A 57,671-nucleotide genomic window follows, 5' to 3' on the forward strand; every position below is an offset into this window, starting at 1 on the left:
CCGTAGCTAGACAACGATACTCAGTTTACTTTTTCTTCTTACAAACATTATCTAGTTTTGAGGGAACAAAGATTTTTGCGCAAGCAAAATACTTCACCTTCAATTAAATAGTCTGGTGGCGATAGCGAGAAGGTCACACCCGTTCCCATGCCGAACACGGAAGTTAAGCTTCTCAGCGCCGATGGTAGTTGGGGGTTTCCCCCTGTGAGAGTAGGACGTTGCCAGGCAAAATGAAAACAACCATTCTTGGTTGTTTTTTTTTCTGTCTTTTAGAGATTTTTTTGGAAAAAGGTCAATATCTGAATCCACAAGTACTTTAAAAGCATGAAAACCTGACTTTTAGAGGCAAATAAAGTAATTTGTTAATAAAATGAGTGTTCATTCTATGTATAACACTATATTTATTCCCCCTAGAGGGAATAAACACAGTTTATATTCCCCCTAAAGGGAATATCTAGTTACGCATTCATAAAAAATCAGATTATATTCCCCCTAAACCGGCTTTTATTCCCCCTTAATGATGATATATTCCCCCTACAGCGAATAACCAAGTCGATATATTCCCCCTAGGGGGAATATAAGGGGCATGTTCGTCTGGTACAGGAGTTGATAATCGCTTTTCAATGCCAGGCTGTCCTCGGGCACTTGTTGGAAAATTTATAGTGAATATTTATACTTTTTGTAATACAATAAAATCTTGCGAGGAGGAAAGGGAATGAATTTATTACATACGACATGGGAACATTTTAAGCCATATTGGAGGAAGCTGCTGCTTGCGGTGTTTTTTTCATTAGTGGGCGGGGCTTTTACCATTTTGCCTCCATTATTGGCAGGGAAATTAGTGGATGAAGTAATTGAGGGTGGGGAGATGTCCTTATTACTCTGGATTGTTGGCGGTGTTTTAATTGCTTTCTTAGGGAAGTCATTATTTGAGACACTGCAGGAGTTTGTCCAGGTGAAAATTGGCTTGGATGTGATTACCGACATGCAAATAAGGGCCTTTAAAAAACTGCATCGGACACCGATGTCTTTTTTTAGTACAACACCAAGAGGGGATATGTTATATCGTCTCACGCATGATGTGGAATCGATTCAAAATCTAAATAACACGGTCGTCCCACGGATTTTACAGCAGGTCATCAGTGCGGTTGCGGCATTCTCTGCCGTTTTTGTTTTGTACTGGCCGGCCGCTATCATTATGTTTGTTGTTTTTGCTATTTATATTTTGCCTTCATTTAAGCTTGGAAAGACGATGAGAAAAATGAGTGCCGTTCAAAGAGAGATGAGCTCTGATATGTATCATCATTTGCAAGAAAGTATTGAGAGCGTTCGGCTCGTTCGAACGTTTCAAACCCAAGAGCAGGAAGTCGGAACACAACGAAAAAAACTCACCGATTGGAAAACTTATTCTATTCGGGCTGCTTTGATTGGGAAGGTCAATTGGCGCCTCGGGAACTTGTTTAATATTGCGACACCTGGTGTTGTGATGCTATTCGGAGGGTTTGCAATTTGGGACGGGAATATCTCAGTCGGTACTTTAGTTGCCTGCCTAAGTTATATCCCAATCATGTTTTTACCGGTTCGTTCTTTAGCTGAAAATGCGTTGACGATTCAACAGGCGATTCCCGCCTTACAACGAATCTATGAATATTTTGATTTGCCTGAAGAGCATATAGCAAATCTTCCGTCGTTTGGGGAGGTAGAAGGGAAAATTGATTTAGAAAATATCTGGTTTACTTACCCTTCTAGCGAGAAAAAAATACTAAAAGGCGTGTCGTTATCATTAGAGCAAGGGACTCATATTGGAATTGTTGGTACCAGTGGCGGGGGAAAAAGTACTTTGATTCAAATTTTACTAGGGTTGTATGAACCGGATAAGGGGACCGTTCACATTGACGGAAAGAACCTCTTTGACTATAACCGGAATAGTTTCCGCCAACAGGTAGGGGTGGTTTCACAGGAAACCTTCCTATTAAATAGCACTCTGCGGAATAACCTTTTATATGGAAAAACAAATGCAACTCAAGAAGAGTTGGATCGGGCTGTGGAAGCGGCAGGGTTAAAAGAGGTAATTGAATCATTGGAAGATCAATACGAAACAATAGTGGGGGAGCGAGGCTTAAAGCTATCTGGGGGACAAAGACAAAGGGTTGCGCTTGCCAGAGCGATTCTTCGCCAGCCTCCTGTTTTGATTTTTGATGAAGCGACATCTTCTCTGGATGGAGAGACGGAAGAAAAAGTTCAGGAATCGCTTGAACAATTGATTCCTGGACGAACGACGATTACGATTGCTCACAGGCTGGTGACCGTACGAAACGCGGATAAAATTATCCTCTTAGATCAGGGGATGGTGGCAGAACAAGGGACGCATGAAGAACTGCTTGCTCTACGGGGACAATACTATCAGCTATATACAGCACAATACAGCGAGTTGGAAATGGAGATGATAGGATGAGTACAAAAACGGTCTCCTCGCAACCAAAAAGTCGTGATGGAAGAAGAGTCCTGAACTTTCTTAAGCCGTATAAAAAATGGGTCATTGGAGATTCGATTGTGATTGCTATTAGTCAGGTCTTTTCGGCCTTAATTCCCACACTCGCCTTGAGTTGGTTGATAGACACGATCATCCCTGGTGATAATCACCAATGGCTTTGGGGATTAATGTGGCTATTGATTCTTTCAGGAGTATTGGATTTAGTGATGATGGTCATCGATGAGTATTTTTGTCATCAAACTGCAAAGACGGTAACGAATTGGCAAAAGCTACGCCTATTTAGTCATTTACAGGTGTTGCCGTTTTCTTTTTATCATAACAATTCTTCAGGGGAGCTGCTAGCTAGGGTATCAGATGACCCTGATACGCTCCACAATTTTCTTGCTTGGGAAGGGTCAACCTTCATGGCAAGCGTTCAAGGTGTCTTGATATACAGCTTAGTGCTTCTGTGGATTCACCCTTATTTAATGATTACTAGTGTTGTGTTAGGGGTTCTCTTTTACTGGGCATCTAATTATGTTGGAGCTAGAACACGTGCTGCTTCCGCAGATGCGCGTGCCGAGGCTTCTCGCTATCTTGAGAGACTACGAGAATCGGTTACGGGAATTCATTTGTCCCGTGTGATGGGGGTTTCTGATAGTGAGGTAGAGAGCGTAATCAGGATTAGGAATTCTTTTGTCCAGCATTCAATAAAAGAACTTAAAGCAAGAATGCAATCAGTTGTTGTAATTGCGAGCTATAATGGTTTTGCTCTAGGACTGGTTTATTTTATTAGTACATTATTAATTTGGAATGATGGTTTGACGAGTGGACAAATGCTGACCGCAGGAGGGTTAGTGACGATTGCAGCAAATGAAATGCAAAGATTGCTGCGCAACTGGCTATCTGTTAGAAGGACAGGCCCGGCGCTTGATCGTTCCGATATCCTGCTATCGCACGCGACTGCTGATGCGGAAACAACAGCAGGAAAGGTTGGGGATCGGGCAGCTGGCCATATTTCTTTAAAAGACGTTACATTTGCTTATCCAGGCAAGGAAGAAACCGTATTGTCAGGTGTTTCTTTTGATATCCGTTCTGGTGAAAAGGTGGCATTGGTTGGACCAAGTGGCTCGGGAAAATCGACCATTGTCGACTTGTTGTTCAGATTATATGATACGAAAAAAGGCATAATCGAAGTGGATGGTATTGCGATCACGGAATGGGATACAGCATGGCTACGTTCACAAATGGCGATCGTCACGCAAGATGTCCAGTTGCGTAGTGGTTCACTCGCCGAAAACCTGCGCATTGGAAAGCAGGATGCAACCGATGAAGAATTATTAAACGCTCTGCATGCTAGCGGGCTGGATGATATAATCGCAACCTTACCTGAAGGATTGAATACGAAAGTTGGGGAACGAGGCAGCCTTCTCTCTGGAGGTCAAAAGCAGCGATTATCCTTAGCAAGGGCAATTCTCAAGGATGCACCAATTTTAGTGTTAGATGAAGCTAGTTCTGCACTTGATCCGATTACGGAAACGAAAATCAATGAAGCTGTTTTGAAAACAGGCAAGAAGCAAACGATTATCATTGTTTCCCATCGCCTTTCCACGGTTTTATCGGCGGATAACATTATCGTTTTGGAAAACGGAAAAATTGTTGAGATTGGTAGCCATGGAGATTTACTAAAAAACGAAACTGGAGTCTACACTAGACTCTTCGGAAGAGAAGCGGGCATTGGAGAGAGAACCATCCGCCATTCAGAGCCTCAGGCGATATTGTAAAAAAAGAATCAGTATGTAAAATTAAAGCACCTGGACTATTTACATGATAAAATATATGCCCAGTCTTAGGACTGGGTATTTTAATTGTTCAAAATAAATACCATGTAGAAGGCTTATAATTCAAAATCAGTGTGATGGTGTCCACACCTTTAATACAGTGAATATGGTAGAGTGGATTTACTATTGGAAATATTCAAACTTTATAAAGTTAGGAGGGGATAACGAATGATTGAACTCATGATGCAAAAAGCAGAAAAACTTTTTCCAGGATATTTTGCGTTGGTCATGGCGACTGGGGCTTTATCCATCGGAACACATCTGATTGGGATGGAGTTCATTTCCGTTTTTTTATTGTATGTAAATGTGGTGGCGTACCTCACCTTATGGTTTCTTACGCTAATTCGTTTAACCAGATATTTTCCGAGGGTTGTAGAGGATGTAACGAGCCATACACTAGGTCCTGGTTTTTTCACTCTTGTTGCAGGTACATGTGTATTCGGAAGTCAATTAATCATAGTAGCAGACATGGTTACAATAGCTACTTATTTATGGGCGCTGGCAATTTGTTTATGGACCGTCATTATGTATACATTCTTCACAGCTGTCACCGTTCGAAAAGAAAAGCCGACCATGGCAGAAGGGATCAACGGAGCTTGGTTAATCGCAGCGGTCTCAACACAATCCATCTCGATTCTAGGCACCTTGTTGTCGCCATTCATTCATAATGGTCAGGAAATCGTGTTGTTTTTTACTTTGTGCATGTACTTTCTCGGTGGCATGTTATATCTGAACATCATGACACTTATATTCTATCGATTCACCTTTGTAGAATTAAAACATGCTGCGTTAACTCCACCTTACTGGATCAATATGGGCGCTGTTGCCATCACAACACTCGCAGGATCTACGCTCATTCTACATGCGCATTCTTGGCCACTTCTTAAGGAAATCACTCCCTTTTTAAAAGGTTTTACTCTTTTTTTCTGGATAACAGGTACATGGTGGATTCCCTTATTGTTCATTTTGATGATTTGGCGGCATCTTTATCATCGCTATCCGTTATCCTATGAACCACAATTGTGGGGGATGGTGTTCCCGCTTGCCATGTATACAACTAGTACATTTCAATTATCAAAAGCGTTAGAAGTTCCATTCTTAACCGTTATTCCCAGCTTTATGGTGTATATCGCAATAGCGGCCTGGATCATCGTGTTTGCCGGACTGATGCATCACTTGTACATAACAACTAGGAATCATTTTCAAGCACCCAGAAAAAAAGAAATAGGGTTCTGAGTCGTAACACAGTATAAAGGGAAAAAATATTAGGGGGATTTTTATTATTTGTTTGGTTTACTTAATCTAGGAAGTCTCTTGCTTGGACATTAACATTAGTATTACCAAAAGAAATTTAACAAGGTAAAACACAGCATAAATAGCATAGAAAAACGCTTTGAGACTATCACTCAGAGCGTTTTTTTCAAACAAAGCTAAGGTTCTTTATATGTTAGTCTTTAACACCTAATTCATATGTATTACCATCAAGCTCTAACTCTACATGGTTCCAACTTAAAAACTCATCACAGGTAATGGACAGTTTATTGTTAGACCACTTATGAAATTTAATCATATCCATTTGTATTGGACTATCCACATATATCTTTTCGGATAAAGTTGATTTTATAATTTCAATAGTATAATAATCAGCTAGTATGAAATCTCCCGAAGGGCTAACTGTTAAATTTTGATATTGAGGCTGGGACTCATATTCAGCTAATTCTCCACTGAGAGAATTCAGTTTAAATAAATAATCCGAAGTAAGGACAAGCACACAGTTATGCATTTTTGATACTGCAACTCCTCGTGGAAAGCCTCGAAAATGACCACACCATTCACTTAAATCTTTATTAGTGAATTTTATCCAAGTCCAATCCTGAGAGTTCCATGGACTTGAAATATCATAAATCTTTTCATAGTATTCTCCTGAAAATGGTTGAGTTAGAATCTCTGCTTTCGTTATCATTCTTTTGTCCTCCATTAAAAAACAATAATTACACGCTGCTGCTTTGAAGTATTTACAAGCCTAATTGAATTACCGCCCTTATTAGAAGAAGAATAAAAATAACCCTATAATTCCGGTCACCAAATAACAAATAACGCCTATTTTTTTCTTTGTTTTATCAACTTTAGCTTTCTTTTCTAAGTTTCTTATGTAGTCATATATCACCCATAAACTAATCAAAAGAACAACCCCAAACACTGGCTTAATTTTCAAATAGATGAGTGTAAATACTGTCACGATTGCGAACGCTACGTTACTTAAAATTGTTAGAATGATAACTGCCCCCTTGATGTTCTTCTCTCTAATTCTACTGCTCAACGTTTCCTGTGAGCTTAAGAAGTTAACTACTCTAATCTTTTTTATCTTCTAAAGCTACACCAATGATAAATAATAATACGGCAAGAAGAATTTCTATTGGAAACGGAATCGTAATACTATGCATAATTTCATCAATTGTAAAGATTAACAACCAAGTAACTGTACAATCAATCATCATTCTTGCAAAAAGTAGGTTCCATTTTCCCGAGATAAACTGAGAAGATACTCTAACTATCGCCTTAGAAAATATATCAGTGATAATACCGACAAGATAATAACTAGCGACAAATATTAATAGAGAATAAAAAGAATTATAGTTTACTCCTAGTAAGCTGAAAATACCTGCAAATCCAAAATAAGCAATTCCTAAAACAAAGGAAATAGAAAAGACAATAAGGAACAGGATGGTTGTAACCGCAAGAACCTTATCCTTAAAGTTCATATCTCGAAATGAACTGTTATCATTACTCATTCCATTTCTCCTTTCTAAAAAAAATCCTCGTCAAATATTAAACTCTTCTGCTTCGTTCGTATAAGAACATCATTTCACAGAGTATAAATTTATCTTACCATAAATTCTCGGGTTCCCTTTTAATAGAAAAAGACATTCAATATAAAGCATACAATGTGCAACAAATCTGGCAACGATTTTAAAAGGAATCAAATAATTCCTGCAGTGTTGCAAGTCATGTGCAAATTAATAGTTGTAATATATATAACTACCAAAAAGAGACACAAATTCAAAAGTGAATTGTGTCTCTAATTATGATGGTTTTTTCTGTCTTTTCCCAATATCCGAAACTGTTACGAATAGCACATAGATCTTTTCTATTTACTCTTTGGTGAATACGGAGGTAGGGAGTTTGTTGTTAAAAAGACATCAAATTGTTCTGGATTCCTTTTGGCAAGCTTACAAAATTTGTTACACTTCAGCTTTACTCGACGACTTCATAACTAAAATAGTACTCTTCTTTGATTGTAATCTAGCTTGGCCGATTGCGAAGCTGGTTTCATTGTCAAACGATAACAATAGACCGACTGCTCAATGAGGGACTGCCTAAGTTAGATCTAAGGAGGTCTTGATGGTTAGTAGTTTTTATCGATTATTCTCAAAATCCAAATAAGACTAGCTAAATAAATCACATCCCCCAATCAAAGTAAAATGGGATTTCAACTGTTGTGGGAACCACTAGGATGGATGACTTTTTTTATAGACTACTAGTTAATAGAATTAGGTTGGTTCACAACGCCCTTTAATCCGGTAAAGAACCTCACTGTGATTAAAGTGGTAGCAAGGACAACGAAGATCCCACTGATAGCACCAACTTGATCGGAAAGTACCCATTCTGGCATATGCTCTGCCCATCTTCTAGGTGTGCTAATGCTCCCGGCGTAAAGGAAGGAACCAACAATTCCTGTGAAAAAGGTAAAATATAAAGAGATACTAAAGGTATCAAAACGATTATGTTTGATAGAGCCTTCTGTTTTATTAAAGTAGTACATAAAGCCGAGAATCATTGCGATTACTCCCATTCCCATATATGTATGGAAGTGACCTGGCACCCATTTCGTATTATGCATCACATGATTGACCACAATCGTAGCATCAATAATCGCTGGTATAGCTCCTGCGACCCAGCCAAACATGGCTAAGAACAAGAGACTTGAGGCAAAGTCCCATTTGATGCCAGACCGATACACAATCATTAGAGCCCCATAAGCTGTTACGACCATGACTGGAAGTCCATTGGCGTAAGAAAAGACCTGGCCGATAATCAGCATCCATGTTGGAACCGCAAAATCCATTAATAAGTGGTGTGTATAGATCATTAATGTAAATAAAGTGGAAGCGTTCCAAGCAATTAAGAAGGCTTTATTTGATTTCCATGGACGCTTTGTATATTTCGCTAGAACTTCATAAACAGCGATAACGGCCATATAAATGGTGGCATTGCAAAAGATATGTCCAAATGCATAAGTCAAATGCTTAGCAAGCATCGGATCCATCCTAATCGCAGGATAGATAATATTGATGATTGATCCAATGATGACAATTGCTCCAGCTAGGATGGCCGTTGAGTTGGTGATAATTACCATGGTTGAAGCCACAACCGCAGCCGGTGGTCCATACCCTTTCTTTCCTCTAAAAATATAATCCCAGCCAAGGGTTTTTCCCAGACCCCCATACTCTTTTATGAAACGTTTAGCCAAATACATATACATAATTAAATACCCGATGCCTAATATCAACACTCCTAATAAAAACATTAGCGGACCGACAATCCCATAAATTTGTGCAGATTGAGCTGGCAATGGATATAAAAATGTCCAAGCATCGGAAAAATCAAATCCGAAAATCGCGATGAATATTAACACAACTCCGATTAAAGAGAGAGTAAAATTCAACAGAAAAATGGTTGGATTTAGTTTTATGTATTTAGATAGGAAATACCACATGATGGCGGTTCCACCTAAAGCTGCAATTCCAACCATTCCGATCCCGTGGGCAGTCATGATCTTGTAAAACCAAATCGGTGTGATCGTAATCATCTCACCTTGGTTGAGCAGCATGAGTACCCCGAGTATCATCATAAGGATTAACATGATGCTCGTCGTCATTAAATAATAGATGACCGTTTTTTTAGCTAAAGGATGGATGCTAGATTCCATTTGCTTGTCCTCCTTCAGGTGTAACGACGATTTCTTTTATCATGACATGGTGACCAACGGAGCAATACTCTAAACAGAGGATTTTATACGTCCCTGGTCTTTCAAACGTATAATAAACGGAATTCTCATACTCCGGCATCGCTTGAGTTTGTGCAACCAATTCTAGATTCTCATCATAGAGCCCAAATCCGTGAGTGACATCTTTTGCAGTTACTTTAAATTCCACTTGATCCCCTACAGTAAAGCTCTCCTCGCTCATCTCCCAGTAATACTGAAGACCAACGACTTCAACAACCTGGGTTTCAGCCGATGCTGTTTCTTTTGCATGGGCACTATGGTAAGGCAAGTCGTCTAATGTTAAATAGGTAGCGATCCCCATTACTGCTATTAGAGCAATAAAATAATATTTTCGAATGGTATAGCCTTTTTCTTGGATAGGTCCGTACTTAGATGTGCGCTTCGATTCTCCGTAAACAAAGGCAAAGGCGAGCGCAAGAAGAAACTCAAAAAATACTGTTAAATACAAAGCAATCATTTGGTACATACATACACCCCCGTGATAAAAATTGAAAAACCTCCCAGTCTTCCCTCAAAACCCCAATACCAATTTTAATATAGTAATAAAGTATATTAAGTGATATAAAACATACTCTATTTAGAAATTTCTATAAATTCAAAGATTCAGTTTATATAAGTCTTATAGAGGAACTAATGCCATACTCCTACATTGGTCAAATAGAGGTGGGGGTATATGTGAAAAATTTTGTGTCAAATTATTTATCCATAGTGATATACCTCACTCCAGTGATTCTCATTCGCAATTATGATGTAAGTAAGAAATCAAGGGGGGGAAATTCAATGAAAGCTACGAATGTGAAGGCGCAAGAGGAAGCACAAAATGAAACTGTTCATGTTCAAGAAACATCAAAGGTAGGAACTTGGATTTCAGTTGGAATTGTAGGCTTAGTGATTTTAGCTACCTATTTTATTCTTTACGGATTATACATGGCAAGGGTCTAGAAGGAGGAGGGAAATACGATGCATTTAGATGAAAAGATATGGTTATTTTTAAGCTTCGGTATGATTATGATTTTTATGATTTTTACAGGGTATCAAGCAGTTGCTTTAGAGATGGGGCCACCAAGTCATAAGGAAACCATTGATCCACAAAAGGTCGATCAGACAGCACCTTTTGATAACCCAGGCATTAAACAAATTGGTGAAAATGAATATGAAGTGGTGATGACCCTTCAAATCTTTAGCTTTACTCCAATGGATATTGAAGTTCCTGCTGGGTCAACGGTTCATTTTACCTTAACTTCAAAAGACGTTACCCATGGCTTCCAGGTGGCGAATACCAACATAAATGCAATGGTTATGCCAGGGCATATTCAAAAGATTTCGCAGAAATTCGATAAGCCAGGAAAGTATTTAGTGTTATGTAATGAATATTGTGGTGCTGGACACCAAGCAATGAGTACAACAATCACGGTTAAATAAAGGGGGGAAAGAAAGTGCAAACTGCATTAAAAACAACATCCATAAAACAAAAAACAAACCAAGCTTTAGGCGTGAACCTAGAAGACGCTAGAATCTCGAAATCATATTTAGCTGTTGCCTTTATCGCAGTCTTATTAGGTGGTCTTCTTGGGTTAGTACAAGGTTTAAATCGTGCAGGTGTTTTAACACTTCCTGCATGGGCGAACTATTATCAAGTTTTAACCGCACATGGTTTATTATTAGTCGTCGTGTTCTCAGCTTTCTTTACCATAGGATATTTCTATGCTGGGCTTTCACATACATTAGGAGGATTACTTCCGAAAGTAAGGAAAATTGCATGGGTTGGCTTTTGGACGAAAATTGTCGGATTTGTATTAGTTGTCATTCCAGTTTTGATGAATGAAGCGTCCGTTATGTACACGTTCTATCCGCCAATGGCTGCACACCCAATGTTCTATTTTGGGTTAGTATTGATTGTATTGGGAGTTTGGGCGCTATCAGTCGGGGCATTTATGCAGGTAGCCCATTGGAGAAAGAATCACAAGGGACAGCATCTTCCAATTATGGCTTTCTTTGCGACAGGTGTTTTTATCCTTTTAGTTGGTGCAACGGCATTCGTAGCAGTAGAAGTTCTATTCTTAATTATTCCTTGGGTACTTGGCTGGACGGATGGAATCAACGTCATGCTTTCCCGTACGTTATTCTGGGCGTTTGGACATACTGCGGTTAACATTTGGTATTTAACAGCTGTTTCAGCATGGTATGTCGTAATACCTAAAATCATTGGGGGACATCGTTGGAGTGACCTATTAACACGTATGGTCGTTATTCCATTAGTCATCATGAACATTACTGGTGGTTTCCATCACCAAATCGTAGATCCTGCGATTTCAGAAGGAATCAAGTACATGCACGTATTTATGAGTTTAGCAATTGGATTCCCATCTTTAATGACCGCTTACGCATTGTTCAGAGTATTTGAGCGTACAGCAAGACAAAAAGGTGGCACAGGGTTTATTGGTTGGTTTAAGAAAATGCCTTGGGGAGATGTTCGCTTCTTATCTCCATTCATCGCAATGGTTGCGTTTATTCCTGCGGGAGCTGGTGGAATTGTTCAAAGTACAAACCAATTAGACCAAGTCGTTCATAATACAATGTGGATCGTTGGACACTTCCACTTAACATTAGGGATGTCAGTTGTTATGACGTTCTTCGGAATTAGTTACTGGTTGATTCCATATCTATCAAAACGTGTATTAACACCAAATATGAACAAAGTAGGTGTGGTTCAAACAATCATTTGGACTGTAGGTATGGTCATTATGGCGATTTCGATGCATATTGCCGGCCTATTCGGTTCACCTCGTAGAACATCTTTCACCACCTACGGAGATTTCGCAGAACAATTAGGCTGGAATCCACTTATGGCAGCTGTAGGAATTGGCGCAACATTATTGCTAATTGCGGTCATTTTGCAAGTATACGCTGTATTTAATATGATGTTCTTTGCTCCAAAAGGAGAAACAGAATTTCCAATTGCAGAGGAAGAACCAGGAGCAGCAAAAACTCCTTACTGGACAGAGCGTTGGGGCGTTTGGGTTGTCTTAATGTTACTCGTCATTTCCATGGCTTATGTGATTCCGATTGTTGATATGATTGTCAATGCACCTCCAGGATCACCACCATTTAAAACTTGGTAATTTATACGATTAAAAAAGAGATAGCTCGTACTGGGGCTATCTCTTTCAAATAGTCAAACTTTAATCCTTTGAAAAATCAAACCTCTATATTTTTTGTTCAGTATAAGCTGGTAAATTCACTGTTGAAAAAAGAGCACGTGACTGAATTAGAAACCTAATAACTAGCTGTTTTAACGCTAAAATTGGTTTTAGGATTTTAGCCCAAATCTTTTACGAAAACAGCCTTCAAATAAAAGGAAGTGATCACTGTGATCAAAAATAAGCAAACCTTATATTCCTGTCTGATTGTTCTTGTCTTTGGTTTTAGTTTGTTCTTTGTAGGAACAGATGGCTTTACTGCATATACTGCAGAATCTGCAAGAGTTACGAAATTAATCGAAGAAAAGCCTATGTTCCCCGAGGTCACTCTTGAGGATAGTGAAGGGCGGACGTATTCGATATCAGAATTTGAAGATAAATATGTTTTTATTACTTTTATCTACACAGGATGTACGACTGTATGTATTCAATTGGAACAGAATATGGCACAGGTTTACGAAAAAGTACCTAGCGAATATAGGGGAAAGGAAATTGTCTTTTTAAGTATAAGCTTTGATCCAACGCGAGATGATCCTGAGATGTTAGATAAATATAAAGATATGTTTAAAAGTGATGGGGAAACGTGGAGGATGGCAAGAATTCCGAATCAAAATGAACTAGATTCCTTGTTGGAAAAATTCGGTGTGATAGTTATTCCAGATGGAGATGGGAATTTTGCGCATAATGCGGCCTTTTACTTAGTAGATGGAAAAGGCTCTTTGGTGGATGTGATGGACTTTAGTGAAATTAATGAAGCGGCGAGTAAAGTAACTAACCTAATTGAAGCAAACAAGGGGGAGTAATTCATGGGTCAATTTATAGCGGGTCTCTTGTTGTTGCTTGCGTTGATGATTCCTCCTGTTGCAACACTAATGGAATCAGTCATGATTATTCACATGCATATGCAAATGCCGATGCTCATCATTGCAGGGTTTTTCATGGGTCGATTCTTTCTAGACCGTTTCCCGCAGTTCTTTAAAAAATACAATCAAAATGGGCTTCCTGGAATCCTTTTATTTACGATTATTATGGTCTATTGGATGCTGCCACGTACTATGGATGAAGCCTTAACGGTCCAAACTGTGGAGGCTTTTAAATTTATAAGCTTACCATTTTTAGCTGGGGTACCTTTACGTGATAGTTGGAAAAAGCTTAATAAAGTTGGGAGAAACAATCTTATTACCCTTTTTGCGGTTATGTTTATTGGATTTGGCTGGTTATATATTCAATCGAACGCGCAATTATGTAATAATTATCTTGTTATTGATCAAATCATCCTAGGGTGGGGATTCATTACGATGGCAATTTGTTTGGTCATCTATTTAGCTTATAGCCTGCTTGTTGACCCATCGCAATATGAATAGGAAGCAAGGTGGTGTCATGAGCAAGATTGTGGTGAAAAGGATTTATGATGAGGTTGATTCTTCATCAGATGGATATCGTGTCCTAGTGGACCGACTTTGGCCGAGAGGGATGTCTAAAGAAAAAGCGAAAATTAGGGTATGGGCGAAAGAAGTAGCGCCAAGTACCGAGCTTCGGAAATGGTTTGGACATCAGCCACAACGATACGAGGAGTTTAAAGAAAGATATTTAGAAGAACTAAGAACAAATGAAGAAAAGTATGCATATCTAGTAGAATTGAACCAGTTGGCGAGGGAAGATACCTTAACACTCCTATATGGAGCTAAGGATCTAGTTTATAATCATGCTCAAGTTCTAAAAGAAGAATTAGAGAGAGTGGCTGAAAAACGTTCACCATGGTAGAAAATGTCTCTTGTCCATACTTCCTTTAATTAGAAAAAAGAATTATTGTACATTTCTTCAATATTACAGTAAGATAACAATTGAACCACTTTTCTAAGGGGAGGGTTAATATGAGACAAGATGTAGTACCTTCTCTACAGAAGGCTCGGGGAACGACATTATCAGACACACAAAAAACACTTAGTATCTTTACGGACATAAAATCCTTGTTAAAAGGACCAGTTTTGGTTGCAAATGTATTGCCAGTATTTACAGCATTTTGGTTAGCACTCTATTTTACAGGTGCTTCTTTCAGTGACCACTGGGGGCTGTTTTTCCTCACAATGATTGGGAGTACGCTGGTCATGGGCGGTGCACTTGTTATAAATAATTGGTACGACGTTGATATTGATACGGTCATGGATCGTACGAAAAACCGTCCAACCGTAACAGGAAATTTTTCACTTAAAACTGTTTTAACGCTCGGGATTGTTCTTTCGATTTTAGGATTTATCCTGTTGCTGTTTACCACGTTAGAAGCTACCATTTATGCGTTTGTGGGATGGTTCACTTATGTGGTTTTATATACGATGTGGTCAAAACGTCGATATGCCTTCAACACCATCATAGGAAGTGTTTCAGGTGCGGTAACGCCATTAATCGGCTGGGCCGTGATTGAACCTGTTGCTCATACAGTACCAATTGTATTGTTTTTAATTCTTTTCATTTTTCAAATGCCGCACACTTTTGCGATTGCAATCAGAAAGTACGATGAATATAAGGCTGCAAACGTAGCGATGCTCCCGGTGGTACGTGGGATTAAAGTGACAAAGGTACAAATGGTTCTGTATATTGCTTGTTTACTACCATTTCCATTTTTCCTATCATCGCTTGGAACAGCATTTATCGTGATCGCCACGTTGCTTAATGTTGGGTGGCTAGTGGTTAGCATGAGCGGATTTTTTATAAAAGACGATAAAAAATGGGCGTATGTGAATTTTCTATACTCCGTTAATTATATATCTCTATTGTTTTTATTGATGGTTATCGTGACACTTCCGTTATAGAAGGCTAGGCGAATCTCTCTCTGTAAGAAAGAGACTGCCTAGCTTTTTTATGTAGTCTAAAAGAAGCAGGGGTGTTTACAGAAGAAATGATGATGTGCATAATAATATAGGGACTTCATAGGGTCAAAGTAGTTGCGCAAAGATTTATTAGGGGAATTTTCACCTATCACAGGTATGACTTCTGCAATTGATTCTATGAAAATGGTACAGGTAAATAAATAGCTTTAAAGGAATGATCTTAATGACAACAAGTACGAAAGACACAGAAAAAGCACTTACGAAAACTCTTCAAGCCTTACACAAGATGAATAACGACCTAGCGGAAAGAGAAGCGGCAAAAAGATGGAAAGCAATTGATGTTCCAATGTCGCTTAAGGAAAGTCTTAATCGCCTACCTAAATCTGATCTTGATTCAATCCGAAAGAAGTTGGAAATTAAAAATGCAAGTACGCTTAAAAAAGCAGACTTGATTGAGGTCCTTCAGGAGAATATTCCAGCACATCTTGAGAGGATTTGTAAAGATCTAGATAAAGAGCGCTATAATCTATTAACAAAGGTCGCTGAAAATGGTGGGTCTATTCCTGCTCCTAGCTTAGAACCAGCGCAATTCAACTATTTTGAGACATACGGAATTCTGTTCACTGGGACTTTCAAAGATCAAAAAGTAGTGGTAATGCCACAAGAAATTGTCGAGGCCCTGCTTGCTTTAGATGGAAGTGAAATCCAATCGGTTATTAAAAGAAATACTGAGTGGATTAAACTCACGAATGGGGCTCTATACTACTATGGTTCATTAAGGCTAGCCCAATTAAGTGATGTATTAGAAACGCACTATAATGACCAAATCCGTCTTGCCGAATACCTAGATGTTATCGAGCAGGCTGTTACGTATTACAAAGAAATTCGATTAGAGAAAGGTGTTTTCTCCAATGCTAGAGTCTTTGACGCGGAAAGAGTCCTTCGTGAACACAAGACGAGAATTGAGTTAGGGTATTATCCTTTTACAAAAGCACAATTATTGGCTGCAGGGGAACCAGACTTTGTCGACCGCAACGCAAGTTATCGTAAATTTGTTCAATTCCTACTGGATCATTTTAAAATGACGGAGGTAGAAGCGGACATGATTGTGGAAGAATGTGTTTACGCCAAACGAATTGGCGAACAACCGAAGGATATTCTCCAATATCTCCAAAGTAGAGTCGAGATTGAAAACATTGAAACATTACGGGGAATTATGGACCGAATCATCGACCTCATGAACAACACGAGAGATTGGTTCTTAAAAGGGTACACTCCTTCAGAGTTACAACCGGAAAATAACAAGAGCATTCAGTCCTTGCAGAGTCAAGATAAGAAAATAGTAGATTTTCACGAAAAGAAAAAGCAAAAGATTGGTAGAAATGACCCTTGCCCATGTGGGAGCAACAAGAAGTATAAGAAATGTTGCGGGAAATAGAATTTTAGTATATAAAGTACAACCTGTTGGCATTGCCGACAGGTTGTTTTATTTATATAAGTTTTCACAGTCTCGTTTTGTAGAACCAACCCTATAGGTGATCTAGACAAGGCTTTTTGCAAATCCAATACTTTTCTCAACATAACCCATGTTTTTATAAAATCTATGTGCTCTCTCTCTTTCTGGTCGACTCCCACTATTTAATCCAATTCCAGTAGCTCCAATGCTTCTAGCCCAACTTTCTGCATCCTCTAAAAGTTTTTTCCCTATTCCCATACTTCGATAATTGGAATCGACAACAAAGGATACAATACGAATGTAGAAGCCATCCATCTCATAATAATATCCCTTTATCATCCCTATCAACCCAACTACCTTATTATCATAAGTAGCTAATAAGGTGTGATAATCAGGACTTGATTCAATATTCCTAAAGCGTGTTTTCAAGCTATCAAGTGTAGTAGGATAACCAAGTTGTTCAATTAGTGAAGTTATTTTTTCAATATCATTCATTGTCGCTTTTCTGATTTCCATTTTCAAATCCTCCTGAATTTTATTCTTTTTGTTTCGGTACTTATTTCTTTTTCTCCTTTTTTTCCTAAACTGACACGATTGTTAAGTACGGAATTCATAGTAAAGTTTGAAAGGCAAACAAGAATTTGAAAAACTTTTTACCAACATTCTATAAAAAGCCGTTATAATATTTTTATTTATTAATGGAGGGCTAGGTGTAATGATAGAAATGACGACAAATAGAATAGAAGGGTTACTCGATATCAATTGGGAACAGGTAATCGACTATGGGATTTCGCTCCTTATTACCATACTGGTTACCTACCTTATCTTATACGTGGTTCGATTATTAATCGCCCAATTTTTTAGAAGAACGAATTTTATAAGTGAGAAAAAAGAACAAACGATTGAGTCTGTTGTCAAAAATACCTCCCATTATTTAGCGTTTTTTATTATTGTGTTAGCGGCGCTACGGCCATTTGTCGATATCAAAGATATCTTGGTTGCTGGCGGAGTCATTGGGATTGTTGTTGGGCTAGGTGCGCAAAAAATTATGACCGATATCCTTGCTGGTTTTTTCATGATTTTCGAAGAGCAATTTCAAAGAGGAGACTTTGTTCATATCAATGGGGAACTAGAAGGTGGCACGATTGAGGACCTGGGTTTTCGTGTCGTGAAAGTGCGCTTGCTTAATGGAAAACTCATGACGGTGCCAAACGGGGAGATTCGCAAAGTAGAAAATGGAAACGTTGAAAAAAGGAGAATCTTTGAAAGTGTGATTGTTAGTTTTAAAGAAAATCCCTCAAGAATTGAAAACCTTCTGCAAGAGGTTTGCAATGACCTAAATGAACACCATAAACAATACCTAAAAAAAGACCCAATCACAGGGGAATACGTTGAAGTTTATCAGGTGCATGGGCTATCCTCGCTAGATGTTAGTCCATTAGGCTACCGTTTTTCCATTAAGGCAACTGTTAGTGATGATTATTATTTAGTGGCCGCACAACAAACCAAAAAACGATTGGCACAGAAAATCTATGATGAAAAAATCTTGATGCCAACACAGCAAGTGGTGTTGCAGCAAACGGAGAGGGAGTATGAGCAGTAGGGTTTAGCACTAGGATCGAACCTCTGGGCTGTGTTCCCTTATTTTTAAGAAAAAGGCCTATAAAATCCTTCTAAACCACTCATCTTTATGAGATAATTAAGGTGGATATTATTATCTTTGAAATGTACAAATAAGCTTAAATGATCTTTGGTGGAGTCTGTCGCAATGGGATATTTGTGTCCTTTTGAAACAGACTCCTTATTTTTTAAAAATGAAATAGAGCGATTTCATTTAATAGGAGATAAGAGTTCAATAAGTTCCCAGAATAGTAGTTCAGTTTGTACTATAAATTACTAATGTACATTTCAATATCCATAAAGGTATATGAATCATAATAACATTATGATAGAAGGGACTGATGTTTATTTGGGTGTATTAGTTTCTAAACTAAAAGAAGTATTATCCGCAGTACTCCCAATTACTGGTATTGTTTTGTTATTGCATTTTACGTTAACTCCTCTTGATTCCTCTTTATTGATTCGATTCATCCTTGGAGCTGTCTTAATCATTATCGGATTGGCTATTTTTCTATTTGGGGTTGATATTGGGATTACTCCTATTGGCCAATCAATGGGGAAGAGTCTTGCGAAGTCCAATAAGATTTGGATTGTGGTAATAGCTGGTTTGATCCTTGGTTTTTTTATTTCCATTGCTGAGCCTGATCTGCATATCCTCGCAGGACAGATTGAGTCTGTTACTTCAGGAGATATAACAAAGGTAAGTATTGTAGCAATTGTCTCAATTGGTATTGCTGCGCTTGTTTCCATTGGGCTTGTTCGAATTGTCTACAATATTCCATTGTATAAAATATTGTTGGTGTTGTACCTAATCATCTTCGTTCTTGCTATCTTTACATCACCGGAGTTCTTAGCGATTTCCTTTGACGCTTCTGGAGCAACAACGGGTGCTCTAACCGTCCCATTTATTCTTGCCCTGGCGCTGGGGGTATCCTTGTTAAAAAAGGATAGTAAAGCCTCTGAAAAAGATAGTTTCGGTCTGGTAGCCATTGCTTCCACGGGTGCCATTATTTCCGTTATGATTATGAACATTATTTCGAAATCTGATAAAATAACTGGAAGTTTGGAACATCACGATGTGGATTCCGTATCCATTATTGGTCCGTTTTTACAAAAAATTCCGATACTTGCTGGAGAAGTAGCCATGGCCCTTCTTCCTATCATCATCATTTTCTTTGTATTTCAGAAAATTTCCATTAAAATGTCTAAAAAGGCAGTTCGAAAAATCTTAATGGGGATCCTCTTTACCTTTATAGGTCTTGTTCTATTCTTAGTGGGGGTCAATGCTGGATTCATGGATGTGGGGACCACTGTTGGACATAATATTGCCATTTTAGATAATAAGGCATATGTTGTTATTGTGGCCTTCGTGTTAGGGTTTGTAACCATATTGGCTGAGCCTGCCGTTCACGTTTTAACCAACCAGATTGAAGATGTGACGAGCGGGTATGTAAAAAGGAAAGTAGTCATGACGACCCTTTCAATCGGAGTGGGGCTTGCCGTCGCTTTATCGATGTTACGAATTCTAATCCCTGAACTTCAACTTTGGCATTATCTTTTACCAGGGTATATGATTGCATTAGCAATGACCTTTATCGTTCCGAAGTTATTTGTTGGGATTGCTTTTGATTCCGGAGGTGTTGCTTCCGGACCAATGACCGCTACTTTTATATTAGCATTTGTTCAAGGTGCAGCCGAAGGGATTGAAGGGGCAAATGTTTTAATAGATGGTTTTGGCATGATTGCAATGGTAGCATTGACACCATTAATTGCTTTACAGGTTTTAGGTTTAGTCTTTAAACTGAAATCGAAAAGAGGAGGATTTGAACGGGATGTCGAGTAATTCTGAAATCGCCGACTTCGAACTAGTTTGTATTATTGTCAACTTTGGATTAGGAAGTAAAGTAATGCAAACAGCTAAGAAACTTGGTATTTCAGGAGGTACTGTGTTATTAGGAAAAGGCACAATAAAAAACCGCCTCTTGGAATTTTTAGCTTTAACCAATGTGAAAAAAGAAATTGTCTTAATGGTTTCAAATAAAAATACAGCCACAAAAGCTCTTGAGGAGCTGAATAAGAAATTTAAATTTGCAAAACCAAGTCATGGCATCGCCTTTACGATTCCGGTTTCTCAAGTATTAGGAGCCAGGAGTTGTCAAAGTGATGAGATAAAGGAAGGACGAGGTGCAGAAACGATCATGTATCATGCGATTACTATCATTGTAGAAAAAGGCAATGCAGAGGATGTTATTGAAGCAGCAACCGAAGCAGGCTCAAAGGGTGGTACAATTATTAATGCAAGAGGTTCAGGTATTCATGAGACTAGCAAGGTATTTTCAATGGATATTGAACCGGAAAAAGAGATTGTCATGATTTTGTCCGAAAAGAATAGCACCGATGCAATCGTAGCTTCAATTAGGAAGAAACTTAAAATAGATGAGCCAGGGAATGGAATCATCTTTATTCAAGATGTTAACAATACGTATGGTTTATATGAGTAATATCCTTCTTTGGAATCTTTACATTTGAATACTTCATGCGACATCCTGTTGATCACCATCTAGCTTTTATGAAGGGGAAAATAGGAGGGCAATTCAAAACATGAGTATCAATCTTGTCGTTGCAGTCATAACCTATTTCATGATTTTAGTTACAGCCTATATCATTGTTATTTTTACTAACTATAAGGAAGAAACAAGTGAGGAAATAATCGTTCGTGCTTATAATCATGCATTTGTTATTCTTGCTTTTGGATTGTTTGTTGTATATACACTTATTATTCTGCCGCATATCACCCTAGACGATCAATTTACATCCTACTTAATTTTAATGAGTAAGTTTATTTCTATCCTTACACTCGGAGGTAGTCTGTTTCTATTAACAAGAAAAAAGTATACCAACGAATGAAGTTTCGCGTAAATTAAGAGAAAGGCAGCCCTATAAGTATTAAGGGCTGCCTTTCTTTGTTAATGTGCTGAGGCTTTATCGAAGTTGCTTCCACTGACATCGGCAATATTCTCGATTGCTACTAGAGCATGGGGGTCCGTTTCTTCCACGATGGAACGGAGAGTGGCTAATATTGTATACTAAACTGTATATTTATGGTGAATATGATGTTGGTCCGTGAGTATATCGGAAGGGTAGAGGAATAATACTAGATTTTGGAATTGGAGTTTTTGAAGTAAAGTGATTGGATTAATAGTGTAAATCATTATAGCCAACCTCTTTTTAATCTGTTAGAAAGGAATATGTGGATGCAACCTTTTACGAAAAGAGTCGTTACCATCATACAGAATATCCCTGAAGGTCGAGTTATGACATATGGGCAGATTGCTAGCGTGGCCGGTAGTCCGCGCGCAGCCCGTCAAGTGGTGCGTGTGCTACACTCGATGAGTAAGAAACACCAACTCCCATGGCACCGCGTTGTGAATAGCAAGGGGAAAATTGCCTTGCAGGATGACGCTTCTTATCATGAACAGCTGTTATCTCTTGAAAGTGAAGGGATTGAGGTTGGTTTGAATGGAGTGATTGATTTGGCAAGATATCAATATCACCCTGACTAATGCTAGTTTAGATAGAAAAGTACTAAGGTGAACAGTTAACAAACTCGGTGAAATAAAAATAGTGAAGAAAATAAAAGAAGCATGGTTTTTGATTGATAACCATACTTTTGCTATTAAACTAAAGTTCCTATTTATCTTCACGTAATAAATAGTTGTTACCGTCTTGGTCTTTAAATGTGAACATGGAGCCATAAGGCATTTTTTGCAGTTCATCTACAACTACTCCGTTTTCTTTCATTTTTCCGTAAGCAGAATCGATATTACTTGTGCTGAAGAGAATAGACGGATGGGCAACAGCAGAAGGGCTCTGTTGTTCCATTGCAGACTTAGAGTAAAGAACAAGAGTGGTGAATTCGTCTTCACTTGGACCCACCTCTATCCAAGACATGTTGGGACCCATTGCTTGTTCAAATTTTAAAACAAACCCAACCTTGTTTAACCAGAAGTCTTTAGCTTCCTCTTGATCTTCTACATAAACCGTTACCTTCCCAATTTTGTTTATCATAGTAAGCTCCCTTTTGTTTATATCATCTAATTCTAGGTTATTTTACCAATTAGTCTTGGGAATAACAACGTTGTTCGTTTTATTAAGTCCGTATAAAAACATATCGATTCAAAATAAAAGATAAAAATTTTTGAGAGTTTTTCCTTTTATGATTCGTTATAGGTAGTGAAAAAGCTTTTTCGAAAAAATTGAGGAGATTACTAAATGAAGTGTGACGAGACCAATTTTATTAAACGTTTAAAAAAACAAGATGAAGCTGCACTCGAGTATGTAATAGAGAAATATTCTGCTCTTGTTCATGCAATAGCTTATAAAATCCTATCCAACATTAGTATTGAAGCGATTGATGAGTGCGTCAATGATGTGTTTTTAACCCTTTGGCAAAGCGCTAATCAATTTAAAGGAGAACCTGAAGATTTTAAAAAATGGATTGGAATGATGACAAAATACAAAGCGATTGATGCGTTCCGAAAATTGGAGAAACAGAGGGCACGGGAGCAAAGTGACGAAAGGCTTCATGAACATTCAAACCATGAAGATGTGCAAATGCACTTATTAAAAAAGGAAGATAAGAATACTCTCCTGCTCGCGCTTAATAGTTTAGCAGAAATAGATCGAGATATTTTTATGATGAAATATTCGCTTCAGTTAACCACTGCTGAAATAGCAGAATCCCTCCACCTGTCTGTTTCTGCAGTGGAGAATCGTTTATATCGCGGAAAGAAAAAATTAGCTCAACATTCACAACTAAAGGAGGTATTTCTATGAGTCAGGATTTTAAAGAATGGCTTGATCTCGATATCGATGAGATAGAACCAAGGCCTCTATCAACCGAACAAAAAGCAAAGATAAAAAAACATGTCTTAACCAAAGGGAAGAAGAATAAGCGTTTCAATGTGCGATATCTTGCTGGTGCTGCGCTTCTTGGTATAAGTGTTTTATCCGCTAGTTTCATCACATTCCCAGCCATTGCCGATCAACTACCATTTGTTCAAAGAATTCTAACTTACGTTGAAGAAGATGTGCTACCAAAAAAATATGAAGATTTTGCAACGGTAGTGAACCAAGTGCAATCGAGTAATGGGATTAATGTGATGATTGAAAATGCGGTGTATGATGGCACAAATATCATCTTAACCTACGCAATCCAAACAGATAAAGAGCTTGGAAATCATCCTCGACCAGAAGGATTCATAAACGTAGAACCAACAAGCGGGAGTGGAGGTACAGGATCCATTGAAAAAATGAATGACACCACTTATGTGGGGGTTGAGAAGGTGACACCTCTTTTTAAGGGTGAAGGTCCAGAAGAGGTACTCGTTCAATGGGAGCCTACCTCATTTCAAGATTTTCAAACGAACACAGAAGTGAAAGGCAATTGGAAATTCGAATTTACACTGTCCCAATTGCCAACAAATGTTCAGCTACTAGATCAAACCTCTTCTCAAGATGGGCTAACGGTAGTAATGAAATCTCTGGAAAAATCGGAAATGGCTGCCGTTTTACGGTACAATTTTTATGTGGAAGAATCGGTCTTACAGAATTGGCCATTTGTTACGGTTGAAATGAGTGGAGGGAAAGATAACCTCGGCAATGTTTATGAACTGAATGGGAATGGCGGGGTTAGTCAAAACGAAGGGGCTTCAAATGAATGGCGGACCACCATCTACTCGATAGATCCTAATGCTAAGTCATTAACGTTTACCCCTCAAATCTACTATTCAAAAGGATCAGGAGAATTAGTGAAAGTAGAAGATATGAAACCAGTAACCATTCAGTTGGATTAGTCAAGCTATAAGAGAAGACCCCTTGGAAATGCTCAGGGGACTTTCTCTTTTTTTTCTTTCTTCACCTGTCCTTTAAACAAGCTGGTTGGCACCCACATTATTAAAAATAATCCAATTTAACCTTGTTAATTATCAGTGGATTAAAATAAAATAGTGGATAGCTGGAAAATTTTTGCGTTTTTTTTATGTTACGACTTGATTGGGGGGAAAGCAGTGAACAAAACAAATAAAGTAATGGCGGGGATTTCTTCAACAGCACTAATGCTTGGTTTAGCCGGCTGCGGTTCTTCATCAGATCCATACGCTGCGGTAGACATACCACCTGCGCCAGAAGACCAAGAATGCACCGATTGGGAATGGGATTTGGATGATGGCGTATGGGAATGTGAAGATTCAAATTCAGGATACTACGGTCACTATTATCATGGTGGAAAATATTATTCTAGCAAGTCCCTTCTTACTAAAAGTAAGAGCTATTCCAGCTATAAAAATAGTTCAACCTTCAAGGGCATAAGTTCAACAGGGTCCTCCGGAAGTTCAAGTAAGATGAGCTCTGGATTCGGAAGTGGCTCAAAAAGTTTCGGAGGTTAATAAAACGAAAGAGGGGATTAGTTGTGAACTTATATGTAAATTTTGCTTCCTATTTAGGATTAGCGGTACTTTTATTATTAGTGGGAACTGTGTTATTCGAAATCACAACAACAAAGGTGAAAGAGTTTAAGTTAATTTCGCAAAAAAACCAAACAGCAGCATTGTCACTGGGAGGAAAGATTGTTGGACTTGCGCTTGTCCTCGGGGCTGCAGCAGAATATTCAATTTCTCTTGTAGATATGGCAATCTGGGGTGTAATTGGAATCATCTCGCAAATTATTGTCTTTGTCCTTGCGGAGCTTCTGACGATTCGGTTTAGTATCTCCAAAGCGATTGAGGAAGATAACAGAGCTGTAGGAATCATGTTGTTTACTTTATCATTATCGGTCGGTTGGATTGTTGCTAAATGTTTGTCCTATTGATCCATGCTCCTGTTACCTTTCATAAATGAGGTGGAAAATGAAAAAACTTACTTATTTTATTCATGATGGAAAGGGTGGCCACGAGCCATTCTATGAATATATCACTCCTGAAGTAGGTGTAGATGAGCTATACGCCAGGCAACTTTGTACGTATTTTATAATGAGGGGCAGACAGTACCAGTTAATCTCCAATGAGATGATAGAAGATGAAGATATTATTGTTCTTGAGGACGCTGGCAGAAATGTTTCGGTTCTCGATGAGGAAAATTATCGGGGGAAAGGGCTTCATATCGAGTTTCGGAGATTTAGAGAAGAGGAAAACTATAAAAAGCTCGCGGTGCTTCCTCGTGATACCCATTTTGATATCATTCGCTACCTTCTCAAAGATATTGTGGATGTTCCTGGATTCGGACAAATGGAGATGACCTCAACCGAAATTGACGAAGACCGTAATGTTTATGTGATTTATGTAAAAAACATTGGAGAGATGTAACATGACTTCCTTGCCATATCATCAAAAAAGACAGCAATTTTACAGTAAAATAAAGAACTTTTGGCCAGATCTGTATGGGGAAGAGTACGCACTATATGACATCGCATGTATGAGGCGAAGTGAGGTTGATCAGATTCGTTTGGCAAGTGATCGAATCGGGAGGGTCTTTTTTAAGGTAGCGTCGCTGTTAAGAGAAGTTCCGGAAGAGACTCTGAAGGAAATGGGTTTTCCTTCAGAGTCTCTTTCATTCTTAAAACTAAAGACTCTCCCCTTTGAAAGTATCATTGCCCGACTTGACTTAATTCGAACAGAAAGTGGCTTTAAATGTATTGAAATCAACTCCGATACTCCGACATTTATCAAAGAGTTATTTGATATAAATGGTCAGGTTTGCAACGAATTTCAAATCGAGGACCCGAATGCTGGTATGGCTGAGAGACTTGCGTACGCTGTTAGACTTAGCATTAACGAATATGCGAAGCAAAGTGAAAAGCCAAAACCCTATATTGTGTTTACCGCACATGAAGACAGCGAGGAAGACCGCGAAACGGTCCGTTACCTTCAAGAGTTAGCTGGTCTACCATCGAGATTTGTTCCACTTCACCAATTGGAAATTGCAAAAGGAGAGGGACTTTATGATGAGGTTGGAAGGAAAATTGATATTCTCTATCGGCAAACCTTTCCAATAGAAAACTTAATTATGGACGAAGATGAGGAAGGGAATAAAATTGGTTTATGGTTGCTGGAGCTAGTTGAAATGGGCAAGTTGATGATTTTAAATCCACCTTCCGCGTTTTTGCTTCAAAATAAAGCAGTTCAAGCCATCATTTGGGGGTTGCATGAAGAAAAGCACCCTTTCTTTACAGATGAAGAACACGCCTGGATTGGGGAATACTTTTTACCTACCTTTTTTGAACCTGACTATTTTCTCCGTTCGAACATAGCTTTTGTAAAGAAACCATCCTTTGGCCGCGAGGGTGATACAGTTGAAATATTTAGTGGGGCAGGAGAACTTAGATTACAAGACTCGCAAAAAAGCTATACAGACTATGTGCCAGTTTACCAGAAATATGTGGAGCTTCCTTCTATCACTTTTATGAGTTCAAAAGGAAAGCAAACTGGTAACCTCCTGATTGGGAGCTTTTTACTGAATGGCCATGCTGCTGCAATTGGGTTTAGAGTAGGGGAAAGAATAACGAACAATCTTTCTTATTATTTGCCTGTGGGGATACAGGAAGAGTAGGGAGGAGGACAGAAAAAGGACGAATGGGAATCTTACAGAGAATACTTTCAAAGTTAATAAAAATAAAAATTTGGCATGCTCTTGTTATTGCCGTTATGATGATTCTTTCGAGTAGTCTTTTGATGAGGGAGATTGAACCTGAAACCTTCCCACGTTATATTGATTCCCTGTGGTGGATAATGACGACGCTTGTGACAGTAGGATATGGAGATGTCTACCCAGTTACAGATTTTGGGAGAATATTTACAATGCTACTCATTTACACCTTTGGTATTGGTGCCATGGGGATCATAGTTGGGAAGTTGTTTGAAAGTTTTACCTTATATCGCAGGCTTAAGGAGGAAGGGAAATTGAATTACGGAGGAAAAGACCATTATATTCTGATTGGCTCCTCGAAAGATAAATTGGAAAATGTCCTAGAGGAAATACTTCATAGTGGTCAAAAATGTGATGTAGTTATTGTCGACAATGCTGGTCGTTCCCCGCTTGAGCATGACAATGTACACTTTATCAGTGGCAACCCAGCTGATGAGGAAGTACTAATGCGAGCCAATATTCTTGAGGCAAAATCTGTTGCAATCTTTTCAGATGAAGAGAACAACCAATCCGAATATGCAGATGGGAAAACCTTATTAATTGCATCAAGAGTCGAGCATTTATCAAAAAAATTTCAAAAAAGTATCTATACGGTTGTGGAGATAAAGAAGGAAAAACATATGTCTTTATTTGAACACGCAAATGTGGATGAATTTATTCTCTCAGATGATTCTCTATCACGATTAATGGCCCAGGCTGCCATCCATCATGGATCGAGTAAACTTTTCGAACAGCTCCTAAGCAATACCGAAGGGGAAAATTTGTATGAGATTAGAAAACAGCCTCACTGGGTGACTTATAAGGACGCAGCGATGGAACTATTCGAACATGGGGCTATCTTAATTTCGGATGGAAGCAAGATGGACATTGCTCGCCGTCATAATGAAGAAATTTCTATGGAAGCGAAAATGTTCGTAATTTGTGATGAGGGGACATATAGAAAGATTTCTCGGTAAAGGTGTTTGGGACTGGAGCTTGTTTCGAATTGGTTGGCAGGTTAGAGTTCAACTTAAAAATAAAACTAGGGCGGATGTAAAGCAAGAGGTGATTCTTCTTCCTTTTTCACATAATTATTAAGGTGACAATTTTGTTAACATTTATAGTTTGATACCGAAATGATGGCGATTTGTGAATAAGTTAACTTGAAATATAACTTTAAAATTATACAATAAGAGAGTAGAAAATAAGAGTTTCAGGTAGGTGAGTAGAATGAAACGAACAATCTTTGCAGTTGGATTGGCTGCTTCGATGATGTTGGCAGGTTGTGCATCTAACGACGAAAGCAACGAGGCAACACAATCGCAAACAGAAACAAACGAAGTGCAAGACATTAAGAAATTAGTTCATGATTATAGTGTGGGGAATATAGAAGATCAAACAGCTGCTATCAATTCTCATCAGCTCATCGTAACGAAAAGCGATAAGAGCCAGGTGACCTATGATTTACCTGAAGATGAATTTTTTGTTTCAATCGCACCGTATATCGATCAAACTCACCCTTGACAAACTCATAGCTTGACAGGTTGTCAAGGTGAATTAGTTAAAGAAGAGTTTGACGTTTTGATTGAAGATGAAGAAGGAAATGTCATCTTAGACGAGAAAGTAACTTCCCAAGCCAATGGGTTTATTGATTTGTGGCTGCCGCGGGACCAGACTTTACAGGTAAGTATTAGCCAAGAAGGCAAAGCAGCGAAGCAAGAGCTTACTACGTTCAAGGGCGACGATACCTGCGTGACGACTATGCAGTTGCTGTAAGGCAGTTTTATTGTTGGAATTGAATAACGAATAGATGAACGGCTCAGGAGGAATCCTGAGCGTTTTTTTATGCCCAAATGAGGATAAAGAATCATCAAAAGGTAACGGAGGAAAATCCAGCGTGCCCAAATGAGGGTAAAGAATCCTTAAAAGGTAACGGAGGAAAATCCAGCGTGCTCAAATGAGGATGAAGAATCATTAAAAGGTAACGGAGGAAAATTCAGCGTGCCCAAATGAGGATAAAGAATCATTAAAAGGTAACGGAGGGAGCCCCAGCGTGCCCAAATGAGGGTGAAGAATCATTAAAAGGTAACGGAGGAAAATTCAGCGTGCCCAAATGAGGATGAAGAATCATTAAAAGGTAACGGAGGGAGCCCCAGCGTGCCCAAATGAGGGTGAAGAATCATTAAAAGGTAACGGAGGAAAATCCAGCTTGCCCAAATGAGTGTGAAGAATCATCAAAAGGTAACGGAGGAAAATCCAGCTTGCCCAAATGAGGATGAAGAATCATTAAAAGGTAATGGAGGAAGCCCCAGCGTGCCACCATAAGACGTAAAAAAACAGGAGATCTCATTAAAAGAGATTCCCTGTTTTAATTAGATTAATAGATAACTACTGGTTGGTAAGTACTAAGGTTATCGTATACCTGTTTCATCATACCAGGCTGGACATTGACACAACCACCGGAACCTGCATTCACATAGGCATTGCTACTCCAGTTTCCACGCCAACTTGCATCGTGGAATCCTTGACCACTATTTGTAAATGGTGCCCAATAAGAGACATCAACCTCATAATCAGCCTTACCTACTGCACTACCTCTAAGGGTGTATGGTGTTCGTTTATAGAGGATATACCATACACCTGGTGAAGTGCCTTCGCCGGTACTAAGTTTCCCCGTAACAACGTTTGTGGTAAGGACTTGCTTACCGTCCCGATATAGCCAGATTCTTTGATCGGCGATGGATATTTCTGCATACGTATCACCAATGCCGTTATTTGAGAGCGTATCATAGCCATACCCTTCACCACTCCAGCCATTTCCGGAGATATTTGCAGCGGAAACAGTTTCTGTCCCGTTTTCAAAAGCTTCTTTAATAAGGGCAGTTTCTTTTTTGACATCTAGTGCCCAGCCATACCCCTTTCCTTTTACGGATACAACCCGACCTGAATGAGTCTTAAAGTTGAAATCTTTCCCTAAAGTGGACTGAGCATCATTTATCTCAGCAATTTTCCCCTTAATCATATCTGAGTCATCAATTGAAATCTTCATATCCTCTGTTAGCGAGGCGTTTTTAATTAGGTCACTACCCTTTAAAGAATGTACTTTATCTTGGACCTGGTAGTTAACAGTACTGTCAAGAAGCTCTTGTAACTTATTCTTTTGCTCTTGAATGATTTCGCTATCTTCCTTAATAGGAAGTAGATATGCTGTGTTCAGATGAATTTCACTTGTATATCCTTGGTTTTCGTATTCTTCTAAGAGGCCTGCAACATCATATTGCTTCCCATCTTTGCTCTCTGAGACGACAATTTCTCCATTCTTTAGTGACGCCTGCGCATGTACGGGAGCCGTTAAATTTTCATTTAAAGAGGCGAGTTTCTGTTCTAGGTCCTTTTTCAATTCTTCACTGCGATATTGGTCCGGTGTGCTAGGCAGTAAGGTAAAACTTCTTGTCTTGAAAGAAGGGAAAAATGTCCACTGTTCTTTTAACAGTTTCTTTACCTTAGGCAAGTCCTTATCTGTAAAGTTCATTTGTGTGTCTTTACCATCTAAAACTTGTTCATCCCCAACATAGACTTCGTTTTTCAGAGTCGTTTTTTGTAATTTTTCTAGTGTCTTGTCTGCATTAAGGCCACTAACCTTGACACCATTAATCGTAACATCAGCATTAAAATGGGTTGCCTGATAATAGCTCATTCCCGAAACAACAAGTGCGACAACTGCAAAAATGATTGCGTAAAACTTCCAGTTCTTATACCATTTATCTGACTTTTTTTGTGACCGACTCATATCCTCAACTGGTTGATTGACAGTGTTTCCCATATTTTACTCCCACCTATTCGACGTTCTATTACTTTTCTCTTAAAATATGTTTACATTTATTTTACATGATAAAAAAACTTTTACTACTATTTTACTAGATATTTTGGATGGAATTTGTCGATTTGTGTAACCTCATGAAAGTTTTTAAAAATTTTTCGAATTTGACTACGTTATTTATTATTGGAGCCTGATAGTTCAATCATGTCGGTCAGTGAAATTGATTCTAAAAAACTAAAAACATCGAAAAAATAGTGCTAAAATGAAAGAATTAAGAATTTTCTAGATAACAGGAGGGAGTATTATGGAGGTCTTTCGAGCTACGATAAATGATTTAGATGGAATATCTAATTTATTTAATTTGTATCGGATCTTTTACAAGCAAGATTCAGATTTGGAAGGAGCAAAGAGATATATAAAAGAACGAATTGAAAGCAATGAGTCCGTCATCTTTGTTGTGAAGGACAAAGAAACGTATGTGGGATTTACTCAACTATATCCAAGCTTTTCTTCAATCTCGATGAAAAGAGCATGGATATTAAATGATTTATATGTAGCGGCTGAAGCAAGGAAACAAGGAGTAGGAGAAATGCTTTTACAAAAAGCAAAAGATCATGCGCTTGCTACAGGTGCGAACAGTATTAGCCTTAGTACAGCACCTGATAATCTTTCCGCGCAAAGTTTATATGAGAAAAACGGCTATGAACGGGATTCGCAATTTTATCATTATGAACTAAGTTTGAGTGTGTGAATCTACTATAGTATTAGTATTTGAACTTGTAGAGAGAGGCTGACTTTTGTGTTTATAGGGACAGTCTTCTTTTTTGTCTCTTCATGTCTAGTAAGCCAGTTTATTCATCTATATGTGCTCTAAAATATGAAGTAAACGGATATGAAACTTTTACCTTTCTTTTTCCGTAATGATAGAAAAGGAAAAAGATGGGGGAGTACTAGATGTATTCAGAAATAAACGAAAAGCTGGTTGAAATTCAGGGGAAACTACATAAAAAAGAAAAGTATGACTTACAGCTTGAGGATTATAAGCGAGAGTTACAAATAGTTGAACAGGAGCTTGGTGACCTACGCGAAAGGTTAAAATCGGAGGAAAAGGATGTAGTAAAGCTAGAGAGTATGAGTCTCAAGAATTTAGTTGCTATTCTTTCGGGTACAAAAGAGGAAAAACTTTCAAAAGAAAAACAGGAAATGATTGCTGCAAAGCACAAGTTGGAAGAAGCGGTTAAAACGAAAATGGTAATAGATGAAGAGAATTTAAAGCTGCAAAACGCTCTTAAAGCTTTCGAGAAAATCGAGGAAGAGTATCATCAACTTCTCTCACAGAAAGAGACTATCATTAAATCAGGTACTACGCGTTTTGCAGAGAAAGTGTTTGAATTGAGTGGGAAAGAAGGTAGTCTAAAAGCATACTTAGTCGAGGTTGAGGAAGCGATATCAGCTGGAAATTATGCTAAGTCTGCCCTGGAGGATGCGAGAAGTTCACTTGAGAAGGCGGAAGGTTGGGGGACATGGGATATGTTTGGAGGCGGTGCCCTCTCAGGTGTCATGAAACACCAACATATTGATCAGGCTGAAGCCCTCCTACATAAAGCACAAACGAATATACGTCAATTTCAAAAAGAACTATTGGATATCCGAGAACAAGCACACCTCAAAATCGAAATTTCCGATATGTTAAAGTTTGCAGACTTCTTCTTTGATGGGTTTATTGCGGATTTCATGGTTCAGGGGAAAATCCAACAATCACTGGAACAAATTAGACTTCAAACCAATAGAGTAACGGAAATACTATTAAATTTAACTGCACAATTGGAGAAAAAGAGAAGAGAACTCGAGAACATCCAAAAGGAAAAGCAGGAGATTATCTTAAACTTATAATGGTTTGTATAGCATAAGTCTAAAAAAGAAGCCAGACAACTAGTTCTTGTCTGACTTCTACAATCTTCTATTCAAAAATATAACTAAGTACGTCCAATGCCTGGTCAACCGTTTCTACGGTTACATTCGCTTTATTCGAGAGTTCTTTTAATGGATGTATTAATGATTCAGGTCTAATGATAATCGTCGGTTTATTCATAGCAATAGCGGTGCTGGCATCCATCGCTGTATTCCATTGCTTATACTTTTCTCCAAATAAAGCAATCACAATATCTGACTTTTGCATTAATACTTGTGTTCTAAAATTGTTAATGTCTGATGCTACGTCGTCCTTATGTAATTTGCTAGGTTGTTTTCCCTGGATTGCCTCGCCAATATCATCCGAGCGATCATGGTTTGTTTGTGGAGAGACAAAGACCAATGGAAGCTTCTTTTCCTCCGCTTTTAGCCTCACTTCTTCTCTCCAGTTATCATGAATTTGTCCTGCTAAATAAACAGTTAATTGCATCATTAATCCTCCCTTGTTAAAATCGTCCTCTTTCTATATTATCTGATTTGCTAGAGTTTTCAAAGTAAATGGGATGGGACCTTAATAAGCTTTTGTTATAATCTGTTGATAAGTAAGGGAACACTTTTTTTCGGTCAATCTGTTAATATATGCTAAGAAGTTATTATTCAAAAATATTGATTTGTGATTTATACTAGAGTTTTATGGAATGCGTGGATTTATAGATAAGTAGTAGGAGGGACAAACATTGATAAAACCAGAAACAATGGTTGTTGAAATAGATCATTTAGATGAAAAAGGTTCCGGACAGGCTGTAGTCTGGCGTGAAAATGAGTTAGGCAATAAGCGGAAGTTGAAATTAACCATCCCGCAAACACTGCCTGGTGAAAAGGTTCAGGTAACAGTCGATCAACCTGATCGTAAAAGAAGAAAGGCAATGCCTGAAGAAATCATCGAAATGAATGCCGATAGAATTGGACCTGCGTGTCCACACTTTGAAAAATGCGGTGGATGCGTCTGGCAGCACTGGGAATACAATGCTCAATTAAATCAAAAAACTTCCCATGTAAAACAGATGATTGAAGCACAAGGGTTCGATCCTGATCTTGTTCAAGACACAATTGGAGCGGACAATCCGTGGCATTATCGGAATAAAATGGAGTTTACATTTGCACCAGATGGTTCACTTGGTTTACATGAACAAGGAAATTTTCGTAAAATTATCTCCCTTGAGACTTGCTTAATCGCAGGGAAAGAAATGGTTGAAGCGGCAATGGAAGTGGCCGAATGGGTGAAAGACCATCAGTTAAAGGGTTATGACAAAGACTTACATGAAGGCTTGCTTCGCCACTTAATGGTGAGACAATCATTCGCAACAGGGGAGATTATGCTAGGATTATTTGCGACAGAATCGCCAGAAGAGCATTTAAAACAAGCTGCTGATGATTTAGTCAAGCGAATTGGTGAAAAGTTTCCTGCAGTGAAAAGCTTGATGTGGTTAGAAAACACGGATTGGGCGGACAGGACTCAATCAGAAAAGACGCATCTATTAGCAGGTCGTGACTTTATTTACGATGAAATGGATGGATACCGATTCCGTCTTTGGTTTGATACGTTCTTCCAAACGAATCCCGTTCAAGCGCAAAAGTTAGTTGATATCGCGATTGAAATGGGACAACCAAAGAAAACTGAAAAAATGATTGACCTTTTCTGTGGCGTTGGAACGTTTTCACTTCCGTTTGCGAGCAGAGTAGGGAAGCTAGCAGGAATTGAAATTGTCGAGACCTCTATTGAATCAGCAAAAAGAAATGCGCTTGATAATGGCCTAGACAATACTTATTTCCTAGCAAAGGATGCACGCAAAGGGATTGACGAAGTATTAGAAACCTTCGGAACACCTGAATTATTATTACTTGATCCTCCACGTTCAGGAGCAGGTGGGAAGGTTATGAGAAGAATTGGACGTGCCAAGCCAGAACGCATCGTTTACGTTTCATGTAATCCTGAAACGTTTGCGACAGATATTAAAGAACTAGAGCAGTTTGGTTATACGTTAGAAGTCGTACAACCTGTTGATTTGTTTCCGCATACAACACATGTGGAGTGTGTAGCCCAACTTGTTCATAAGGATTAATAAAAAGCTGTTTGGCTCAGTCACTAGACTGGGCCATTTTGTATGTAAGACTGTATGACCTAGGGTCGACAAAAAATGACATATATCGAATCGTGACTAGGCACCGAGTACAAATCCTTTATTAGTGTTATAATTTATTTTTGATAGGAACAAAGATGTAAGGGTTTTCCTTCGTGAGAGTGGGTGTCATGTTGTTTTTTTCATTAAGAAATCGTTTATTACTCGTTTTTACTTGTTTATTAACAGTTCCATTTATTATTTTATCTTATATGATACCTGCCTTATTTACGTCCGTTATACGAGAACAGACTCAAGACCTGACTATCGAAATGATGGATCAATATCTGCTTTATGTCGAATCTATTTCGACGCAGGCACAGGATATAAGCAAGCAAGTATTAGTGAACGAAACCACTCAAGAATGGCTAAGAACAACTAAAAAAGGCTATCAAGGTGAAGAACGTGTCAAGTTGCAACAACAGCTTAATGACCTTCTATCCTCGGTGATGATTAATAATTCAAATGGGATTTCCATTTCATTGCAATTGAATGATGGTCTTGGCACTTGGGGGTTTAATGATTCTCTAGATGAAACGGAGTGGTTTCAGGACTTTAATAAAAATGAACAACGTTTTGTAAAGTCACATTTGGACCCTTATCAACCAAATCATGAAATGAGTAGTAGACCGGTTAATAGCTATCTTTTGCCCCTTATTGATACAAACACATTTATCTCAAGTGGAGTTATCAAGGTGAATTTTCCTACAACTTTGCTTGAAACAGCTTTAAACCAAATCAGTATCGGTAAGAATGGTCACGCGTATTTAGTAGACAAGCATGGAGACAATGTTTTATCCGGGGAAATGGATACACCTAATGAAATCATCCAGCAAAGTTTGGACCAAATCACAAATAATGTATCTCAAAAAGGATTAATTCAGCTACCCAATAATAATGAAGAATATCTAGTCTTTTATCAAAAACTCCCGGTTGGAGACTGGATTTTAATAAGTGAAGTAACGGAGTCTGACCTATTTTCAAAAGTGAATCGTCTGCAACGGAACTTATTGATAACAAGTATATTTGTATTTCTATTAACAATAGTAGCATCTTTCGTACTTTCCTCTACTATTACAGGTCCTTTAGGAAAGTTAGCAAAAGCAATGGGGTTTATAGAAAAAGGAGATTTTACAGGTGCAAAAAGGTTTATGCCTACGATTAAATCTCAAAATAATGAAGTGAGTTACTTAATCAAGGTGACTAATCATACAGTAGAACAATTAAAAAAACTAATTGAAACAGAATATAAAGCCAATTTACGTAGAAAGGATGCGGAATATAAAGCTTTATTGCTACAAATCAATCCTCACTTTATGAATAATACTCTTGAGATTATGGGGAGCTTAGCTGTTCAAGGGAGAAACAAAGAAGTGATGAATGTAAGCATCTATTTAGGGAGAATGTTACGATATTCCTTAAATACGAAAAATAAAGTTGTTAACCTAGATGAGGAACTAAACTATATAAAAAACTACACAGACATACTAAAGTTAAGGTATGAAGACATGATCAATATTAATATGGAGATAGATCCCGAAACAAAAAACCTCCCTATTATTAAATTCATTTTACAACCGCTCGTGGAGAATGCGGTAAAATATAGCTTTAGTGAAAAAGCGGAAGCTACTATTTCTATTAAAACTAAAAAAGTTGCCGACCGGATTAACATAATAATAGAGGATAAAGGGATTGGAATGTCTGATGAAGTTAGAACTGGCCTTTTAGAATCAAATGAAGAGATAAATGTATTAGATAGTAAGGGAAATAGTATTGGGCTAAGAAATGTTCTTGGACGTTTAACTCTTTATTATGGTCAAGGCTTTTCCTATGAAATCGACTCAATCGTGAACGAAGGTACTAAAATTACCTTAAGTATTGAGTTAGAGCGGGGTGAACTACATGATTAAGGTACTCATCGCTGACGATGAGATTCAAATTCGAAAAGGGTTACGATTGAAAGTAGATTGGGACAAAGAGGGATTTGAAATAGTTGAAGAGGCTTCTAATGGGAAAGAGGCACTTGAGAAAATCAAAAACAAGGACATCGATCTAGTCATTACAGATATGAGAATGCCGATTATGGATGGCGTTGAATTGGCAAGACGATGTCATATTGAATTTCCCCATGTAAAAATCATTGTGTTGTCAGGATATTCCGATTTTGATTATGTAAGGAACTCACTGAAACAAGGAGTAAGAGACTATTTATTAAAACCAGTTGCACCAGATGAATTGGAAGAAGCCATAAGGAAAATTCGGGATGAGATCAAGGATGAGATGGCGAAAAAAGCAGAGCTTGTTAGGATGAACCAACTAGCTAATTTACATCTACAAGAAATGCAGGAACAATATATCCTTTATCTAGTAAAAGAGGAAAGACTACAACCCAATATTGTAAAGGAAAGACTTCAACAATTACAGTTAGAGGAACTTCTAAATGAAAATGCAAAAGTACAATTTATTACCGTAGAAATTAGAGAAGCCGCTGATCCTATTAAGCTAGAAGAACTTATGCTTCCCTTCCAAATGGTGTGTAGAGAGATTGTGCAAGAACAAAAAGGAACATACTTGTTTAAGGATCCTAGCTATACGAAAATGATTCAGTTTTTACAGATAATTGAATCAGACAGGCAAACATCAACTCGTACTTCTCAACTAGTAAAGAGAATCCAACATACCATTAACAAGTATTTGAAATTGGATACTGTTATAGGAATTGGGAATGTTGTAAATGGTCTGATGGAATATAGAAGCGGTTATATTTCAAGTTTACTTGCTTGGAGTCATAGCCTGCTTGGGGCAAAATCTCAGGTTATTGATCAAATAATTCCAAGAGAAGAGGTCTTTAACTTTTCACCTGATATCGAGAAAAGGTTAACGAATGCGATTGAGCATGCTGATTTGCTTGTTTTCAAAGAAAACGTACATTCCATACTTGGGGGAGTAGAGAATCAGTCGGTTTTGTCGTTTTCATTTTCTGCTAATCATGTATTATTCCTGTTAGGTTCGCTGGCAAAAAAATATGGCATAGAGACAAGTAATATTCAAAATGCAATTTGGAATTGTCAACAGAATATCTGGAAACTAAACTCTCAATATGAAGTGAAAGAGAACCTTATCCTGCTAGCGGAGTTAATTATTGAAAGGGTCCGTCAGACACGTTTTTCAAATAAGGCAATTATTGAAAGTGTTCGAAGTTATGTGGACCTTCACTATGCTAGTGAAATATCCCTTACCACTTTATCAAAGCTTTTCCATATTAATAGTGCTCATTTATCAGAAACGTTTAAGCACCATGTTGGTAAGAACTTTAGTGACTATCTTGTTCATCTGAGGATGGAAAAAGCAACGGAATTACTTAAAGATCATCAGCTTAAAATTATTGATATTGCAAACTTGGTAGGCTTTTCTAGCTCAGGATATTTTAGCACAGTATTTAAGAAACACTATGGACAAACTCCTGTGGAATTTCGGAATTCGATGACTGGAAATGGTTAAAGTGGAGGGGATTATGATTGAAAAAATGGTGGGCAGTTATTATTATCATTGTTTTATTGGTTTTGGCATGGTCCATTATAGATCCTTCATTTATTAACCGAACAAACAAAGATGATAAAAAGATAGAAACTAGGCAAATTGAACTGACTTACATCCGGAACCTAGGAAACGAAGCGTTCACTCAAGCGTATGAAGAGATTGTCGCTGCCTTTGAAGCGAAGCATCCTAATATCAAGATTAATATGCAATCCATGCATTGGGGTAATGAGTATGAATTAAGACTGCGCACAGAATTAGTAGCTGGTAACCCTCCCGATATTATGGCGATTGATAGCCCTAACCTAGCTCTTTATGCAAGTGCAGGGTTTCTCTTATCACTTGATTCGTATATGAAAGAGGTGGGTTATTTAGAAGATATACCTAAGGGGTTATTAAACGGGTTAACCTATAATGACGAAATCTATCTCGTTCCTATTGTGGAACCAAGTATTGCCTTATTTTACAATATAAACCTCTTCCAAGAAAATGGAATCCCGCTCCCTTCAAAGGATCCAAATAATCCTCTGTCATGGGATGAGGTTTTAGAAATTGCCATAAAAATCAATAATCCAGAAAAGGGAGTAATAGGAATTGATCCCTCCCAAGGATTTGGTGGTGGGGAAGGACCTGCTTATTTTAAAATGCCTATCCTTTGGCAGTTTGGGGCTGATGTGTTAAGCCCTGACGCATCTACAGCTGAAGGTTATTTAAATTCAGAAGCAGCATTGGAAGCATTGCATTTTTATCAAGATTTGTATCAAAAACATCATGTAGCAGCAGTTGAATTGCCTCCTAATGCTTTTGAAACAGATAAGCTCGCTATGACTGTATTGGGGTCTTGGCACCTAGAAGAGTTAAAAAAGCATCCTGGCTTTGTACTCGGTGAAGATTTTGGTGTAGCTCCATTGCCTAGGGCTCAATCCCAAGTTGCCCCTAATGGAGGCTGGGCACTTGGAATTTCATCAAAAACCAAACACCCAAAGGAAGCATTGGAATTTGTTAATTTTGCAACAGGTAAAGAAGGTTCTAAAATATTCACTGAAATTACAGGTGATTTACCTGCGAGATTTTCAGTAGCCGAGGAGTTTCCGGAGCTTAATGAATACCCCAAAAATATATTTATTGAACAAGGACAACATTATTCAAAGAACAGACCGGTTACCCCAGCTTATCCTGTTATAAGTGAGGCCATTAAAGTTTTATTTGAAGATGTTGGGAAAAACGGGAAGGACGTCAAGGCCGCTGCTAGTGAAGCGGTTGAGAAAATAAATAATAGCTTAATGGAAGTAAAAACACCATAAAACCAGTCATCCTCTAGTTCAAAAACTAGGGGATTTTTATATTAGATGATAATTTCGGCACCTATAAGGTTACTAGCAAAGCAATGTAAGCGATGACATATCCCGAAAATATTAAAACTCTTCACCCGAAAATATTAAAATCTTAGCCCAATTTATTTTGTTATATTAAGAGCGTAATGAAAGGGATTTCATTTTTAATTTATAACATGGATAGGAGGTAATACAAATTGGCAGAGATTGTAAAAACAAAGCAGGCCATTCAGGTTAGCAAACCAAAGAAAATGCATCGTCATCTAGAGTATATTAAGAAAAATTATATTCTTTATTTGCTTATCGCTCCGGCTGTGATTCTTACAATTATATTTAAATATGTACCAATATATGGGGCATTGATAGCATTTAAAGATTATAGTCCAATCAAGGGGATTATGGGAAGTGAATGGGTAGGATTTAAACACTTTACAGACTTTTTGACATCACCCAACTTCCTTCAAATTTTAGTAAATACGATTAAATTAAGTTCCTTTGAGCTTCTGATTGGTTTTCCAATCCCAATCATATTAGCCCTTATGCTAAACCAGCTTAGAAAATCAGGTGTTAAAAAGAATATCCAATTAGTCTTATATGCACCCCATTTTATTTCAGTAGTAGTCATTTCCGGAATGGTTTTTCTGTTCCTTTCACCCGTAGGGCCAATTAATGCGGTGTTAGGCATTTTCACAGACAAACCAATTTCATTTATGTCTGAACCAGAATATTTTAGATCGATTTACATTTGGTCGGGTGTATGGCAAGGAGCTGGCTGGGCATCTATCATTTATGTTGCTGCCTTAGCGAACGTAGACCCGCAATTGCATGAAGCAGCTAAATTAGATGGTGCTTCCTTACTCCAGCGCATTTGGCATATTGATCTTCCTACATTAAAGCCTGTTATGGCCGTACTATTTATTTTGGCGGCTGGTGGAATCATGGGCATTGGATTTGAAAAGGCCTATCTGTTACAAACATCAATGAACATACCATCATCAGAAATTATCGCAACCCATGTTTATAAACGCGGCTTGCTAGCAGGAGATTATTCATTTGCTACTGCAGTAGGATTGTTTAATGCTGTTGTAAACGTTATTTTACTTGTGTTTGTTAATCAAGTAGTGAAAAAACTAAACGAAGGCGAAGGTCTTATCTAAGGAAGGAGGAGAATTATGAATAACAAAATTAAACACTCAAGAGGGGATCGGGTCATTCTCGCCATAAACAATATCATGTTGGGAATTATTGTACTTTTGATCCTTGTACCATTATTGTATGTTTTTCTATCATCCTTCTTAGAACCTAATGCATTAATTAAGAAAGGGCTTTCGCTAAGTCCATCTGATTGGTCGTTAGAAGGTTATACACGAATCCTAACCGATGGAACCATTATGAGGGGCTTTCTCAATTCAATCCTTTATGCAGCTGGATTTACAATAATAACGGTTACAATCTCAATCCTTGCAGGGTATACGTTATCTGTAGATGGTTTAGTTGGAAAAAAGATATTTATGTTCTTCTTCTTATTTACCATGTTTTTTGGTGGAGGATTAATTCCAACTTATTTTGTTGTCCGTGATTTAGGGATGCTTAATACAATTTGGGCAATTATTATACCAGGTGCTGTTAATGTCTGGTTTATTATCCTAGCTAGAACCTATTTTAAAGGAATTCCAAATGAATTAAAGGAAGCTGCAAGGATAGACGGTGCCTCAGATTTCAGAATATTTATTAGCATCGTCTTGCCTTTATGTAAACCTATTATTTTTGTACTAGCTCTTTATGCCTTCATCGGGCAGTGGAATGCGTATTTTGATGCCATGATTTATCTTGATAATCGAGATTTATATCCATTGCAACTAGTCCTGCGTTCTATTCTTATACAAAATGAGGTTCAACCAGGAATGATTGCAGATATTCAAGCTAGAAATGAGATTATGAGAATATCAGAAATGATCCGATATTCATCCATTGTAATTGCTAGTTTACCATTATTGATTATGTACCCATTCTTCCAGAAGTACTTTGAAAAGGGAGTTATGGTAGGTTCATTAAAATAATAAAAAGTGAGGGTTTCATTTATGAAAAATCTATTGAAAACTGCTTCGGTTGGTTTACTTTCTGGTGCGTTATTTATAACAGGGTGTAGCAGTAATACTAGCGGAACATTTTCATCTGAGGATTACGAGTTATCAAATGTTACGTTTCCATTAAAAGAAGAGGTAACATTAAAAATTATGACATCAAGTTCACCATTGGCACCCGCGGATCCAAATGAAAAATTGATTTTTCAACGTTTAGAGGAAAAAACAGGTGTTCATATTGATTGGAGGAATTATTCCACAGATGTTTTTGGTGAGAAAAGAAATCTAGCCATTGCAAGTGGAGAGCTTCCAGATGCAATCTTTAATGCTGGATTTAGTGACTATGAATTATTGAAACACGCTAAAGACGGCGTAATTGTTCCCGTTGAAGACATGCTTCAATATATGCCGAACTTACAGGCTATTCTAGAAAAAGCACCTCAATATAAATCAATGATGACAGCTCCAGATGGTCATATCTATGCATTCCCTTGGATTGAGGAATTAGGTCAAGGGAAAGAAAGTATTCATTCGCTTGATGCTTTTCCATGGATCAATGTGGAATGGATAGATAAATTAGGATTAGAGGTTCCGACAACCACTGAAGAGTTAGAGCAGGTATTACATGCTTTTAAAACACAAGATCCAAATGGCAATGGAGAAGCTGATGAAATTCCAATGTCCTTTATTATTAATGACGGCGGGCAGAATCCGCACTCATTATTTGGCGCATTTGGAATAGGTGATAACTGGGATTTCACTGTTGTGAGTAATGAAGGGGAAGTACAGCTTACAGCAGTTGATGAGGGTTACAAGAAAGCGATTAATTGGTTCAATGAATTATATAATGAAGGTTTAATTGATATTGAGGCATTTGAACATGATTGGAATACGTATCTAGCAAAAGGGAGAGAAAATCGCTACGGTCTATACTTTACATGGGATAAAGGGAATATCACAGGTATGGGCGAGGATTATCAATTATTAGCGCCATTAAAGGGGCCAGAAGGACATCAGAATGTGGCAAGAACAAACGGAATGGGCTTTGACCGTTCTAGACTTGTAGTTACATCTGCGAATAAAAATCTTGAATTAACTGCTAAGTGGATTGACCAGCTTTATGACCCAGCACAATCAGTACAAAATAACTGGGGTACGTTTGGAGATGAAACCCAACAAAATATTTTTGAATGGGATGAAAGTGCAGAAATGTTAAAACACCTTCCGTTAGAAGGTACTGCACCTGTTGAATTGAGAGAAAAAACATCAGTTGCTGGGCCGTTGGCAATCTTAGATAGCTATTATGGGGAAGTAACAACAAAACCAGAGGATGCAGCGTGGAGATTAGAGTTAATGAAAGAGGTAATGGTACCTTATATGCCAAACGAAAATATATATCCTAGAGTATTTTTCTCAATAGAAGAACTTGATAAACTATCTGCGATTGAAACGGACCTATTTGATTATATTAAGAGAAAACGAGCTGAATGGATTGCAAATGGCGGAGTAGAGGACGAATGGAATGACTATCTAGCCGAACTAGACAGACTAGGTTTACAAGAATGGTTAGAAATTAAGCAATCTGGTTATGACAGATATCAAGAAAATGAATGAGTAAATAAAATAAGGGCTGTATATTGCTTCGGCATTGGTACAGCCTTTATTTTCTACTAGCTTTAAGTTCACTATTTTCCTAGATAAAGGAGCAAATAAAATGACAAAAATGTATAAAGAGCAGTATCGACCGCAATTTCACTTTTCACCGCAAGAAATGTGGATGAATGACCCGAATGGAATGGTCTTTTTTAATGATGAATACCACTTGTTTTATCAATATCATCCATTTGGCACAACATGGGGACCCATGCACTGGGGCCACGCTGTGAGTAAGGATATGATTCATTGGGAGCATCTTCCGATTGCGTTATATCCTGATGAACTCGGAGCTATTTTTTCAGGTAGCGCGGTAGTGGACTGGAATAACACAACAGGATTTTTTGAAGAAAACCAACCAGGTTTAGTTGCCATTTATACAAGTGCTGGGACCTATCCCGATTCTGATCGACCATGCCAGCGACAAAGTTTAGCTTATAGCAAAGACAATGGGAGAACGTGGGAGAAGTATGAAGGCAATCCGGTTCTTTCTGACGTTGCTATCACTGATTATCGCGATCCAAAGGTGTTTTGGCATGAGGAGACGAATAAGTGGGTAATGGTACTAGCGACTGGACAAACCATTACCATCTATACATCACCTAATTTACTAAAATGGGAGTTTGCTAGTGAGTTCGGTCATCATGCAGGATCGCATGATGGAGTTTGGGAATGCCCTGATTTATTTAAATTACCGGTTAATGGTGACCTGGGAAATGAAAAATGGGTAATGATTGTAAGTATTGGTGATAACGGTGAAACGAAAGAAGGATCAAGAACTCAGTACTTTATTGGTGAGTTTGATGGGACTACATTTGTAAATGAAAACGATGATACGACTACGATTTGGCTCGATTATGGCAGGGATAATTATGCTGGTGTAAGCTGGTCTGATATCCAGGACGGAAGACGTATTTATATTGGATGGATGAGTAATTGGCGCTATGCAAACCAAGTTCCGACAAAAGAATGGAGAAGTGCAATGACACTTCCAAGAGAGCTAGCATTGGTAACTACCAGAGACGGGATTCGTGTGACACAAAAACCCGTAGAGGAAGTACATTCTATTAGAACAGAAACAATTGAACTTCAAGAAATGTCTATTGAATCAGGTAAGGAAGTTTCTTTGCCTTTAAATAACCAATTAATAGAATTAAATATTGAATTTGAAAAAGAGAGTTCAAATCATTTTGGTTTGATTATTAAGCATTCTGAAACTGAAAAAACAAAAATTAGCGTTGACGTTCTAAATGATTTGCTTTTAGTCGACAGAACGCTATCTGGAGAAAATGATTTCTCCTCTTCCTTCCCAACAGTGCAAGAGGCACCGTTGGAGTTGAAAAACAATCGTGTAAAACTACAATTGTTTATTGATACATCATCTATTGAGGTGTTTGCAAATGATGGGGAGGTAGCGGTTACTAGCCTAATTTTCCCGGAGGGGTTAAATAATGAATTCGTTTTAATTTCAAACGGTGGTACTACTAATGTATCTAATCTAAAAATAATGGAACTCGAGACAATTTGGAAGTGATTTGTAATTTTGAATAAAGCTCTAATCAATAACGGTTAGAGTTTTATTCAATTCATTTTATTCTGGATAAGGATGGTGTGATGGAATCATGAACTCTTCTATCATTTGTATTGGAGAGCTATTAATCGATTTTTTCTGTACCGATGTAGAAATTGACTTAGTAGAAGGACGAAATTTTCAAAAACAAGCAGGCGGAGCGCCAGCAAACGTGTGTGCAACAATCTCCAAACTAGGAGGTACAGCGCTGTTCAGTGGGAAAGTTGGCAATGACCCGTTTGGCCATTTTTTAAAGCAAACACTAGAAGAGTTGAAGGTTGATACGTCTATGGTGGTAATGGATGATCACCATCCAACAACGTTGGCCTTTGTATCATTAAAAGCGAATGGTGAGAGGGATTTTGTTTTCAACCGTGGTGCGGATGCGTTTCTGAAACAGGAGGACATTGACAAAGATAAGTTAAATAAAGCGATGTTGTACCATTTTGGATCCGCAACCGCATTATTAAGTGAGCCATTTCAGTCCACCTATTTAAATGCCATGGACACGGCAAAGAATGAAGGGGAATTTATCTCCTTTGATCCGAACTATAGAGTAGATCTTTGGAAAAATGACATTCATACTTTCATTGACTTGGCAAAACAGGGTATTTCTTTTTCCGATTTAGTAAAAGTAAGTGATGAAGAATTGAAAATCATTACGGGAAAAAGTGATTTGGCTGAAGGAACTAAGTCACTTCACCAATTAGGGGCAAAGGTTGTCGCCGTAACATTAGGGAAAGAAGGAACATATCTATCTACAATAAAAAAGAGTGAAATCATACCAAGTGTAAAAGTAAAATCAATTGACTCAACTGGAGCGGGTGATTCATTCGTAGGAGCAACACTGTATCAAATAGCAAAACAGGACCCAAAGAAAGTGATAGAAGACTTTGAATACCTTAAAAAGGTTATATCCTTCAGTAATAAAGTGGCTGCACTTGTGTGCACTAAGGTCGGCGCAATTTCTGCAATCCCGACATTGGAGGAAGTTATGGACTTAGGTTAATGCTTAAATTGGCTATATTCTTAGTGGGTTAAAGAGAAAAGAGGTAACCCCATGATGATAAGCTAAACTGGGTCATTATTAGAGGGAAGTATTCCCTACATAAGTATAGCTGACTTTACAAAGAACTCACCAGCACCCCATGTGTTGCCACATACACTCGTGACACGTCGAGTGCGTATCGCAACTCATTTTGAAAGAAAAATAAGTTGTGTTGCCACATACACTCTGCACATGTAGAGGCAGTTGTGGAGATTAGTGATTAGATAGTTGTAAAAAACTTCCGATTATGACTCAAATTCGGTTTCTAATTTTCAGTCCTGATTCAATAAATCCCGGATTCTTCTTAATAAGAATCCGGGATTTTTCTGTGTCTAATCTATTTTTCTTTCTCTATTACCGTCCAAAGAACAGAACTGAAAGGATAAGTGGTTAGATCACTATTTTATATTTCGGTGTAAAATCTTCACAGTAAATGTGGTTTTGCCTGTTGTACTGTTTACTTCAATGCTTCCTCCATGCAAGTCTACGATGTTTTTGGCAATGGCTAAACCTAAGCCTGATCCGCCAGTAAAGGCAGAACGGGATTTTTCATTCTGATTATTAGAATCCGGTCTTTTTTGTTTGTCCTTGGCTTTTGAACTGTAACTAAAAGGGCGAACAATAGCAGATATGCTAGTGATACCTGTTCATATGTTTGTTATAAAATATTAAGCATGGTATAAGTGTAAAAGAAGCTTACTATTGGAATTGAATATTTTAATTGAGCATTTCTTGAAAAAATAAATATTTTCTTCCTTTTCATACTCAAATGAAACAACAATTAGGATCTATAAATATTACAAAGGAAGTGAACCTATGGCAAAAATAATTATTATAGAGGATACGGAAAAGATAAGAGAGGAACTTAAAACCTTTTTAATTAGATATGGATATGAGGCTGTTGCGCTAACAAATTTTGAAAATATTATTAAGGATACTCTAAGGGAAGAACCTGATTTAATCCTTTTAGACATTAATCTACCCATATTTGATGGATACTATATTTGTAGAGAAATAAGAAAAACTTCCGATGTACCTATCATAGTCGTTACCAGCAGGGATAACGAGATGGACGAACTTATGAGTATGAATTTAGGAGCGGATGATTTCATTACTAAACCATATAATACTCAAATTCTATTGGCGAGAATTGAAACGATATTAAGAAGAGTTCACGGGTCCAGCCCTCGAGATACTATTGTTTATAATGATCTTAAGCTTAATTTATCCAATGGTTCTGTTAATTATCAAGGAAGGCAAGTAGAGTTAACGAAAAATGAAATCAAAATACTTTCCTGCTTGATTAAAAACAAAGGAAAGATAGTATCAAGGGAAGATCTAATGGACTTTATGTGGAACTCCGATGTTTTTGTGGATGATAATAACTTATCCGTTAATGTGACGAGGTTAAGAAAAAAACTAGAAGCAGTGAGAATGAAGGAAAATATAGAAACAAGACGTGGACTAGGATATATACTACCATGAGTATAAGAGATTATTTAAAAGATAGAACTTTATTTCTGCTAATTAATTTTATACTATTCATCATCGTATTCCTGATAATGTCACTCATTAACATTAACAGCAAAATCGTTCTCCTGGTTTTCTGCATATGGTTTTTCCCTGTTTTTTCTTATATAATTGTGGAATTTATTAAACAAAAAAACTTATATGTTGAGTTAAACAACCAAATGGAGAATTTGGATAAAAAATATCTCCTGTCTGAAATTATGAAAGAACCCGAATTTATCGAAGGAAAGTTTATATATGATTTATTAAAACAGGCAAACAAAGATATGCATGAACATGTAAAGATATATCGAGATATGGAACATGAATATAGAGAGTATATAGAAACTTGGGTACATGAGATCAAGACCCCTATTGCATCAGCAAGGTTAATGATAGAAAATAATCAAAATGAGATTACTAAAAACATTAATTTTGAATTAAAGAAAATTGAAGAATACATAGAACAAGTATTATATTACTCAAGAAGTAATAATGTTAGTAAAGATTATCTTATTAAAGAGGTTTCTTTAGCTAGCCTTGTAAGAAACGTCGTCAAGAAAAATTCCAGAGATTTTATTAGCAAAAGAATTTCTGTTGATATTGATGCTATCGAAGGGATTGTGTACAGCGACGTTAAATGGTTGGAATTTATCTTAAATCAAGTGATAGGAAATGCCATTAAATACACTAGGGAAGGTAATGGCATGGTGAAAATATTCACGACTCATAATGAAAACAATATAGTCCTTACCATAGAGGATAATGGCATCGGTATTATCGAGAAGGATATCAATAGAGTTTTTGAAAAGGGGTTTACTGGGGAGAATGGAAGGAAATTTGGGAAGTCTACCGGTATCGGGCTTTATTTGTGCCGAAAACTTGCAAAACAGCTTGGCTTGGGGCTTACTTTAACTTCGATTACAGGTGAAGGAACAAAAGTTAGTATCATTTTCCCTTTAGGAAAAGTAAACTTATTGCACTAATTTAATTTAAAAGAACGGATTTATAGCTATTGTACATTGCAGTAGCTATAAATCCGTTTTTAATTTAGCTCTTTGTTGCTCTTGGATGAATTGAGCATTGTTTCACCACAAGTTAGTGTTTTTATTTATGAGAAAAGAACATGCAAAACTTACTATAGCGTAGGCAATGCCTTATCTTTCGTTAAAACATCTTTAGGATTTTGTATTCTTTAAAACACTTGTATTTATTACCTTACAAAAATGTAACTTTAATAAAATCTAAACAAATATGTCGCCCTAATGACTGCTGATAAGATGTAGATAGGATATAAATTTAGGGGGAATTGGGATGAAAAAAGCATTAATTACAATACTAGCAGTATTTCTTTTAGGTGTGGGAGTTTTCTTTGGGTATGAATACGCTACTGAACCCAAAATTGTAGATGGTGTTATGTCAAAAAAAATCGATGACAAGGGGAGACCTATAGGGTTAACAAGTACGTTTGAACCGGGGGATACAGTTTATTTTTCAGCAAAGAGGAACCGATTCTGGATAGATAAAGCACAAATCGTTTGGTATAAAGGAGAAATTGCACCAGAAAACAGATTTTTAGTTGAGGAAGAAGTGATTGTTAACAAAGCGAAATATTTCTCTACCGAGCTATCCGTTCCAGAAGGTCTTGAAGAAGGTCATTACGGTGTTACTATTTATGTAAAAGGTTCAGATATTATGGAAACAAAAGCCGAATTTGATGTAAAAAAGTAGAGATTGAAAAGTAGGAATCAATTTTGTATATATAACAGAAATTTTGGAGGAAAAGAATGAAAAATATAGTAAGCGTTGAAAAAATCGAAAAATATTATGGGAATAAAGGCAATATCACAAAAGCGATTGACAATATAAGTTTTAAGGTAGATGAGGGAGAGTTTTTAGGAATAATGGGCCCTTCAGGTAGCGGTAAGACTACTCTGTTGAATTGTATTTCAACGATTGATAACGTAACAACGGGCAAGATTATTATTAATAACAAAGACATTACGGCTCTTAAGGCAAAAGCTATAGAAGAATTTAGACGTGATGAATTGGGGTTTATTTTCCAGGATTTTAACCTGCTTGACACACTGACTGCTTACGAAAATATCGCTTTAGCTCTAACTATTCAAAATAGAGAAATCCCTGAAATAGATGAAATGATTAAAAATGTTGCGAGGAAACTTGATATTACCGAGCTGCTAAGTAAGTTTCCCTTTCAATTATCAGGGGGACAACAACAAAGAGTAGCATGTGCAAGGGCATTGGTTACGGAGCCCTCTCTCATTTTAGCCGATGAGCCTACTGGAGCTTTGGATTCCAAATCCTCAAGATTACTTTTAGAGTCACTTGAAAAGCTGAATAAGGAGTTTCATTCAACGATACTGATGGTTACCCATGACTCCTTTACAGCAAGTTATGCTCATAGAATCTTGTTTATTAAAGATGGTCGGATCTTTAATGAACTAATACGTGGAAATGATACGAGAAAGGAATTCTTCAATAAGATAATTGAAGTAGTTACCTTACTTGGAGGCGATGTTGGCAATGTTCTCTAAAATAGCTATCTCAAATGTAAAAAGAAGCTTTAGGGATTATTCAATCTATTTCCTGACATTGACCTTAGGCGTGTGTATATTTTACAGTTTCAATTCCATTGAATCCCAAAATTTACTATCAAAAATGAATAAGGACGCTGACTTTATATTAACGATCAATTTACTTATGGCAGGAACATCCATATTTGTATCCTTTGTTCTCGGTGGGCTAATCATTTATGCAAATAATTTTTTAATAAAAAAGCGAAAAAAAGAATTAGGAATTTATATGACATTAGGAATGTCAAAACGTAAAATCTCAAAAATCCTGATAGTTGAAACTCTTTTAATAGGTGTGCTGTCCCTTGTGGTTGGAATCGTACTTGGGATAATCGTATCACAGGGTCTATCGATCCTGGTGGCCAACATCTTGTCGGTTGATCTGAACAAATATAAGTTCATTATTTCATTAAGCGCAATAATGAAATCGGTTGTATACTTCGGAATAATCTATCTTCTGGTCATGATTTTCAATCAGTTTACGATCTCAAAGTACAAATTAATCGACATGTTAAATGCATCAAAGAAAAATGAAGTAGTAAAGCTAAAAAACTCTTTTGTCTCAATACTTATTTTTATTTTATCTATGGTTTTATTAGGAACTGCTTACGCAAGGATACTAAAAACAGGCTTAGATGCTGAAAACGCCGAATTGATCGTTACTGTCATGATAGGCGTTATCGGAACGCTGTTATTCTTTTTCAGTCTCTCCAGCTTCTTTATTCATATTGTGCAAAAGAGCAAAAAAATCTATCTAAAAGATATAAATATATTTGTATTAAGACAGATAAACAACAAAATAAATACGAACTTTCTGTCCATGACTGTCATATGTCTTATGCTTTTTTTAACGATTACCCTTTTATTTACTGCGTTTGATTTAAAAGGAACGATTGATAGAAATTCAGCAGGAAATAAAGCATTTGATGCTGCAGCGTTTCTCGTTGTTGATAACGAAAACGAAGACCCAAAGGCAAATGATATAGAAGAATATTTAAATGACATTGACTTTACTTTTGAAGCTTATGAAAAACATTCCTTTTATAATGAATACAAGCTTAATCTTACGATAGAGCACTTGTTATCAAATTATTTAAGTAAGCAAGAGAAAATCGATTTAGAGCAAAATTATTTGGATGGCCCTATATCCGCGATTAAAATATCAGATTATAACTCAATCATAAAACTTAATGGACACGACCCTATTCCTTTAAAGGAGAATGAGGTTTTAGTTGTTTCTAACTACGGTCAGGTGAATCACGCTTTACCAGAATATATGAAAAATGAAAACATCATTCATATAGAGGACAAAGCATACACCATTAGAAATGAATCTCCTATAGAGGAGAATATAAAGATCACAGGGAGCAAATTTTTTTATCTCATAATTCCTGATAACTTCAATGGAGAACTACAATTAGAGTTTTCAAGTTTTAACGTGATTTATGATGAAAGCTATGCTGAGAAATCGGAAGAGAAATTTTCAAACCTGTTTAATAACCTTTCGGAAGACAAATATAGAGACATTTCTCCAGCTTTAGTGTTAGGGAGTACAATCAATCAAAAAGAGGATAGAGATAATGGTTTAGCAGCAATAGTTGTATTTCTTGGACTATTTTTAGGTCTTACCTTTATCATTTCTAGCGCGGCAGTTATGGCATTGCAACAATTATCTGATGCAAGTGATAGCTTGGAACGATATAAATCTCTAAAGAAAATAGGTGTCACCGAAAAATTAATAAACAAAGCAATATTAAGACAAAGCTTAATCTATTTCTTAGTACCCTTAGGTCTGGCTGTTATTCATTCAATTGTTGGAATTAGTGCTGTTAGTGAAAATTTTACATTCCACTACGAAAGTATAATAGTAAGCTCATTATTCCTTGTAATCATATATGGTGGCTATTTTTATGCAACGTATGTTGGTGTTAAGAATATAGTGAAAAATAGCAATTAGGGAATAGTAACGAATTTTAATTAGTCCAGTAGAAACATACTGGGCTTTTTTTTTGCACCAAGAACAATTGATATTATTTTTTAATAATTAAATGAAATACTTAGGTAATTTAAGGCGATACAATTGTAAAAAATAGTAGAATGGTTTAAGGTGAATATTTATGAAACTATAATAAAAAATGAAGCAAAAATAGAAATGGAGAGTTCGTAGTGAGTAATCAAATAAAAGTAGGGATTGTAGGTTACGGTAATCTTGGTAGAGGAACCATTGAAGCAATCAAACAAAGTCAAGATATGGAACTTGTGGCTATTTTTACAAGACGAGCACCTGAAAGTCTTGCAATCAATGAACCAAATGTAGAGGTTTTACATATCTCAAGTGCGGAGGAATACAAGGACAAAATTGATGTAATGATTCTATGTGGAGGATCAGCAACAGATCTTCCAGATCAGGCTCCTCATTTCGCTAGAATGTTCAACACAATCGATAGTTACGATACACATGCAAAGATTCCTGAATTCTTTAGTGTAGTTGATGAAGCGGCTAAATCAAGTGGTAAGACTAGCATTATTTCTGTTGGTTGGGATCCAGGTTTATTCTCTTTGAACCGTTTAATGGCAGAAGCCATTTTACCGAAGGGTGAAACGTACACTTTCTGGGGAAAAGGATTGAGCCAAGGACATTCAGACGCCGTTCGTAGAGTAGAGGGTGTTGCAGCTGGTGTACAGTATACTGTACCAATTGAAGAGGCGATTGAGAAAGTGAAAAGTGGAGTAAATCCTGAACTATCTACACGTGAAAAACACCGCCGCGTTTGTTATGTGGTAGCAGAAGAAGGGTATGATCAAGCTAAAATCGAACAGGATATTAAAACAATGCCTAACTACTTTGCTGATTATGAGACAGAGGTAAACTTTATTACAGCTGAAGAATTAAAAGAAAACCATTCAAAATTACCACATGGTGGGTTTGTCATTCGAAGCGGTAAGTCAGGAGAAGAGAATAACCAAATTATTGAATTCTCACTTAACTTAGAGAGTAACCCTGAATTTACAGCTAGTGTACTAGTTGCATATGCTAGAGCAGCTTATCGATTAAATAATGAAGGACAAGTTGGTGCTAAAACTGTTTTTGATATAGCACCTGGATATCTGTCTCCAAGATCTCCAGAAGACTTGAGAAGAGATCTATTATAATAGACGACCCTGTCTCAGAGTATATCAGGGGATTCTATAATGTAGGAAGACCATCAACTTAATGATGGTCTTTCCTTTTAAGTTAAAGAACTCTTTAGCAAAAAGTAAATATTCGAATGAATAATATTAATATTTTGATGACCAATATAGATAATAAAATCGATTAGGAATTTATTAATTATGATATTTTATATCATCATAATTAATCTTATTTCAATCGGTTTTTTCATAGAAATCAATGAACTTGGGACTGAATTCAATATGGGTTCAGTCCTATTTCCTTACCCACCATTTCCTAAATTCCTTACCAATAAGGGTTCGATTCTTCTTTATGCAATCTAGTTGGTGTCCTCACTCAATAAATCTATAGCATTTAGATCTTTTCATTATTTGCTTCCCAACCATTTCAATCTTTTCCATAATTCATTGAGCCACAACCTTCGCATACCCAGAGATAGGATATGATAATTTCTCAAATCAAAAGAATGTCTTTGTTTTAAAGTGTGTTATTTGCTTGGCAAAGTCAGGGGTACTTCGTGAGAAGAATAATAAAAAGGATTTCATATAGCATATGTTATTTATTTTTAAAAAATATTGACTAGACACTAGATGGTGTCGTATATTTAGGACACCATTTAGTGTCGTTTGTATTTAAAAGGGGGAAGATTTTGAACACTACTCATCAAAAGCATGATGTTTTTGTAGCGATTGCAGATCCTACTAGACGTAAATTAATCCGTTTGTTGGCTGGTGCTGAAGAGTTGCCTCTACATGAAATAACTCCTCATTTTCAAATGGGGCGGACTGCTGTATCTAAACATTTGGCTGTTCTTAAAGAAGCAGATTTAGTTACGAACCGTAAAATAGGGAGAGAAACAAAGTACCGACTAAATCCAGCTCCCTTACAGGAAGTGAAAGATTGGTTATCTTTTTATGACAAGTTTTGGAATGAAAGAGCGATATTATTAAAGAATATATTGGAGGAATAAATCATGGCAGATTTAGTATTAGATTTTCAATTTAAGAGTCCAATCAACAAGGTATGGGACGCTTTAACAAATTCGGACACACTTGCACAATGGGTAATGGAAAATAATTTTAAACCAATTGTAGGATACAAGTGTCAGTTTCGAAATGTGGAAATAGATTTAATCGTGGATAGTGAAGTATTGGTGGTAGACAAGCCTAATAAGCTTTCTTACACATGGGTAGGTGGGCCGATAAACACTATCGTCACATGGACATTGAAAGAAGAGGATGGAACAACCTACTTACATCTTGAGCAAACTGGATTTGAAAACGAAAATGTTCAAGCGTTCAACGGTGCGAAGTATGGTTGGGCATATAAAATTGAAGAGCTTAAAAAAGTGTTAGAGGAAATGTAAGACCAACTTAGGAACAACCTCATTTTTATTTGAGGAGGGAACAAATTGGAAAATTTCACTGGATTTTTAGCGGGGATTGATGACCCTTTTCATAGAGAAAGAACGGAAGAAGTGTTTACCTGGATAAAAGATAACTATCCAAATTTAAAGACAGAAATTAAATGGAATCAACCGATGTTTACGGATCATGGCACGTTTATTCTTGGATTTAGCTTAGCTAAAAAGCATATGTCTGTCGCTCCTGAAAGTGTAACGATTACTCATGTAGAAAGTGATATTGCAAAAGCAGGCTATGAGTACACAAAGGAGATTATCCGTATTCCTTGGAATAATCAGGTAGACTATACACTACTTAAGAAAATGATTGATTTTAATATTAAAGACAAGGCAAACTGTACAACTCTCTGGAGAAAATAGAAAAACTAGGTGGGCCAAATAGAAAGCATGAAAGTATACTGGAGAGAATTAAAGGAGTTAGGGATATGGGTTTTTTTCAAGATATGGTTGCGGTGTTTAAAAAAAGAGAATTATCTTTCTTAGAAAGTTACAAAGAATCTGAAGATGTCTATACCTTTTTGTTTAAAAAAGAGAAAGACTTAACCTGGAAAGCAGGGCAGCATGGTTTGTTCAGTATCACTCATAAAAAATTTAAAAATAATACTAAACCATTTACGATCGCATCTGCTCCAAGTGAAAATGTTGTGAAATTAACAATGAAAATTAATAAGAATCCAAGTGAATTTAAGAAGGCAATGTTAGAACTAAAACAAGGAATGACAATTGGTATGTCTGGACCTTTAGGGTCATTTTATTTAACCGATGATCGTCCTACTGTTCTTATTGCTGGAGGCATTGGAATTACACCGTTTCTATCCATCGTAAAACAATTAGAAGCAGAAGGTAACAACAATAAGAAGCCAGTACACCTACTCTATATGGATAGTGAAAAATTTTATCTAATAAAGGATAAAGATGAACTTGTTGCTAACAATAGCTCATTAAATATCAAATATCTTGACACAAGGGAAGACTTACTTACAGAGATAAACAAGGTTGCTAATCTTTATCAGAACAATGGTCAATATCTGATTGCAGGTCCGAAGGCTATGGTAGATTCGATCTCTAGCTACTTACAGAATAATAGCATTTCAAAAAAGAATATAAAAAAGGATGCTTTTTATGGCTATTAAAGGATGAGTTGGGGAGGTTCAGTTCAGTTATGAAACCAAGAATCACTGTTATTACAATAGGCGTAAATGATTTGGAAAAGGCACTAATATTCTATCGTGATGGTTTGGGATTAAGTACAGAAGGTATTGTAGGTAAAGAGTTTGAGCATGGAGCAGTTGCCTTTTTTGACCTACAAGCAGGTTTGAAACTTGCTATATGGAAACGAGAAGATATTGCATATGAGGCAAAAGTTACACTGGCTCCTGCAAGTCCAACTGAATTTACAATCGGCCATAATGTAAGTAGCAAAGAAGAAGTAGATAAGGTATTAGAACAAGCCGAAAAAGCGGGTGCAACCATTACGGACCCAGCCCATGACACTTTTTGGGGTGGATATTCTGGTCACTTTCAAGATCCAGATGGCCATTTGTGGGAAGTAGTCTGGAATCTAGCTTGGGAGATTGAATAGTACTAAACATATGTTGTTGAAAGTGCCTATTAATACGTCAGGTAATTAATTATATTAGTAACTAGGGTGGTTCTTCAACCTACAAGACCTCCTCCTAAATTTGCGTCTCTACTTAAAGTAGGGGCGTTTTTAGATAAGAGTCATGGGGCTAATGGGAGTTAAGAATGCCCATCCCACTCTTTCTCCCAATAAAAGTAATAATCATAAGGAGCGGAGAAATATACAATGAGAAGCGAAATTGAAATGATGAATATGATTGTTGAATTTGCTAGAAACGATAATAGAATTCGCTTTGCAACGCTGGAAGGATCTCGTACGAACAAAAACATTCCGAGAGATACTTTCCAAGATTATGATATTTCTTATTTTGTAACCGATATGGATTCCTTCAAAACAGATGATCATTGGCTAGATGTTTTTGGGAAACGATTGATTATGCAAAAACCTGAAGATATGGAGCTTTTTCCGCCAGAGTTAGGGAATTGGTTTTCTTATCTCATGATATTTGAAGATGGCAATCGAATAGATTTGACACTTATTCCGATTAATGAAGTAGAGGATTATTTTATCAATAGTGACGGTTTAGTTGAAGTAATCCTTGATAAGGATGGGCTTGTCAAACGTGAAGTGGTCGCTACTGATCGAAAGTATTGGATTAAAAAGCCCACAGCAAGAGAGTTTGATGATTGCTGCAATGAATTTTGGTGGGTTTCAACTTACGTAGTAAAGGGATTAGCGAGAAGAGAAATTCTCTTTGCAATTGACCATTTGAACGAGATTGCTAGACCGAACTTGTTAAGAATGATGTCTTGGCAAATTGGATTAGAGAGAAGCTTCGACTTTAGTCTGGGGAAAAACTACAAATTTATTAATCACTATCTACCGAAAGAAGATTGGGACTCATTGCTTACTACTTATTCAGAAAGTGACTACCAATACATGTGGCGGGCATTATTCACTTGCTATAAGTTATTTAGAAAATACTCTAAATCTGTGGCAGAAAGACTTGGATATAAGTATCCAGATTATGACGAGTCTATCACGAAATATACACAAAACATTTATCAGTCAATGTTTAGTTAATATTAC

At 37.3% G+C, this 57,671-nt stretch carries 56 protein-coding genes, 1 rRNA gene and 1 pseudogene; 48 read left to right on the plus strand and 10 right to left on the minus strand.

Annotated features, from left to right (window positions below; translation table 11 throughout):
* Positions 1 to 111 precede the first annotated feature (111 nt).
* The 4 genes from rrf to H0185_RS13360 all read left to right on the plus strand — a co-directional run bounded on the left by rrf (position 112) and on the right by H0185_RS13360 (position 5,550).
* Positions 112 to 227 (plus strand): 5S ribosomal RNA (gene rrf, locus H0185_RS13345).
* Positions 228 to 715: 488 nt separating this feature from the next.
* Positions 716 to 2,455 (plus strand): ABC transporter ATP-binding protein, encoded by a 1,740-nt coding sequence (locus H0185_RS13350; RefSeq protein WP_221874004.1) that lies wholly within the window; start codon positions 716 to 718, stop codon positions 2,453 to 2,455.
* A complete protein-coding gene (locus H0185_RS13355; RefSeq protein ID WP_221874005.1) occupies positions 2,452 to 4,257 on the plus strand; it encodes an ABC transporter ATP-binding protein in 1,806 nt (601 codons plus the stop codon). The genes H0185_RS13350 and H0185_RS13355 overlap by 4 nt, the downstream gene beginning before the upstream one ends.
* 225 nt (positions 4,258 to 4,482) lie before the next feature.
* Positions 4,483 to 5,550 carry a tellurite resistance/C4-dicarboxylate transporter family protein gene (locus H0185_RS13360; protein WP_221874006.1) on the plus strand — a complete coding sequence of 356 codons (1,068 nt, stop codon included), beginning with the start codon at positions 4,483 to 4,485 and terminating at the stop codon, positions 5,548 to 5,550.
* Between the two features lie 211 nt (positions 5,551 to 5,761).
* Here H0185_RS13360 and H0185_RS13365 read toward each other — a convergent pair whose 3' ends face one another.
* The 4 genes from H0185_RS13365 to H0185_RS13380 form a co-directional block, all read right to left on the minus strand.
* The gene (locus H0185_RS13365) at positions 5,762 to 6,277 is read right to left on the minus strand and encodes a hypothetical protein (RefSeq protein WP_221874007.1); all 516 of its coding nucleotides are present in this window, start codon (positions 6,275 to 6,277) and stop codon (positions 5,762 to 5,764) included.
* 388 nt (positions 6,278 to 6,665) lie between these two features.
* Complete coding sequence (locus tag H0185_RS13370; protein WP_221874008.1) at positions 6,666 to 7,106, minus strand: YrvL family regulatory protein; 441 nt, start codon at positions 7,104 to 7,106, stop codon at positions 6,666 to 6,668.
* Positions 7,107 to 7,852: 746 nt separating this feature from the next.
* Positions 7,853 to 9,304 carry a cbb3-type cytochrome c oxidase subunit I gene (locus H0185_RS13375; RefSeq protein ID WP_221874009.1) on the minus strand — a complete coding sequence of 484 codons (1,452 nt, stop codon included), beginning with the start codon at positions 9,302 to 9,304 and terminating at the stop codon, positions 7,853 to 7,855.
* Entirely contained in the window at positions 9,294 to 9,848 is a 555-nt protein-coding gene (locus tag H0185_RS13380; protein WP_221874010.1) for a cupredoxin domain-containing protein, read from the minus strand. Before H0185_RS13380 ends, H0185_RS13375 begins: the two co-directional genes overlap by 11 nt.
* A 314-nt stretch (positions 9,849 to 10,162) precedes the next feature.
* Here H0185_RS13380 and H0185_RS13385 point away from each other — a divergent pair, with 314 nt between their 5' ends.
* From H0185_RS13385 to H0185_RS13420, 8 genes are all read left to right on the plus strand, one after another.
* Positions 10,163 to 10,324 (plus strand): hypothetical protein, encoded by a 162-nt coding sequence (locus H0185_RS13385; RefSeq protein WP_221874011.1) that lies wholly within the window; start codon positions 10,163 to 10,165, stop codon positions 10,322 to 10,324.
* Between the two features lie 18 nt (positions 10,325 to 10,342).
* On the plus strand, positions 10,343 to 10,804 hold the full coding sequence (locus tag H0185_RS13390; RefSeq protein WP_221874012.1) for a cytochrome c oxidase subunit II: 462 nt from the start codon (positions 10,343 to 10,345) through the stop codon (positions 10,802 to 10,804).
* 14 nt (positions 10,805 to 10,818) lie between these two features.
* Positions 10,819 to 12,504 carry a cbb3-type cytochrome c oxidase subunit I gene (locus tag H0185_RS13395; RefSeq protein ID WP_221874013.1) on the plus strand — a complete coding sequence of 562 codons (1,686 nt, stop codon included), beginning with the start codon at positions 10,819 to 10,821 and terminating at the stop codon, positions 12,502 to 12,504.
* A 248-nt stretch (positions 12,505 to 12,752) separates the two neighbouring features.
* Complete coding sequence (locus tag H0185_RS13400; RefSeq protein WP_221874014.1) at positions 12,753 to 13,385, plus strand: SCO family protein; 633 nt, start codon at positions 12,753 to 12,755, stop codon at positions 13,383 to 13,385.
* A gap of 3 nt (positions 13,386 to 13,388) precedes the next feature.
* Positions 13,389 to 13,946, plus strand: coding sequence for a hypothetical protein (locus tag H0185_RS13405; RefSeq protein WP_221874015.1), 558 nt, complete (start codon positions 13,389 to 13,391; stop codon positions 13,944 to 13,946).
* Between the two features lie 16 nt (positions 13,947 to 13,962).
* A complete protein-coding gene (locus H0185_RS13410) occupies positions 13,963 to 14,346 on the plus strand; it encodes a DUF488 domain-containing protein (protein ID WP_221874016.1) in 384 nt (127 codons plus the stop codon).
* 110 nt (positions 14,347 to 14,456) lie between these two features.
* On the plus strand, positions 14,457 to 15,392 hold the full coding sequence (cyoE, locus tag H0185_RS13415) for a heme o synthase (protein WP_221874017.1): 936 nt from the start codon (positions 14,457 to 14,459) through the stop codon (positions 15,390 to 15,392).
* A gap of 241 nt (positions 15,393 to 15,633) precedes the next feature.
* Positions 15,634 to 16,848 carry an SEC-C metal-binding domain-containing protein gene (locus H0185_RS13420; protein WP_221874018.1) on the plus strand — a complete coding sequence of 405 codons (1,215 nt, stop codon included), beginning with the start codon at positions 15,634 to 15,636 and terminating at the stop codon, positions 16,846 to 16,848.
* Positions 16,849 to 16,950: 102 nt separating this feature from the next.
* On the opposite strand, the gene H0185_RS13425 is transcribed toward H0185_RS13420, so the two are convergent.
* On the minus strand, positions 16,951 to 17,382 hold the full coding sequence (locus tag H0185_RS13425; protein WP_221874019.1) for a GNAT family N-acetyltransferase: 432 nt from the start codon (positions 17,380 to 17,382) through the stop codon (positions 16,951 to 16,953).
* A gap of 199 nt (positions 17,383 to 17,581) precedes the next feature.
* Between H0185_RS13425 and H0185_RS13430 the strand changes: the two genes are divergently transcribed.
* The 4 genes from H0185_RS13430 (at position 17,582) to H0185_RS13445 (ending at position 21,393) form a co-directional block, all read left to right on the plus strand.
* The gene (locus H0185_RS13430) at positions 17,582 to 18,469 is read left to right on the plus strand and encodes a mechanosensitive ion channel family protein (RefSeq protein WP_221874020.1); all 888 of its coding nucleotides are present in this window, start codon (positions 17,582 to 17,584) and stop codon (positions 18,467 to 18,469) included.
* A 366-nt stretch (positions 18,470 to 18,835) separates the two neighbouring features.
* Positions 18,836 to 20,329: a DUF1538 domain-containing protein gene (locus H0185_RS13435; protein ID WP_221874021.1), complete on the plus strand. Its 1,494-nt coding sequence runs from the start codon at positions 18,836 to 18,838 to the stop codon at positions 20,327 to 20,329.
* Positions 20,319 to 20,987, plus strand: a complete 669-nt coding sequence (locus H0185_RS13440) for a P-II family nitrogen regulator (RefSeq protein WP_221874022.1) — start codon at positions 20,319 to 20,321, stop codon at positions 20,985 to 20,987. The genes H0185_RS13435 and H0185_RS13440 overlap by 11 nt, the downstream gene beginning before the upstream one ends.
* Positions 20,988 to 21,087: 100 nt before the next feature.
* Positions 21,088 to 21,393 carry a hypothetical protein gene (locus H0185_RS13445; protein ID WP_221874023.1) on the plus strand — a complete coding sequence of 102 codons (306 nt, stop codon included), beginning with the start codon at positions 21,088 to 21,090 and terminating at the stop codon, positions 21,391 to 21,393.
* A gap of 59 nt (positions 21,394 to 21,452) precedes the next feature.
* Here H0185_RS13445 and H0185_RS24045 read toward each other — a convergent pair whose 3' ends face one another.
* Complete coding sequence (locus tag H0185_RS24045; RefSeq protein WP_343223149.1) at positions 21,453 to 21,566, minus strand: DUF2179 domain-containing protein; 114 nt, start codon at positions 21,564 to 21,566, stop codon at positions 21,453 to 21,455.
* A gap of 174 nt (positions 21,567 to 21,740) precedes the next feature.
* Here H0185_RS24045 and H0185_RS13455 point away from each other — a divergent pair, with 174 nt between their 5' ends.
* Positions 21,741 to 22,049, plus strand: coding sequence for an MGMT family protein (locus H0185_RS13455; protein ID WP_221874024.1), 309 nt, complete (start codon positions 21,741 to 21,743; stop codon positions 22,047 to 22,049).
* Positions 22,050 to 22,176: 127 nt separating this feature from the next.
* Here the strand turns inward: H0185_RS13455 and H0185_RS13460 are convergent, their stop codons facing one another.
* Positions 22,177 to 22,554 carry a VOC family protein gene (locus H0185_RS13460; RefSeq protein ID WP_221874025.1) on the minus strand — a complete coding sequence of 126 codons (378 nt, stop codon included), beginning with the start codon at positions 22,552 to 22,554 and terminating at the stop codon, positions 22,177 to 22,179.
* A gap of 204 nt (positions 22,555 to 22,758) precedes the next feature.
* Here H0185_RS13460 and H0185_RS13465 point away from each other — a divergent pair, with 204 nt between their 5' ends.
* From H0185_RS13465 to H0185_RS13500, 8 genes are all read left to right on the plus strand, one after another.
* A complete protein-coding gene (locus H0185_RS13465) occupies positions 22,759 to 23,322 on the plus strand; it encodes a sigma-70 family RNA polymerase sigma factor (protein ID WP_221874026.1) in 564 nt (187 codons plus the stop codon).
* Entirely contained in the window at positions 23,319 to 24,341 is a 1,023-nt protein-coding gene (locus tag H0185_RS13470) for a DUF4179 domain-containing protein (protein ID WP_221874027.1), read from the plus strand. The genes H0185_RS13465 and H0185_RS13470 overlap by 4 nt, the downstream gene beginning before the upstream one ends.
* Before the next feature lie 213 nt (positions 24,342 to 24,554).
* A complete protein-coding gene (locus H0185_RS13475) occupies positions 24,555 to 24,932 on the plus strand; it encodes an aminotransferase yhxA (protein WP_221874028.1) in 378 nt (125 codons plus the stop codon).
* A 23-nt stretch (positions 24,933 to 24,955) separates the two neighbouring features.
* Positions 24,956 to 25,354, plus strand: a complete 399-nt coding sequence (locus H0185_RS13480) for a DUF350 domain-containing protein (RefSeq protein ID WP_221874029.1) — start codon at positions 24,956 to 24,958, stop codon at positions 25,352 to 25,354.
* A 37-nt stretch (positions 25,355 to 25,391) separates the two neighbouring features.
* On the plus strand, positions 25,392 to 25,847 hold the full coding sequence (locus tag H0185_RS13485) for an RNA helicase (protein ID WP_221874030.1): 456 nt from the start codon (positions 25,392 to 25,394) through the stop codon (positions 25,845 to 25,847).
* Between the two features lies 1 nt (position 25,848).
* Positions 25,849 to 27,090, plus strand: a complete 1,242-nt coding sequence (locus tag H0185_RS13490; RefSeq protein ID WP_221874031.1) for a glutathionylspermidine synthase family protein — start codon at positions 25,849 to 25,851, stop codon at positions 27,088 to 27,090.
* Between the two features lie 23 nt (positions 27,091 to 27,113).
* Positions 27,114 to 28,142 carry a potassium channel family protein gene (locus H0185_RS13495; RefSeq protein WP_221874032.1) on the plus strand — a complete coding sequence of 343 codons (1,029 nt, stop codon included), beginning with the start codon at positions 27,114 to 27,116 and terminating at the stop codon, positions 28,140 to 28,142.
* A gap of 253 nt (positions 28,143 to 28,395) precedes the next feature.
* Complete coding sequence (locus H0185_RS13500; RefSeq protein WP_221874033.1) at positions 28,396 to 28,941, plus strand: CueP family metal-binding protein; 546 nt, start codon at positions 28,396 to 28,398, stop codon at positions 28,939 to 28,941.
* A 601-nt stretch (positions 28,942 to 29,542) separates the two neighbouring features.
* On the opposite strand, the gene H0185_RS13505 is transcribed toward H0185_RS13500, so the two are convergent.
* Positions 29,543 to 30,988, minus strand: a complete 1,446-nt coding sequence (locus H0185_RS13505) for a L,D-transpeptidase family protein (protein WP_221874034.1) — start codon at positions 30,986 to 30,988, stop codon at positions 29,543 to 29,545.
* 301 nt (positions 30,989 to 31,289) lie between these two features.
* Here H0185_RS13505 and H0185_RS13510 point away from each other — a divergent pair, with 301 nt between their 5' ends.
* Entirely contained in the window at positions 31,290 to 31,736 is a 447-nt protein-coding gene (locus H0185_RS13510; RefSeq protein ID WP_221874035.1) for a GNAT family N-acetyltransferase, read from the plus strand.
* 203 nt (positions 31,737 to 31,939) lie between these two features.
* Positions 31,940 to 32,878 (plus strand): hypothetical protein, encoded by a 939-nt coding sequence (locus H0185_RS13515; protein ID WP_221874036.1) that lies wholly within the window; start codon positions 31,940 to 31,942, stop codon positions 32,876 to 32,878.
* Between the two features lie 67 nt (positions 32,879 to 32,945).
* On the opposite strand, the gene H0185_RS13520 is transcribed toward H0185_RS13515, so the two are convergent.
* Complete coding sequence (locus H0185_RS13520; RefSeq protein WP_221874084.1) at positions 32,946 to 33,386, minus strand: YtoQ family protein; 441 nt, start codon at positions 33,384 to 33,386, stop codon at positions 32,946 to 32,948.
* 265 nt (positions 33,387 to 33,651) lie between these two features.
* Here H0185_RS13520 and rlmD point away from each other — a divergent pair, with 265 nt between their 5' ends.
* The 9 genes from rlmD to H0185_RS13565 all read left to right on the plus strand — a co-directional run bounded on the left by rlmD (position 33,652) and on the right by H0185_RS13565 (position 46,263).
* Positions 33,652 to 35,019 carry a 23S rRNA (uracil(1939)-C(5))-methyltransferase RlmD gene (gene rlmD, locus H0185_RS13525; protein ID WP_221874085.1) on the plus strand — a complete coding sequence of 456 codons (1,368 nt, stop codon included), beginning with the start codon at positions 33,652 to 33,654 and terminating at the stop codon, positions 35,017 to 35,019.
* Positions 35,020 to 35,207: 188 nt separating this feature from the next.
* Positions 35,208 to 36,986, plus strand: a complete 1,779-nt coding sequence (locus H0185_RS13530) for a cache domain-containing sensor histidine kinase (RefSeq protein WP_246629185.1) — start codon at positions 35,208 to 35,210, stop codon at positions 36,984 to 36,986.
* Positions 36,979 to 38,577 carry a response regulator transcription factor gene (locus tag H0185_RS13535; RefSeq protein ID WP_246629186.1) on the plus strand — a complete coding sequence of 533 codons (1,599 nt, stop codon included), beginning with the start codon at positions 36,979 to 36,981 and terminating at the stop codon, positions 38,575 to 38,577. The genes H0185_RS13530 and H0185_RS13535 overlap by 8 nt, the downstream gene beginning before the upstream one ends.
* Positions 38,578 to 38,594: 17 nt before the next feature.
* Positions 38,595 to 39,917: an ABC transporter substrate-binding protein gene (locus tag H0185_RS13540; protein ID WP_221874037.1), complete on the plus strand. Its 1,323-nt coding sequence runs from the start codon at positions 38,595 to 38,597 to the stop codon at positions 39,915 to 39,917.
* 281 nt (positions 39,918 to 40,198) lie between these two features.
* Positions 40,199 to 41,104 carry an ABC transporter permease gene (locus tag H0185_RS13545; RefSeq protein ID WP_221874088.1) on the plus strand — a complete coding sequence of 302 codons (906 nt, stop codon included), beginning with the start codon at positions 40,199 to 40,201 and terminating at the stop codon, positions 41,102 to 41,104.
* A gap of 15 nt (positions 41,105 to 41,119) precedes the next feature.
* The gene (locus tag H0185_RS13550; protein WP_221874038.1) at positions 41,120 to 42,007 is read left to right on the plus strand and encodes a carbohydrate ABC transporter permease; all 888 of its coding nucleotides are present in this window, start codon (positions 41,120 to 41,122) and stop codon (positions 42,005 to 42,007) included.
* Between the two features lie 21 nt (positions 42,008 to 42,028).
* Positions 42,029 to 43,645 (plus strand): ABC transporter substrate-binding protein, encoded by a 1,617-nt coding sequence (locus tag H0185_RS13555; protein WP_221874039.1) that lies wholly within the window; start codon positions 42,029 to 42,031, stop codon positions 43,643 to 43,645.
* A 100-nt stretch (positions 43,646 to 43,745) separates the two neighbouring features.
* A complete protein-coding gene (locus H0185_RS13560) occupies positions 43,746 to 45,218 on the plus strand; it encodes a glycoside hydrolase family 32 protein (protein ID WP_221874040.1) in 1,473 nt (490 codons plus the stop codon).
* An 85-nt stretch (positions 45,219 to 45,303) separates the two neighbouring features.
* Positions 45,304 to 46,263 (plus strand): carbohydrate kinase family protein, encoded by a 960-nt coding sequence (locus H0185_RS13565; protein ID WP_343223150.1) that lies wholly within the window; start codon positions 45,304 to 45,306, stop codon positions 46,261 to 46,263.
* 437 nt (positions 46,264 to 46,700) lie between these two features.
* Here the strand turns inward: H0185_RS13565 and H0185_RS13570 are convergent.
* Positions 46,701 to 46,853 (minus strand): annotated as a pseudogene (locus tag H0185_RS13570) (ATP-binding protein); the annotation flags it as partial.
* 265 nt (positions 46,854 to 47,118) lie between these two features.
* On the opposite strand from H0185_RS13570, the gene H0185_RS13575 reads away from it, so the two are divergent.
* The 12 genes from H0185_RS13575 to ant(6) all read left to right on the plus strand — a co-directional run bounded on the left by H0185_RS13575 (position 47,119) and on the right by ant(6) (position 57,665).
* Entirely contained in the window at positions 47,119 to 47,787 is a 669-nt protein-coding gene (locus H0185_RS13575) for a response regulator transcription factor (protein WP_221874042.1), read from the plus strand.
* Positions 47,784 to 48,797 (plus strand): sensor histidine kinase, encoded by a 1,014-nt coding sequence (locus H0185_RS13580; protein WP_221874043.1) that lies wholly within the window; start codon positions 47,784 to 47,786, stop codon positions 48,795 to 48,797. The genes H0185_RS13575 and H0185_RS13580 overlap by 4 nt, the downstream gene beginning before the upstream one ends.
* 328 nt (positions 48,798 to 49,125) lie before the next feature.
* On the plus strand, positions 49,126 to 49,542 hold the full coding sequence (locus tag H0185_RS13585) for a hypothetical protein (RefSeq protein WP_221874044.1): 417 nt from the start codon (positions 49,126 to 49,128) through the stop codon (positions 49,540 to 49,542).
* 56 nt (positions 49,543 to 49,598) lie between these two features.
* Positions 49,599 to 50,366, plus strand: a complete 768-nt coding sequence (locus tag H0185_RS13590; RefSeq protein ID WP_221874045.1) for an ABC transporter ATP-binding protein — start codon at positions 49,599 to 49,601, stop codon at positions 50,364 to 50,366.
* On the plus strand, positions 50,356 to 52,362 hold the full coding sequence (locus H0185_RS13595; RefSeq protein WP_221874046.1) for an ABC transporter permease: 2,007 nt from the start codon (positions 50,356 to 50,358) through the stop codon (positions 52,360 to 52,362). Before H0185_RS13590 ends, H0185_RS13595 begins: the two co-directional genes overlap by 11 nt.
* A 209-nt stretch (positions 52,363 to 52,571) precedes the next feature.
* Positions 52,572 to 53,558, plus strand: a complete 987-nt coding sequence (locus H0185_RS13600) for a diaminopimelate dehydrogenase (RefSeq protein WP_221874047.1) — start codon at positions 52,572 to 52,574, stop codon at positions 53,556 to 53,558.
* A gap of 668 nt (positions 53,559 to 54,226) precedes the next feature.
* Positions 54,227 to 54,547, plus strand: coding sequence for an ArsR/SmtB family transcription factor (locus H0185_RS13605; RefSeq protein ID WP_221874048.1), 321 nt, complete (start codon positions 54,227 to 54,229; stop codon positions 54,545 to 54,547).
* Between the two features lie 3 nt (positions 54,548 to 54,550).
* Complete coding sequence (locus H0185_RS13610; protein ID WP_221874049.1) at positions 54,551 to 54,943, plus strand: SRPBCC family protein; 393 nt, start codon at positions 54,551 to 54,553, stop codon at positions 54,941 to 54,943.
* Positions 54,944 to 54,988: 45 nt separating this feature from the next.
* Entirely contained in the window at positions 54,989 to 55,360 is a 372-nt protein-coding gene (locus H0185_RS13615) for an iron chaperone (RefSeq protein ID WP_221874050.1), read from the plus strand.
* Between the two features lie 65 nt (positions 55,361 to 55,425).
* The gene (locus H0185_RS13620; RefSeq protein ID WP_221874051.1) at positions 55,426 to 56,133 is read left to right on the plus strand and encodes an FAD-dependent oxidoreductase; all 708 of its coding nucleotides are present in this window, start codon (positions 55,426 to 55,428) and stop codon (positions 56,131 to 56,133) included.
* A 29-nt stretch (positions 56,134 to 56,162) separates the two neighbouring features.
* Positions 56,163 to 56,582, plus strand: coding sequence for a VOC family protein (locus tag H0185_RS13625; RefSeq protein WP_221874052.1), 420 nt, complete (start codon positions 56,163 to 56,165; stop codon positions 56,580 to 56,582).
* Positions 56,583 to 56,807: 225 nt separating this feature from the next.
* On the plus strand, positions 56,808 to 57,665 hold the full coding sequence (gene ant(6) / locus H0185_RS13630; RefSeq protein ID WP_221874053.1) for an aminoglycoside 6-adenylyltransferase: 858 nt from the start codon (positions 56,808 to 56,810) through the stop codon (positions 57,663 to 57,665).
* Positions 57,666 to 57,671: the final 6 nt, after the last annotated feature.

Source organism: Mesobacillus maritimus, from assembly GCF_019749255.1.
Taxonomy (GTDB): domain Bacteria; phylum Bacillota; class Bacilli; order Bacillales; family Cytobacillaceae; genus Mesobacillus_B; species Mesobacillus_B maritimus_A.

Bases quoted from the DNA above. Each gene is read 5' to 3' on its own strand.
- H0185_RS13425 (WP_221874019.1), bottom strand. From the start codon at position 17,382: ATGGAAATCAGAAAAGCGACAATGAATGATATTGAAAAAATAACTTCA.
- H0185_RS13490 (WP_221874031.1), top strand. From the start codon at position 25,849: ATGACTTCCTTGCCATATCATCAAAAAAGACAGCAATTTTACAGTAAA.
- H0185_RS13625 (WP_221874052.1), top strand. From the start codon at position 56,163: ATGAAACCAAGAATCACTGTTATTACAATAGGCGTAAATGATTTGGAA.
- H0185_RS13390 (WP_221874012.1), top strand. From the start codon at position 10,343: ATGCATTTAGATGAAAAGATATGGTTATTTTTAAGCTTCGGTATGATT.
- H0185_RS13585 (WP_221874044.1), top strand. From the start codon at position 49,126: ATGAAAAAAGCATTAATTACAATACTAGCAGTATTTCTTTTAGGTGTG.
- H0185_RS13380 (WP_221874010.1), bottom strand. From the start codon at position 9,848: ATGTACCAAATGATTGCTTTGTATTTAACAGTATTTTTTGAGTTTCTT.
- H0185_RS13580 (WP_221874043.1), top strand. From the start codon at position 47,784: ATGAGTATAAGAGATTATTTAAAAGATAGAACTTTATTTCTGCTAATT.
- H0185_RS13465 (WP_221874026.1), top strand. From the start codon at position 22,759: ATGAAGTGTGACGAGACCAATTTTATTAAACGTTTAAAAAAACAAGAT.
- H0185_RS13515 (WP_221874036.1), top strand. From the start codon at position 31,940: ATGTATTCAGAAATAAACGAAAAGCTGGTTGAAATTCAGGGGAAACTA.
- H0185_RS13485 (WP_221874030.1), top strand. From the start codon at position 25,392: ATGAAAAAACTTACTTATTTTATTCATGATGGAAAGGGTGGCCACGAG.
- H0185_RS13375 (WP_221874009.1), bottom strand. From the start codon at position 9,304: ATGGAATCTAGCATCCATCCTTTAGCTAAAAAAACGGTCATCTATTAT.
- H0185_RS13555 (WP_221874039.1), top strand. From the start codon at position 42,029: ATGAAAAATCTATTGAAAACTGCTTCGGTTGGTTTACTTTCTGGTGCG.
- H0185_RS13385 (WP_221874011.1), top strand. From the start codon at position 10,163: ATGAAAGCTACGAATGTGAAGGCGCAAGAGGAAGCACAAAATGAAACT.
- H0185_RS13360 (WP_221874006.1), top strand. From the start codon at position 4,483: ATGATTGAACTCATGATGCAAAAAGCAGAAAAACTTTTTCCAGGATAT.
- H0185_RS13420 (WP_221874018.1), top strand. From the start codon at position 15,634: ATGACAACAAGTACGAAAGACACAGAAAAAGCACTTACGAAAACTCTT.
- H0185_RS13430 (WP_221874020.1), top strand. From the start codon at position 17,582: ATGATAGAAATGACGACAAATAGAATAGAAGGGTTACTCGATATCAAT.
- H0185_RS13405 (WP_221874015.1), top strand. From the start codon at position 13,389: ATGGGTCAATTTATAGCGGGTCTCTTGTTGTTGCTTGCGTTGATGATT.
- H0185_RS13510 (WP_221874035.1), top strand. From the start codon at position 31,290: ATGGAGGTCTTTCGAGCTACGATAAATGATTTAGATGGAATATCTAAT.
- H0185_RS13440 (WP_221874022.1), top strand. From the start codon at position 20,319: ATGTCGAGTAATTCTGAAATCGCCGACTTCGAACTAGTTTGTATTATT.
- H0185_RS13455 (WP_221874024.1), top strand. From the start codon at position 21,741: ATGCAACCTTTTACGAAAAGAGTCGTTACCATCATACAGAATATCCCT.
- H0185_RS13505 (WP_221874034.1), bottom strand. From the start codon at position 30,988: ATGGGAAACACTGTCAATCAACCAGTTGAGGATATGAGTCGGTCACAA.
- H0185_RS13535 (WP_246629186.1), top strand. From the start codon at position 36,979: ATGATTAAGGTACTCATCGCTGACGATGAGATTCAAATTCGAAAAGGG.
- H0185_RS13520 (WP_221874084.1), bottom strand. From the start codon at position 33,386: ATGCAATTAACTGTTTATTTAGCAGGACAAATTCATGATAACTGGAGA.
- H0185_RS13595 (WP_221874046.1), top strand. From the start codon at position 50,356: ATGTTCTCTAAAATAGCTATCTCAAATGTAAAAAGAAGCTTTAGGGAT.
- rlmD (WP_221874085.1), top strand. From the start codon at position 33,652: ATGGTTGTTGAAATAGATCATTTAGATGAAAAAGGTTCCGGACAGGCT.
- H0185_RS13370 (WP_221874008.1), bottom strand. From the start codon at position 7,106: ATGAGTAATGATAACAGTTCATTTCGAGATATGAACTTTAAGGATAAG.
- H0185_RS13460 (WP_221874025.1), bottom strand. From the start codon at position 22,554: ATGATAAACAAAATTGGGAAGGTAACGGTTTATGTAGAAGATCAAGAG.
- H0185_RS13355 (WP_221874005.1), top strand. From the start codon at position 2,452: ATGAGTACAAAAACGGTCTCCTCGCAACCAAAAAGTCGTGATGGAAGA.
- cyoE (WP_221874017.1), top strand. From the start codon at position 14,457: ATGAGACAAGATGTAGTACCTTCTCTACAGAAGGCTCGGGGAACGACA.
- H0185_RS13470 (WP_221874027.1), top strand. From the start codon at position 23,319: ATGAGTCAGGATTTTAAAGAATGGCTTGATCTCGATATCGATGAGATA.
- H0185_RS13410 (WP_221874016.1), top strand. From the start codon at position 13,963: ATGAGCAAGATTGTGGTGAAAAGGATTTATGATGAGGTTGATTCTTCA.
- H0185_RS13495 (WP_221874032.1), top strand. From the start codon at position 27,114: ATGGGAATCTTACAGAGAATACTTTCAAAGTTAATAAAAATAAAAATT.
- H0185_RS13365 (WP_221874007.1), bottom strand. From the start codon at position 6,277: ATGATAACGAAAGCAGAGATTCTAACTCAACCATTTTCAGGAGAATAC.
- H0185_RS13545 (WP_221874088.1), top strand. From the start codon at position 40,199: ATGCATCGTCATCTAGAGTATATTAAGAAAAATTATATTCTTTATTTG.
- H0185_RS13350 (WP_221874004.1), top strand. From the start codon at position 716: ATGAATTTATTACATACGACATGGGAACATTTTAAGCCATATTGGAGG.
- H0185_RS13610 (WP_221874049.1), top strand. From the start codon at position 54,551: ATGGCAGATTTAGTATTAGATTTTCAATTTAAGAGTCCAATCAACAAG.
- H0185_RS13560 (WP_221874040.1), top strand. From the start codon at position 43,746: ATGACAAAAATGTATAAAGAGCAGTATCGACCGCAATTTCACTTTTCA.
- H0185_RS13590 (WP_221874045.1), top strand. From the start codon at position 49,599: ATGAAAAATATAGTAAGCGTTGAAAAAATCGAAAAATATTATGGGAAT.
- H0185_RS13530 (WP_246629185.1), top strand. From the start codon at position 35,208: ATGTTGTTTTTTTCATTAAGAAATCGTTTATTACTCGTTTTTACTTGT.
- H0185_RS13620 (WP_221874051.1), top strand. From the start codon at position 55,426: ATGGGTTTTTTTCAAGATATGGTTGCGGTGTTTAAAAAAAGAGAATTA.
- H0185_RS13445 (WP_221874023.1), top strand. From the start codon at position 21,088: ATGAGTATCAATCTTGTCGTTGCAGTCATAACCTATTTCATGATTTTA.
- H0185_RS13575 (WP_221874042.1), top strand. From the start codon at position 47,119: ATGGCAAAAATAATTATTATAGAGGATACGGAAAAGATAAGAGAGGAA.
- H0185_RS13550 (WP_221874038.1), top strand. From the start codon at position 41,120: ATGAATAACAAAATTAAACACTCAAGAGGGGATCGGGTCATTCTCGCC.